We start from the raw sequence: 57,671 nt of genomic DNA on the forward strand, positions 1-57,671 counted from the left end.
CGAAAACGTTCAAACAGCACGCTTGGCTACATGTCACCCTTGCGTTTCGAACAGCTTTATTACGAAAAAATAGCATAATGGGCGTGTCTACTCTATTGACAGAAGAGCAGGGAAGCCGTTATGCCACACCCTATCGCTTCAAATAGGAGGAATAGGGGCGATTAGCGGCTTCTGTGTCCGCCAGCACGGCCAAAAACCATTTTTGCAGAGAATAACGGCTGCTGTGTCCGCCAAAGTCTCTATATATCCAAATACATAACCATAATTGCCTATACCTCGCACTTTTTGATGAATGGAAGCTGAATGAAGCTAGCCCACAAGCCCAGCCTTCAAGAAAATGTCTCAGGAGATTGATTCGAATGATGCCTATAGATAAACAGAACGAGCGAAAAAAAAATGCCGCACTCCAGCAGCTACCCGAGCAGCCGATTTCGCAGTGGCGAAAATGGCTGCTGCAATGCTTGGAGCCGCTGGCCGCACAAACGAGAAACAGCGACTATGCTGGCCGCGCAGCTGAGCTTATTAAGCAATCGCGGCCCGCTTTTTCCCCTGCGATGAAATGCCTGTTCGAGCTGCACAGCTTCCTGTTTATTATGGAGCAGCTGCATACGGGCACGTTCGTCGGCTACCACACGCGAGTCGCGATGGAGGATGTGCAGGGCAGCATCAACAAGCTGTTCGAACTGTCGCCGGATCTCGCTGATGCCGAGCCAGCGTTTTGGGACCGCCTGGCGGAAACGCTGGCGGATTTGCGTGGAAGACTGCTCGCGGAGGAGCGGTATGCGGATTATTTTTCACCTGTGTATTATGCGCTTTGGAGAAAATGGCTCTATCCCCGCCTGCCCGGCAGCCCGCTGCTTGCGGAGGAGCTTGAACACCTTGAGGCGCTAAAGCCCCAGCAGAAAATCGCCCAGACGCGCTATCAATGGATGTTCGCCAAATGCTGGCTGAGCTTTCTGCTAGGGCGCGACGAGGAGGCGCAAGCGCTGCTGACCGCGCTGGGCCGCAAATCCAAGCTGCGCATTCATGATTATTATGCCTTGCTGGATGAGCTGGAGCAGCGCAAGGAGTGGAATCGGCTGCTCTACTGGCTGAAGCAAACCGCGAGCCTGCTGGCGGATCATCATGGCGTGCATTTGAACGCTTTTTTCGCCTATTGGGATGCGGTGCTGGCGGAAATGCCTCAGGAGGAGGAAGCGATGTGGGAGCAATTGCTGCTCCTGCTGCCCGCCTCGCGCTCCATCTATGCAGACAAGCTTCATCATTATGAAAAATGGCAGGAGTGGATCGATTACCAGCTAAGCGAAGGCATCGACCCCCTGTATTATCGCGTCGCCATGTTCGCTCCGATCGAGAAGCACGCGCCTGAGCTGCTGCTTCCCTTCTATCACCAAGCCGCCGAGCGTTATGTGCTGCTGAAAAACAGGGACGGCTACAAATCGGCAGTCAAGCTGCTGAAACGATTAGCGAAGCTGTATAAAAAACGCAAGGACGAGGCGGGCTGGGAAACGTTCATCACCGCCTTCGCTGGGCGCTACAGCCGCTTGCGGGCTTTGCAGGAAGAGCTGCGAAAGGGGAAATTGCTGTCATGAGCACCGAGCTGACGAAGAGCCCATCATGGACGACGATAACGGTACATTTGGCTTTAACCGATTTTGGCGATGCGCTGCTGTATGCGGTGGATGACCGCCAGGATCTGCTTTCCGGCGTTCGCCTCAAGCAAAGCCTATTCGCTTGGCATGCGGCCACCACCTATGGGACCGAGCTTGAAATCCGGCAAATGGAGCAGGTGGAGCTGGTTGTGCTTCCCGCGGAGCATGTGCTCCCCTTCTTTGCCGAGCAGCGCCTGCTGGCGCATATTCATTGGGAATGGGACGAGCAGTCGGCTGCGCTCATCCGGCTTGCGCCTTTGCTGCACGAGCACACGGAGGCCAAGCGCTACTTGCCGAGCCACTCCGCATGGCGAGCCGGACAGCTGCAATGGGTGTGGGACAGCTCCGCTTCGGCGGAGCTGGCAAGCGAGCTTGCGCTTGCTGAGGAGAAAGTGAAGGACGGCCGCTTGTCGAATGGCTTTCTCGGCATGCTGGAAGCCGCCTTCTCGGCGGCGGTGTTCCAGCGCTATTACAACAGTGAAGCAGCATCCGCCGATTTGCGCGCGGAATATCCGCTGCTGTTCATGAAGGAGAAGGCGATCTTCGCTGGCCTTGATGCGTCCGGCTGGCTGATGGCCGTCGGCTGGAAGGCAGACCATGCGCCGTTCCGCCCTATGCTGCAGCTGCTTGAGCCGGGCGAGGAAACCGATGAGGCGTGGCAGCTGCGGCTCGTGCTGCAGGACAAGCTGGACCCATCGGTGCTGCGGCCTGTGAGGCTGTCGCAGCATGGCGATGTCGCCGGCGAAGTTCCGGCGGCTTGGGTTCATGCTGTGCGCGAGCGATCCTCCGGATGGCTGGATCATCTGCGCGCCAGTCTGCCTGACGAGCATTTGGCAGGCGAGAAATACGATGTGCTGAGAGTGCCGCTCAGCAGCGACTCCGTCTGGCGCTTCCTGACGGTGGGCAGCAACCGCCTGCTCGAAGCAGGCTGGCAGGTGCTGCTCCCCGCCTGGTGGGAAAGCGCCCGCCGCAAAAAGCCTAAACTGCGCGCCAAGGTCAAGGAAGAGGAAAATCCGGCGAAAGGCCGCTCCTTCTTCGGGCTGGACGCCATTATTGAATTCGATTGGCGCGTTTCCGTCGGCGATCTTACGCTCACGGAGGCGGAGTTTTCGGAGCTGCTCGCTCGTCAGGAGCGGCTGCTGCAATTCCGCGGGCAGTGGGTGACGCTCGATCCCGGCCTGCTGGAGCAAATCAGCAAGATGATGAAGGGCATGAACAGCGCCCAAGGACTCTCCTTTCAGGATGTGCTTCAGCTCCATCTGCTTTCGCGGAAAGACTACTTCGCCCGCAAGGATGAAGCAGCAGAAGACTCGGCGGATGAAGCTGAGGATGAAAATGAGCAGCTGCGGCTGGAAGTCGAGCTGAACAGCTATATGCAGGAGATGATGGACCAGCTCGTGCAGCAAAAAGAGGCGCCAGCGCTTCCCGTTCCTGCGGGCTTGCAGGCGACGCTGCGCGCTTATCAGCAGGAAGGCTACTCCTGGCTGGCTTTTATGCGCCAGCTGGGGCTTGGCGCTTGTCTTGCCGACGACATGGGCCTCGGCAAGACGGTGCAGCTCATCGCCTACCTGATGCAGATGAAGGAGACGGGCGGCACGGGCCGCGCCGCCGCTCTCATCATTTGCCCGACCTCGGTGCTCGGCAACTGGCAGAAGGAAATTAGCCGCTTCGCGCCATCACTGAACGTCATGCTGCATTACAGCAGCAAGCGGCTGACGGGCGACGCTTTCTACGAAGCCGCCAGCAAAGCGGATGTTATTCTCACTTCTTTCGCGACCTCCATGCTCGATCAGGAGCTGCTGCAAGGGCGCACATGGGAAGCGATTTGCCTCGACGAGGCGCAAAATATTAAAAATGCGCAAACGAAGCAGGCCGCTGCCATCCGCAGCTTGCCCGCCAAGCATCGCATTGCGCTGACCGGAACGCCGATTGAAAACCGGCTGAGCGAGCTGTGGTCGATCTATGATTTTATGAATCCCGGCTTTCTTGGCAGTGCGCAGGGCTTTCAGAAGCGCTTCGCAACGCCAATTGAGCAGGAGCAGGACCCGGAGCGCGTTATCGATTTGCAGCGGCTGGTCAAGCCGTTCATGCTGCGCCGCAAAAAGAAAGACCCGGCGATTCAGCTCGACCTGCCGGATAAGAACGAGATGAAAACGTACGTTCATCTCACCGCCGAGCAAGGTGCGCTTTATACGCAAACCGTCAATGAGCTGATGGCTAAGGTGCAGCGGGTGGAGGGCAACAAGCGCCGCGGCGCGATTTTGTCCGTGCTGACGCAGCTCAAGCAAATTTGCAACCATCCGGCTCTGCTGGAGGATGGGATGCCGCTTGAGGTGATGGAAGCGGAAATTGCCAGCGGCACGACCGGCGCTGAGGCCGCAATGGAGTCGCTGATTAGCCGATCGTCCAAGCTGGAGCGGCTGATGGCGATGGTGAAGGAGCTGCGAGCCGAAGGCGAGCGCTGCCTTATTTTCACGCAATATATCGGTATGGGTCAGCTGCTGCAGGGCGTACTGGAGCGGGAGCTTCAGGAGCGTGTGCTTTATTTGAACGGCAGCACGACGAAGCTCACTCGCGACCGGATGATTGAACGGTTCCAATCGAATACGCTCCCGGCGTCCGAGCAGCCAAACGTCTTTATTTTGTCGATTAAAGCAGGCGGCGTCGGCCTGAATTTGACCGCAGCCAATCATGTATTCCATTTCGACCGCTGGTGGAATCCCGCCGTGGAAAATCAGGCGACCGACCGCGCCTACCGCATGGGGCAAACCCGCGACGTGCAGGTGCACAAGTTCATTGCGCTCGGCACGCTGGAGGAACGGATCGACGAAATGCTGGAATCCAAGCAGAAGCTGAGCGAAAATGTCATTTCCAGCAGCTCCGAGACGTGGATTACCGAGCTCGATAACGCGGCGCTCCAGCAGCTCGTCACGCTGAAGCAGGACTGGGCTGGCGAAGCTTAGGCGGCTTCACGCCCGCCAGCGCCATACGGACGGTGGATGGGAGGCGCCGCCTCACTCGCACAAGACAGCAGAATGATGATCTCCTTCCTTATGCTAATGACCCTCCCAGCCTAATCACGACCGCACGCATGATTTGCCAAGATGCTGGATGGACCGTTTTTATGCTAAACTGGTTGTACCTAAAACAATTTAGCCGGAATGACGGAAAGGCGGGAATATGATGGAGTATGCGTTTGTAATTGAACCGCAAAATTACCAGCTCTTTGAAAATGATGAGGAACAAGTGGAAAAATGCCAGGAGTGGGGCTTGCTTTCAGGGAAAGCCAGCAAAACAAAAACCTTTTATTATAAAGGCCACGGCCTGAATATCGTTTGCAGCATCGTCGGTTTCGTCGATAAAATGACCGCCGTCATACAGCTCGGCAATGATCAGCTGCACTGCATCCATCCTTCGTACCTGAAGGAAATGCAAGCGGCAAGCTATGGCGCGAAGCAGGCGGCCGGCGTCGAGGCTGACGAGACTGGCGAGGAAGCTGCAATTAATGAAACAGAGGCAGTTGAAGCGCAAGCTGTAGAAAACGGCACTGACGTTAACAGCGATTTCGCAGCCGTGGGCGAGAGCGATGCGGGTTCGGCCAAGACGGTCGAGGAAATGCTTGCGGAAGCAGGCTTTGCTTTCGACTCGGTCGAAAGTGCAGCAGCGATTCCAGAAGCAGTAGAGGAAGCGGCGGACAAGGCGGAGCAAGCGGAAGAAAAACCGAAAAGCAAAGCCAAAAAAGAAAAAGCGCCGAAGCTGGAGCTGCCGGAGGACAAGGTTAAAATGACCGCGACCGTTAAGGAGTTTACGACGGTGCCGAACCATTTTTCCGATAATGATGATGAGGTTGTCATTTATGAGGCCGTGTCCATCACTGAACAAGGAACGCTCGTGGGCGAAGCCTGGTCCAGCCACAGCGCCACGCTCAAAAAACAGGAGCTGGAAGTAGGCGATGTTATCACCTTCGAGGCTAAAATTGTAGCCAAAAAGCTGACCAAGCATCCCGTTCCTTATAAAATCAACAACCCCGCGAAAATTAAAAAAGAAGAGGCTTGAATATAAGGGCAGCATCAGCACAGCCTACTTAAATACGCGGACGCAAAAAAGAGCTCCTTTGAGAGCTCTTTTTCCCTTTTTACCTATAAAATGATCGTTATGCTTTAATTTCACGGCCTTCTGAATCTTTAAATGCGCCGCAAATGATCATAATTAAGTCGATTAGTGTCCAGATACCAAAGCAACCCAATGTAATCAGCATCAAAATGCCTGTTCCCACTTTTCCCGCATAAAAACGATGAATGCCGAAAGATCCTAAAAAGAAACATAACAATATTGCTGCTACAAAAGATTTATCACTCTTTACCACTTGTAAATCCCTCCATTATATATTCTACTCTTCCATTATCGGCATATGGCCAGAAATTCTTTACATATAACATGAAAATGTTAATAAAATATTTGGTATTTCTTTAACTATATAACCCTCTTAACCTCTCATTTGCATTTCCCCTGATTATTTTGCTATTATTATAGAACGAACGTTCAGTATAATTAATAGAAAGGGGCAGCGCCTCATGAACAAGAAACAGCTGCAAAGCGAGCAAACGAAGAAGAAAGTCGCAAGTGCCGCGCGGGCGCTTTTCGCCCAGAAGGGCTATAAAGGGACTTCGATTGAAGACATTGTAGAGGCGACCGAAAGCAGTAAGGGCAATATTTATTACCATTTTAAAAGCAAGGAAGGCTTGTTTCTCTATCTTTTAGAGGAATGGGATTTGGAATGGGAGCAAAAATGGAATGAGCAGCAGGCGCTCTATGAGACGTCCACCGAAAAGCTGTACGCCATTGTCGAGCAAAGTGTAATGGATGATTTCAGCCATCCGCTTACGAAAGCGGCCGATGAATTTTTCAACCATGAGGAGAAAACCACTGAGGTTGAGAAACGGATGACGGTCATGATTGACCGGCATTTGGAATTCAACAAGCGCCTCATTCAGGAAGGCATTGACCGTGGCGAATTAGAGCCGATGCAGGTTGAGCATTTGGCGATTATATTGGAAAGCTTGTTTTTCGGCTTGAATCAATTGTCCAGACGCTCCTATGCGATGGATGAGGTTTTGACCATTTACAGAACCGCTATAAAGGTTGTTCTTTATGGCATCGCAACCTCTAAGCAGCACCAAACCTAATCATTAAAACAACCTAGATCAGGGTGAAAGGATTTTAACCATGTCATTATTACTACGGAACAGAGGAGCTATACTCCTTCTGATGGGCAATATTTTGCTCGTATTTACAGGCATTGGGCTCGTCATTCCCGTTATGCCTGCCTATATGCGAGAGCTGGATTTGAACGGAAGCATACTTGGCTTCATGGTAGCGGCCTTTTCCTTGGCCCAATTATTATTTTCCCCGCTTGCAGGCAGGCTCTCCGATTCTTTCGGCCGAAAAAAAATGATCGTCGCAGGCGTTACGCTGTTCGCGCTCTCAGAATGGATGTTTGGCGCGGTCAGCGAGCCGTGGCTGCTGTTTGTTTCACGCATACTTGGCGGAGTCGGGGCCGCGTTCAGCATGCCTTCGATTATGGCTTACGTCGCTGACGTTACTAGCAACGAAGAACGCGCCAAAGGCATGGGCTATATCAATGCCGCGATTACGACCGGATTTATTATTGGTCCCGGCATCGGAGGTTATTTAGCCGAATTTGGCGTTCGCGTCCCTTTTTATGTAGCGGGCATCGCCGGCGGGGTGGCCGCCATCGTTACGCTGCTTGTTTTGCCAGAATCCAAGGCGAAGGCCGCTCCAACGGCTGCCGCTTTAGCCCCCTCTAAGGCTAAGGCCTCAGCCTCGGCTTCGGCTGGCGAACCCAGCTTTATGTCCCAGCTGCTGACGTCTTATAAGCAGCCGTATTTTTTCAGCTTAATCATCGTGCTTGTCGCCTCGTTCGGACTTGCGAATTATGAGACGGTATTCGGCTTGTACGTTGACCATCGCTTCGGCTTTACAGCAACCGACATCGCTTTTATTATTACGTTCGGCTCGATCGCGGGCGCGGTTGTGCAGGTCACGATTTTCGGCTGGATTTTGAATCGGTTTGGCGAGCAGAACGTCATTACGTGGTCGTTGTTTATTGCGGGCCTATTCGTTCTGCTGATGTTATTGACCAACAACTACTGGATGGTGTTCGTGGTCACTTTCTTTCTGTTCCTGTCGGTCGATATTTTGCGCCCAGCCATCGGCACCCAAATTTCCAAAATGGCAAATGACCAGCAAGGCTACCTCGCTGGCTTGAACTCCGCTTTTACGAGTCTCGGAAACATTCTTGGCCCGATCACTGCGGGCGTGCTGTTTGATATGAATATCAACTTCCCGTATGCCTCCGCTGGCATCGTGCTCCTGCTGTGCTTCCTTCTGTCCATGCGGGCTGGGAAAAAGAAAGCTGTCCCCGCTCGCGGTTAGAGCCGCGCATCGTTTGCAGGCGGGAGCGATTCTGTTTAGCATCGCCTGTCATCAAAGCAAAGCAAGCTGCCGCATGCTGTGAAGCACGGCGCTTGCTATCTCGCATTCTATGGGTGAGTTTTGGCTTAATCGCCAAAGCCCACCCTTTTTTTATTAAGAGATGCGCTTTGACCAATCCCATTCTCTTACAGCTTGCCCTGCTGCTCCTCCAGCAGCTCTCGCGTTCGGCGCGGCGATTGGCCGATGACCTTTTTGAACATTTTGGAGAAAAGAAAGGGATCGGTGTAGCCCACCGAGCGGGAAATATCGCTCACCGACAGCTGCTTGCTGCTCAGCAGCTCCACTGCCCGATTCATTCGAAATTGCAGCAAAAACGCTTGCAGCGACAGGTCAAACTGCTGCTTGAACAAGCTGGACAAATAGGTACGATCCAAGCCAACAGCGTGAGCGATTTGCTCAACCGTTGTTTTCTGGCTGTAGTTATTTTCGATATAGGTAATCGCCTCATTGATATAGGTTTCCTTGGAGTTCGCACGGAGCGGCTGCGTATCCACTAATGCAGGGTCTGCACATTCCATTAACTCTCCAATTAGCCGGTACAAAATGCTCTGGTACAAAATGTCCCGACAGCCCGTTTCATGGGCATTCACAAGCTCCTGATGGCTAGTGTCAAACCAATTGGCACAATCACTATCCTCTCTATTGCTCTCTTCTCTGCTCTCACAGCTCTCACTCTCGCTCTGGCTCCGGCTATGGCCTTCCCCTGTCCTCTTGGCGCGAAATATCGGCTGCGATACACTGAGCCCCGCCCGCCGCATAAATGCCCTGGCGTGAAGCCCATCAAAGCCCACCCACGAATACACCCAAGGGTCAGCCTCATTCGCTGTATAATGGACAATCGCGCCTGGCGTTATGAGAAAGCCCTGACCTTGTGACAGCTGATACGTCTCTCCTCCGGTACTAAATTCACCTGAGCCGCTGATCACATAATGAATAATATACAAGTCGCGCAGGCCCGGGCCCCAGCTATGTCTAGGCTCACATTCTTCCTTGCCGAAAAAACGCAAAAACAGCTCCATCTGCCGCTGCGGCGTCTCCCGATTATGTCTGACTTCGGTCAGAGGCATTCTCTACATCCCCCCTCATTATGACAGGTAATAGTATAATATGATGAATAAAATCATGCAATGTAAAGGCATTATGACAGGTTTAGCAGGAATTAATCCATGTTCCTGCTTCCGCTTCGGGGCTATAGTTAAGGAGTCAAAGCTATTCATAAACGGAGGCGAATTCATTGGCGAAAATAACGTTCCTTGGTGCGGGCAGTACTGTTTTTGTGAAAAATGTATTGGGTGATGTCATGCTTACAGAAGCACTGCAAGGCTTCGAGCTAGCTTTGTTTGATATTGATGGCGGCCGGCTGCGTGAATCCGAGCAGCTGCTGCTGAACATGAAGGAGTCGCTCGGAAGCAGCTGCGTCATTAAAGCGTATACCGATCGCAAGGAGGCGCTTCGCGGCGCTAAATATGTCGTCAATGCGATTCAGGTCGGCGGTTACGATCCTTGCACGATAACCGATTTCGAAATTCCAAAAAAATACGGCTTGCGCCAGACGATTGCCGATACGGTTGGCATCGGCGGCATTTTCCGCAACCTGCGGACGATTCCGGTCGTGCTTGATTTTGCAGCAGATATTCAGGAGGTTTGTCCAGACGCCCTGTTCCTCAACTACACCAATCCAATGGCGGTATTGACGAATGTGCTCATTTCACAAGGCGGCTTGCAGGCTGTAGGACTCTGTCACAGCGTACAAATATGTGTACCGCATCTATTCGAGCATCTGGGCATCGATACGGCAGGTGTCAAAACGAAGATTGCCGGCATTAACCATATGGCGTGGCTGCTTGAAGCAACGAAGGACGGCGTCGATTTGTACCCGGAAATTAAACGGCGCGCGGCGGAAAAACAAGCGGAGCAGCACCACGATATGGTACGCTACGAGCTCATGCTGAAATTCGGCTATTATGTAACGGAATCTTCCGAGCATAATGCTGAATACCACCCGTATTTTATTAAACGGAACTATCCGGAGCTGATTGAACGCTTCAATATTCCGCTGGATGAGTATCCGCGCCGCTGTATTGAGCAAATTAAGGGCTGGGAGGAAAGACGGGATTCGATGCTTGGCAATAAGAAGATTGAGCATACGCGCAGCCGCGAATATGCTTCTCATATTATGGAAGCCATCGAAACGAATAATCCTTATAAAATCGGCGGCAATGTGATGAACACTGGCCTTATTACGAACCTGCCGAAGGAAGCCTGCGTCGAGGTGCCTTGCTTGGTTGACCGTTCCGGCGTGACGCCAACCTATGTTGGCGACCTGCCGCCGCAGCTGGCCGCGTTAAACCGCACGAATATTAATACACAGCTGCTCACGATTGAAGCCGCCAAAACATTGAAGCGCGAGCATATTTATCACGCCGCTCTGCTGGACCCGCATACGTCGGCGGAATTGTCGATGGACGACATTGTCTCGCTTTGCGATGAGCTGATTGAAGCGCATGGCAGCTGGCTTCCGTCGTATCGTTAAGAAAAGAGTAAGGTATACAGCAAAAAAGGGTTAGTCCAACTGCATGCAGCAGCCGGACCAGCCCTTTTTCATTTATATATAGGCTTACGCTTTGTTGGAAGAACCGAACTCGCGAATTTTGCCCATAACGGTTTGTTTGATCGCTTCACGGCCTGGAGCCAAAAATTTACGTGGATCGAATACTTCGGAATCCGAAGTCAGGATTTCACGAGCAACTTTAGTGAACGCGATTTGGTTTTCAGTGTTAACGTTGATTTTAGCTGTTCCAAGGGAAATGGATTTTTTGATTTGCTCAGTAGGGATACCAGTACCACCGTGCAATACCAATGGCAGCTTGATTGTTTGGCAAATTTCTTCCATTTCTTTGAAGCCCAGGTTTGGTTCGCCTTTGTAAGGACCGTGAACGGAACCAAGTGCTGGAGCTAGGCAATCGATACCTGTAAGCTCAACGAGTTGTTTACACTCTTGTGGATCAGCGTAGATAACGCCATCAGCAATAACGTCATCCTCTTGTCCGCCAACTGTTCCCAGTTCTGCTTCAACAGAAATGCCGCGCTCGTGAGCATATTCAACAACTTGCTTCGTTGTTTTTACGTTTTCTTCAAATGGGGAATGGGAAGCATCGATCATAACGGAAGTGAAGCCTGCATCGATTGCTTCTTTACATTTTTCGAAGCTGGAACCGTGGTCCAAGTGAATCGCAACTGGAACCGTGATTTTCATTTCTTCGATTAGGGATTTAACGATTGCAGTAACAACCTTGAAACCGCCCATGTAACGTGCTGCGCCTTCAGAAACGCCCAAAATAACTGGGGATTTTTCTTCTTGAGCTGCGCCCAAAATTGCTTGCGTCCACTCCAGGTTGTTGATGTTGAATTGACCAACCGCGTAACCTTCTTTTAAACCTTTGTTCAACATGTCTTTCATCGAAACCAATGCCATGATAAATCCTCCTTCAGTGTAGTTGCAATTTAATGAATAGAACTTTCAATCATGCCCATTGATCTACAGCTTAAAACAACGCTTATAAACGACAGATCTATAAGCATGAACGGAATAATTTTATCCTTGTTCACATTCCTCATCTAATACTATATGTTATCACAAATTATATTATAAAACTACCTGCCCTGCGAGTGAATACTTTTCACACAATTGATAAGAATTTATAAATGAATTATTCCGGTTCAACAGATACACCATTTCTTTTGGTCAGGGAAAACAACGGGCTTAGCCGTTTCTCCGCCCATTCGGCAAGGAATAAAATCAGCATCAAGCCGAGCAGAGCCGCGCATATGGAAATCGGAATGAGCCAAAGATGCGTCGAGTGGGAAAAGAACGGTATGAGTGACACCGCCACAATAGGCGGAGCATTCCATTTAAATTTGGTAATCATCCAGATTGTGATCAACACATTCACGAATAAGGAAATCGCGCTTGGATAGATGAAGAAAAGCAGCGTACCGATGATTGATGAAATAAACGCACCTAATGTAATTTTGCTGATCTCCGTATAACGGAATGACCGGGAAACGAACAGGAAGCTGAAAGCCCCCAAAGTAGGGAAAAATAAAGTATCGAGAAACGTAAAATGCAAGGAAAGCCAATAAATAAGCATGACGTAGGCGCCGATTGCGATCATTTTTAAATTCATTTTAAACCAATAAACCTCCAGTCAAAATTGCCAGCGGATTAGCTGAGTGTTCTGCATGGAATACTGGCAGTATTGTAGTGCCTGCTTCATTCTATAAAGTATCTCAAGAGGTGTCAATGCTGTGAACCGTCTGCCAAACGACAAAAGAGCACCTTTACGGTACTCTTCTCGTCTAACTGATTTTTTGTTTCTGAATCCGCCTAATCCGCTCGGGTCGATGCATGTATTTGCACCCAGACCGGGCGTCCAGCTATGCCGCTCTTAGGCTTCTCTTCCGAACACCTCAAACTGCGTTAAAGCCGGGAAAGGTGAAGGATCGGATGATTTTTTCAATTCGCTTAGCGTTACATGGTCAATCGCTCTGGATTCCAGCAGAATCGTTTGCGGTTTATGGGTTTTGATCAGGCTGGCCTGATGCGAGCTGCCATCCGAAAACGTCAGCGTCACATTTTCCCAATAATTATCATGTGGAAAATCGGCTCGCAGCGTTAAGACGACCTTGTCTACGACTACGGTGCGTCCGAAATCAATTGATATAGCCGCATCCGCTCTCTGGTTAATTCCCCATGATTCATAAGGCCATTCGCCATGCGAGTCATTCGCGGCATTCCCATTAATGGCGTTCCGTGCCGCAAATACGGCCTCTCCCCGCGTCTCGACATTAGCGGTAGCATGAGGGAAACAAGTGTCGTTGGCATGCTGGTCATATTCATTTTTCGCTACATTTTTGTAAGCGCCTATTTCCTCGTCGGTTGCCAGGCGAGCAGTCAGCACATGGATGTCGCCCGTAAACGATTTAGGTGAGTAAGATACTCTTTTTTCATCAAAAGGAATGATGTAGCGGTACTCCTCGCCCTTCAAATAAATGAAGGCCGGATTGATCGAATCCTCCAGCTGAATGACCAGATGCACATTGGCCCTCGAGCTTTTGAGAACGATTACATTTCCAGGCTCGTAAGCCTGCTTGTACACCAAATAAACCTGTTCGCTATCCGTACGGGTCTCAAGCACCGCTCCTTCGGCATTTTGAATTTCTAGGGATAAATTAATCATCGCTTGTTCTCCATTCTTTATAATAGTTCAGGAAATGATTACTTGTATGAAAAAGAGCAGGGGCGCTTCATACTTACTGTCCCTGCTCTCCATCCTCTTCTACAATCCCAGCCTCTGCCCCTTCTCCAGCCGCTGAATTTGCACCTCGCCGGTATCCGCCAGCTCTCTGAACTGCTGGTTCGTTTGGCGCATTTTAGGCAGCGCCTCCTGCTTGTAGGTGCTGATCGAGTCCATCGCCGAAAGCACATCGGCGAAAGCCGTCTTTAGCGTATCGACGGAAATGTTCGCTTCCATCGATTGCTTTTGGATCGCAGCGCCTTGGTTTTTCAGCATTTTGGAGGTGCCGCTTATCAGGCTGTCGGTCGTCTGATTCAGCAGCTCGATTTTTTGCAGGACGATTCGTTGGTTGTAGAGCGCGCTGGCTACGGTAACGGAGATTTTTAGCGCCGAAACGGTGACGTTTCTCGCCCGATCTACCCCGCGGATCAGCTCCTTGTTGTTGCGCATGACAACCTCAATCGCCATAATGCCCTGCTGGTTCACGACGAGCATCTGCTGCAAATCCATGACGCGCTGGCGAAGCGGGAACAGTACCTCCTCGGTTATGAAACGGATTTTATCCTCCGACTCCTGACGTGACTTGGCTGCTGCAATCTGCGCTTCAATGCCTTCATCCATCAGCATGCCAAGCTGGATTTCCTTCTGCAGCTTCTTCGTCAGCTCGCGAAGCGCGTGCTGTTCCAGTTCCAGCGTAGTGTTGTCATTTTTAAGTATCGTACTGCCTTTGTCCAGCGATAAAATGATGCCCGAAATGACCGTATCCGCCTTCTGGTATTTCGCAAAATAACGCCGCAGCGGATTAAAAAACATGCCGAGCACGCCGCTTTTGGCAAAATCGACGACGCTCGGGTCCAAATCCTTGAGCTGGATGTGCAGCTCCGTCAAACCTTTCGCCACTTGGCCGCCTTCATCGCCCGTTTGAGACAAATGGCCAACCGCCACCTGCAGCAGCGAATTTTTCTCCGAGGAAGACCTCATCGACTGAATGCCAAACTGGTCAATCGATTGCAAAATCGCCTTCCGTTTTTCGAGTGAATCCAAATCCAGCTCCAAAATCGTCGACACATTGCTCGTCGCCAGCTCCCGCAGCTGGGTGACTTCCTCAGGCTCAGGCTTTACCTGCTCTTCAATGACCGATTTCAGCTTCTCCTCACTGACCACTTCCATCGTAAATGACATGGCTACCCCTCCTCTTCAACATAAAACGGTACTGTAAAATTACATTTGAACGTTCAGCAGATTTCCAATTTTATAGACGACATCGTCGGTGTCGGCGTTAATGCTTGCCGCCTCGTTAATGCTCGAAATGCTTTGCAGCGCCTTAATATTCGCGTTGTAACCAATGGTGTAAATCGGAATTTTGTACGTTTCGATAAGCCCTTTAATATCCTTCAGCGAATGCCCTTCATTCGTCTCCCCATCGCTTAGCACAAAAATGAGCGGCTTCACATCCGGGTTCGCAGCAAGCTCATCTTGCAGCATTTTCATGGCAACGACGATGCCGTCGAAGGTCGCCGTTCCTCCGCTCGCCTGCAAGCTATTGATTGCGCCAACAAACATCGATTGATGGTTGGTGTCGTATTTTCCGATTGGCAGGTTGATTGCCACGTCACTGGAATACGAAACGAACCCGATGCTGTTGTTTCTGCCCAAAAATTTCTGCCCCTTAAGCAGCGATTCCTTCAAGCGATTAAGCGGCTCGCCGCCCATGCTGCCCGAAATATCGGCTACAAAAACAGCGGCAATCGGCTTGCTTCCATCCTTCTTTTCCTTCCAAAGCTTCTGCGCGGAAGCCAGCGTTTTGCCGTTCACAGCTTCCATCTCGGACTTGTAGTCATTCAGGCCATTAAAGCCTTTTTCCTCAGCAGCCTTCTGGTATTTATCCTGCGTAACAAAATCGGCGAACTTCTGGATAATGTCCTGCTTATCCTTCGGCAGCTTGCCGAGCGCATACAGCGGGCTGTCATGTCTGACGCCGAAAGGCGTAAACACGTAACCGCTCTGGAAATCCGCCGCATTCACATAGGTTTGATATTCCAGTACAAAAGCATCTAGCATCCCCGTCTTAGCAGCCTCACGCATTTGCAGTGTAGTCGAGGCAAGGAATGGAACATTGGCCTGGAACTTCTCAAAGCCTTGCACCGCCTTCTCGCCCAGCAGCTCTTGGCTGTCAAACGTCGCGAGGGACGTCACTAAAAAGTTGAGGCCCGTTGAGCTGGCAAAAGGGTCGGTATAGCCCATCGCCACCTGATTGCTTGCAATGGCATCGGTCAGCGTCTTCACATTAAGCGAGCCATATTCGGCAATCAATTCATCATATTTCGCTTGAGTGGATACGATTCCCGCTACATTGCCTACGAGCCGTTTAGACACGAGCTTCGTTTGAACGCCACTCGCTGCGACCATCTCGCCCCACAGCTCGTTGGACGGGGTGAACGCATCCGGCACATATTTGCCTGAACGGATATAATCCGTTGCAGTGCCAGAAGCAATATTGCGGATTTTGACCGAAGCCGTTTTCCCATTCACTTTAATCTTCGCTTGATTAAAAGCGGTGGCGACATCGTTCAGCCAGCCATCCATTTCCGTACCTGATTTCTCGGTGGAGGAAAAAATTTCGACGAATTGGTCTGTCGTATTTTCAACCGATACGGGGAACTTCGAAATATCCGGCAAGGAGTCGCCGACATCGGCAGGATCAAGGTCGATCTGTCCTTTGACCGGCTCCGCAGTCGTAACTGAAATGCCTTGATAAAGCTTATTCAGCTGCTTGCTGGCATCTTCCGACGAAATCTGCGTATCCGTCTTGCCTATGTTCGAGGTCAAGCTAATCCCAAAGTAAACGAGAGCAAAAACAACAATCGCAATAAGTGCCAAAACTACAAAAGCTTTTCCTTTACTCGCCATCTGCGTCACCTTCTCATTGTTGATATAATTTGGTTTGCTTTATTAATACATCGATCTCCTTCATGCAGGGCATTTCCTCGACCGTCCGATAATCTGTGCTCCCCAGCAGTGAAATTTCGAGAGCCAAGCGGTCCAGCTTCAGCAAAATCTCTTCATTCGCTCCCAGATAACCGGACACGTAGTCCAGGTATTGCTGGTAAAGCTCTATTTTTTCCTGCATCAGCTTATTCGAGAACTTCCCCGTGCTCCGCTGCCGTTCCAAGGAGGCAAACTCAGCAGCATCGAACACGCCGAGCTTATTCAGCATCCCTTTAATATTCAAGTAAAAAAGCTTCTCGACCTCAACGATGACGGAGTCGAATTTCTTGTAGCTGATTTCCGTCTGCTCAAATCTTTGACCAAGAATATCGGACAAGATCGCTCTCTTCTTCGCTATCCGTTCCAGTTGGTCGAGGGCCACGGCGATGTCCTTGTGCAGCACTTTGACATTTTTGTAATAGGAAAGCGCCGCCATGAAATCCTCACGTGTTGCAATCGAACGGAGCTGCGGCACCGAAGCCGGCTTGAGCAGCAGCGTATAGCTTCCGTAAGTCAGAACCAGAAAGCTGCTGAACAATAAGGTTACGCCTGAAGCGGTTGCAAGAACACTTTCACCCCCTATAACCACCCCGACAAGCCCCGGTGACAAAATAACGATATTTAGGGCTACAACTCCGCCAATGAGTCCGAGCAGCTTCAAAAATTTCGAATTATTCCCCATAAATAATTCCTCCACGAATGCGGTAACTTGTCTCCATTTGTAAAAAAACAGCAGCATCATTCGTCTGCCTATTTAATTTTAACAGAGAATAACCGAACAAGCTCCTAAATGTTGCTAATCTTGCTTTAGATTCTATTTATACTCTAAGTACTTCCACGTTATTTGTCCGGTTCCATTTTATTTTTGAGTATGTCTTGAAACACGTCACTGTGCTTGAGGCGAAAAAAGAGAATTTGCTTTTCGTTCCGTTAAAGGTTATTGTAGATATACAGAGTCTTTAAAGTCTACGAAATGAAAACCATATTATAATTAAGGAAGGAATGACGAGATATGAGCAATGACTTGTTTAATGCAGCTGTGTGGGAGAAAGCTTGGACGGAGGACCCGAACGCGACGGGCAATAAAATGAAGAAGGCCGGCATTGGCCGTACATCCTTTGACCATAAAGCAAAGATCTTTAATGCAGAGGTATTCAGTGCAGAAGGAAGACATAGAAGCGAGCGAATTATTCGCTGGATAGAAGGGCAAGGTGTGGACTTCCAAGGGCTGTCCGTACTCGATATCGGAGCTGCCTCGGGCGGTTTTACGGTGCCCTTCGTTGACCGAGGAGCACGCGTGACAGCTGTGGAGCCTAATGTTCCGTTAAGCGAGCTGTTCAGGGAGAATACAGCAAGGTTTGATCAGGGGCAAGTAGAGCTAGTACATGATGTGTTTGAAGAGCTGGATATTGACGCAAGGGGCTGGAACAACGCCTATGATCTCGTATTTGTGTCCATGTGCCCAGTCATTGTCGATTGGGAAAGCGTGGAACGGGTGCTCAGTACCGCTCGCAAATATTGCTACATTAGTGTAGGTGCAGGGCCTAGAGAGCATAGCCTGCTCCAAGCCATTCTTCCTTTGCTGACGGGCCGCGAGGTTCATCCGGAAAGCTCGGATATGGCCTACTTGACCCACCTGCTCTATTTGAAGGGTTATTCGTTTGAATCCATTATTACGAAAGAAACCAAAACGACCGAGTCCACTTATGAAGAGGCCATAGAGGAAGTCATGCAAGCGCTGAAAACCCATAATCTGAATCCTGATGAGTCTGCCCGCCAAATCGTTACTGAATATGTACATCGTACTTATCCGGACGGCAAAGTGGTCATTCATCAGAGCGGACGTTATGGCAAGGTGCTGATCCGGCTGCAGGAGCTGAATATGTATACACGACCGGAGATCGTTAGAGCGTAGGTCAGCTTTGGTCAGCGTGTATCAACGTAGGTCGAGGTCATACCTTTCATTATATAACTTTCATTATTTTGCGTTATCAGATAATTCAATGACCAGAGAATCGTACAAAAGGAGCAACGCTTTGGATGGACGAATGCCGAGCTCTTTTTTGATCAATCTCACATAGTCGGTGTATTGGGCTGTAAGCCCCTTCTTGTTTCCGTCCTGCGCATGCTTGCGGAGCAGCAAGCTCAGGACGGATTCATCAAGGGGATTTTGTGCATAAAGCTTTAGCAGCAGCTTCGATGCTGCGGCCGTATTGGAGAGAACGAAGAGTGTCTCCACTACATTTTTGACGAACGAGGTGTAAAGCTCTGCCAGCCGCTCTGTCTCGTGTATAGCCCAGACGTAGGCTTTGCTGCCGAACAGCTCCCCCGTGTAGAGCCTTTCCACGTTCAGCGCGTCCTCCACAGTAGCGGCGTCAACCTGCTTAAACTTTACCGCATGACGCTCGAACTCTTCAAAATCAATTATGGCATCTGCTAGTTCCAGTGCGTAGCCGTCGTTTTCCGAGCGAATAGCATCCCGAAGCGCTAACGGCTCTAATGATTTGCGGAGCTGATAAACCGTCGTATTCAAATACTTTTCAGCATTTACACTCGTCATCCCGGCAAAAATATCTGCAACGAGCCTGGCACGCGAAATTCGCTGACCACGGTTCAGCAGCAGGTAGGCAAACAGCTCGGCGCTTTTGCTGGAAATCCATTTTACGCGTCCCCGTTCATTTCGCACGGAAAAGTCGCCTAAAGCTGTAATGCTGACACGGTTCACGTTCTGAATTTGGGCGCTTGCTGTAAGGGAATCCCCTACCATCCTTCTGCTTTCAAGCGCGCGATGAATCGTCCGCTCCAGCCGCTCCTGCGTGACGGGCTTCACCAAATAATCAAGCACTGACAGCTCAAATGCCTCAACCGCATAGTCTTTATGCGAGGTGACGAACACAATTTGTGTTTTGCTGCCCGCCTTGTCCAGCTTGGAAGCAAACGCAAGCCCGCTGTCGCCCGGCACGGATATGTCAACGAACGCCAGCTCGACATCGGTATTTTCAGCGAGAAAATCGCCCGCGGCATGCATATTCACGAATGCCCCGACAACCTGCAGCTCCGCATATTTCGCCAGCATTTTCCGCATAATTAAATGCATGACAGGCTCATCGTCAATTAAGATGACTTTCATAAACGTTCACCACCGTTTCCTCGCTGTCGCTTCCAGCCCCGCTGCTAACGGCCCCTCGCAATGTAAACTGGAAAGTCGTTCCTTGCCCGGGCGAGCTTTCGAACCGGAGCATGCCGCCATGCATGCGGAGAAACTCCCGGGTCAATACGAGACCAAATCTCATTTCGCTGCCGTCCTCTCCACTTGTAAAGCCAGGCTCCTTGAAGAAGAGCTCATCATGCCGCAGCAGCCGCGCCGTCTCCTCATCCATTCCGCTCCCATTGTCGCTAACGGATACCGTTACTACATCATGTTCAATAGAAGCGCTGACCTCGATCTTCCCGTCGATATCCGTATATTTAATCGCATTGGACAGCAAATTCCGAAAAATCAGATCCAGCATTTCCTTATCGGCATTCACCGTCAGCCTCTCATCGACAAGCTCGGAAATTTGAATGTGTTTCATCGCCGCTCTGGACCCTGCCAGCGATAAAGCTTGGCGCACAACCTGCTGCAGGTTCCAGGCCAGCGGCCGGAACGCAACCTCGCCATTTTGACTGCGATACCAGTCCAGCAAATTGTCGACGAGATGGAAGGTGCCGCGTACCTGCCGTCTAATCTCTTGAAAAACCTCGGCGCTGGCAATATCGGTATCCGTAGGCTCCTCGCCCAGCAGCTCGGTCAAGCTGACGAGAAGGGCAATGGGGTCGCGAATATCGTGAGCCATGACCGTAAACAGCTTATCTTTAAAGTCGTTCAGTTGGGACAGCTGCTGCGATTTTTCTCGCAGACGCTCCTCATTCTCCTTCAGCTCTGTAATATCGCTGAACATTAGCATTTTGCCAATCGGGGTCGTCCCCGTGTCGTAAATATAAGTTAAGCTGCAAATGTAATACATCTGCCGTTCGCCAAGCAACAGCTGGAGAGGAAAGCGCTCATCCTGAAAAACCGCTGCCGATATTCGCTGAAGCAGTTCAGGACTGGTCGCTAGTATGTCCATGCTAAGGGCGGGAAAGCTTTTAGTTTGCATCAGCTCAGGAAATACCTCTTCAGCCGCGCGATTGTGGTTCACGATCTGATTGTCATAATCCAGCAGCACGACGCCGTCGCGAACGGTATCAAACATTTTGGCATAAGCAAGCGGTGTTAAACGAAGCAATCCGAACCTAAAAATCCCCCAAGCATAGATGACGCCGGATACAGCGAACCCCAGCGGTGTAAAATCAATGATCGTATTAAACATATAGCCAATATTAAACAGCATCGGCGCGGCCGCTCCGAGAATTAGGAGGACAATCTGCTTCCGCACAATGGGCAACGCTCGTATATACATCGGAATAAACAGCAAAATGCCCAGCAGCAAAATCGTATAATTATAAACGCCATGCACCGTATACCACGGGCCTTTTAATGTATTGTACAACGGAACGGTATCGTTCGGATTCGGAAAATAGCCCGCGTACACAAGATGATGCCATTCATTAGTAAGATGAAGAAGAAATGTGGCCGACGGAATGAGAAAAAGCAGCAGCGCAAGCCACTTTCGGTAAGGGGCTGCAAGTCCGGTAAATTGGATCACCATGAGCAGCCAAAAAGCAGAGACGAAGGGAATACCTAAATATTCGAACTGAAGCGACAGCTTTATGCCATCCAAGGTAACGCTCAAAATTTCGAAGGCATAGCCGAGCGCATAGCAGGATGCTGCTGCCATCATATAAACCATCGTCCTAGCCACCTGCAAATGGCGTTTGCGATAGGATAGGAACAACACAAACAGCATCAGCGCCGTCGCAAAGCATAGCAATACTGACATCCACAACCTCGTATCCACGACGGCACCTACCTTTCATTCGCTGTTTCGAACTTCTCGTCTATCATTCGACAAAATGGCTGAAAATCCTTGTAAAGCCCCGACCATGATTGGTCGGGGCTTTACAAGGCAGGTATTTATTGAAAATAGAGAATCATATGTACATTTTTATTTTATTGATTGTTTGCACTTGACATGTGAAGCTAGAGATACTCATAAATCAAGATATATATTTCAGTAACTAAGTTCGAAATTCATTTTTAACATCTCTAGAATTTCATCAGCTGATCCAGCATATGCTCTCATTTTCAACATTTTTTCAAAATTAATATCATCAATAATTAAAATTAAAATCCCTGCCTCCTCATAGGCCCTTCGTTGAGCTTCAATAAGCTTCAAACTTGGCTTATTTCTTATGAATAATAGTCCAAATCTACCAACAGTTGGTCTAGAAAGATATAGCCTCAATTGATTCAACTCTTCGCGACCCACAACAGTTTTATAGTTTTTAAATTCGCATATTATATGCTTAGAGTTAAACTCCGTACGAATTAAATGCCAGAAACCCATGATTTGATTATTAGGAATAACCGCATCTCTTCTTATGTCACCAGACTCATTTCGAACTTGTGTTAAAACATTTTTAAATGGAGGAATAAATAAAAAATTTAGAGCATCTAGACACAATTCTTCATATATCCTTGAATCATTCTTCCCTCTCTTACAACTACTCAATCGCTTCAATAAATCTCGATACTTTTCTACTCTTTCTTCGATTTCCCCATACTCAGGTAGTATCTTATTCAAAAATTCATTTACATGATCATTAAATGTAATAAGACTTTCTTTATCCCACAAATCTTTAGTTTTTCTCACAGAGAATAAAACATCCAAATTATCAATTAGATCGGGGTAGTACTTCATTATTAGTGATTTATATTCATTATCAAGTATCTCTATATAATATATTATACTTTCAATTCCATGATTATATTCTGATAAAAGTAAATCCTTTCTCTCTTCAGGAACATCATTACTATTTCCGAATAAAAATGACTTGGAAACCATATCTGAAAAATGCGAAACCATAAATGTAGACTGAACGAACTCATACATTTTAGAATAAACTGACGAGGTTCCATATCTTTTAATAATACTTTTCATCACTGGATTGTTAGAATAGCAGCACTCAATCTGTGATGATAAGAATAAATCAAAGTTAATAGCTTTAGCAAACTCTTTAATATCGATAGAGATACCTATAGATAACAAAATAACTTCTATTCCTTCTTTTGCTTGAAGACCTTGATCAAGGTCTTGAGTAGGATCCTCAGCATAGTATGCCATTATACCTCTAGAAATATATAGAGGTGTGTAAAAACCTAATAAACGACATTTATTTAATACTTCATCATTCAACAGAGACTTGTCACTCCTACTAGTACATTTTGGCGATTATATCATACGAATCCATCTTACTCCACATCTTGAATCTTACCTACATTACTAGAACCTGTAGGGAAAACTGTACCGCATCAAATGATAATTGGCGTTAAAAGGATTTGAACATACCCACTAATTTTTCATCAGTTAATAAATTAGAATGAATTACACATCACATATGTAACCTACATTAAATTTATTAAATTATTTAATAACATTTTTAAATATATAAAACCCGAACTCATGAGTTCGGGTTTTATAAGTGTCATAGAAGCGCACTAATAAAATGCAATTCACTATATACCACAACTTATCTAAGCGTTTATTAATCACAATCACTTAAAACTTAATAAATCCATTTTCATTTCTATTCTACACCTGTTTAAACTCAATCCACTCTATCTGCAAGCCCGGCTTGATGAATTCCAGCTTCAGCTCATAGAAGCCGGCTTCGAGCTCGACTTTCACAAGCTTCTGTTTGATCCATTTGCCTTCGGTTCCATTCGTTTGAATGGTCGTCATCAGTTGATCGTTCAGCGTTACATTACAAGCACTTTGAGCCAGCTCCGTCTCTGGGGACATAATGCTGACAATGATCCGGTATTGCCCAGCTTGATCCACCTGCATAAAGGTCGATTCGGCCGCGGAAGGCTTCACCTGTGCATTTTGGGAAAGTGCTTGCACTTGCTCTGGGGAAGCTGCTGCTGCAAGCGAAGCATTTGCCTTGAACGCTTCAACCGTCTCTACGATTTCGTGTTTTCTCGAAAATACTGGCGCGTTCATGATGAACGTGCAAATATTTATGGCAGAGCGCTGCAATTCGCCGCGGGTCAACGTGCCATTTTCAAGCGATTCGATCGTATTGTCATCCCAGCCATTGATTTCTGCACCGTAGTTCGGCACCACCATATACAGATCGTTCTGCGCACGAACCATCCAATTCGTTAATTTGCGATCCGCTGGGCCGCCACTCACGACATCGTTCATGATCGCCCACCAATCCGTCATCACGATGCCTGTAAAGCCCCACTCGCCGCGAAGAAGCGTCGTATTCAGGTCATAGTTGGAAGCGGCCCAATGTCCGTTAATCGGATTGTAGGAGGTCATAATCGAATTCGCGCCGCCTTGCTTCACGGCGATTTCAAAGCCTTTCAAATAAATCTCCCGAAGAGCGCGTTCAGAGACGACCGCATCTACCTTGCTGCGATGCTTTTCCTGATTGTTGCAGGCAAAATGCTTCAGCGTCGCGTTAGAGCCTCCCTTCATAATTCCTTTCGTACATGCTGCCGCAAACATCCCGGAAATCAATGGATCCTCCGAAAAATATTCAAAGTTCCGTCCATTAAGCGGACTGCGGCGAATATTTAGACCCGGCCCGAGCAGCGTATCAATGTTGTTTCTTAATAGCTCCTGGCCTTCCATCACATACAGCTCTTCGACCAGCTCCGTATTCCACGTTGCCGCGAGCAAGGTGCCGATTGCGACCTGAGTCGCCTTCTGACCGCTATCCATCCGAATGCCAGACGGGCCGTCTGCTGTACAAGCAACAGGAATGCCATAGTTGAACAGCTGGTCGCTGACTCCGCCGAAAGCCGAAGCCGTTCCCGATGTAACGAGCGGGCTGCTCATGCCCTCGCCCCTGACGATTGCCGCCAAATCCTGATCGCTAAGCTGCGCGATGAACGTTTCCATGCCGACTTTACCCTCAAAAACATCTCTTAGCGTATGTCCCTGATTGCCCGTCTGCGCTAGCGTTGCAGGAAGATTGGTCTCAATCCGTTCCGCCATAGAAATCTTCCGCTGCGGCACCTCTACGGAGCTAAGCTCATAAGATCCGTCTTGCTTGCGAGCGCCCGGCTTCATTCTCGTAAAGCTTTCCGTCGGCGCCATCGCTTCTTGCAGCTGATCTACAACTTGAAGAGCCTCCACGACGTAGCCGTTTTGACCCTCGACAGCTACTTCTGCCACCTTTTTCACACTCGTTCCTACATAAAAACGGTAAGTGCCCGCTTCCAGCACATAAGCGGAAGGATTTCCCGTCACACCAGCGTCATCATAGGAAGCCATAGCAGCAACAGGGAAGCTCACCGTAAGGCGCTGCGATTCGCCCGGCTGAAGCGATTTAGTTTTCCCGAATGTGACCAGCGCTTTAGCAGGTTGGCCCAGCTTGCCTTGCGGTGCTTCGTAGTAAACCTGCACCACTTCTTTGCCCGCGTAGGCAGTTCCCGTATTCGTTACGTTGACGTCGATTTCAACGTATTTTTCTCCTACTTTGGTTGTCAGCTTGGCATCCTCCGACTTGATGTCGAATGAAGTATACGAGATACCATAGCCAAACTCAAACTGAACCTTATCCGGACAAAACGTCTCAAAATAACGATATCCCACATAGATATCTTCCTCATAAACGTTTTTAAATTCATTGCCGTAATTGCGAGTCGATGGATAATCATTGATGGAATAAGCGATTGTATCCGTCAATTTGCCGCTTGGCGTTACATCACCAGCCAGAACATCGGCGATCGCATTGCCGCCTTCCATGCCGCCCTGCCAGGAGTAGATGACACCTGCAATAGGATGCACGTAGCTTTCCTCGTTCAGCCAGCTCATATCTATAATGTTCGATACATTGAGCACTACAACGGTTTGTTCAAAATAAGCCGTCACCTGCTTCAGCATCGCTTTCTCATCCACCGTTAATTGGTAGCTTCCTGCTTCATCGGCATTGTCTTGGTCTTCCCCTGCGGTACGCCCGATGACCACGATTGCCTTGTTCGACTTCCTTCTTGCTTCCGACACCAGTTCATCCGTTAAAGGCATTTCCTTCTGATGCCATGGCTCAGCTGCCCAGCCGCCACCGCCGTTGTCGAATGGATTTTCCTCAATCCATTTCTCATAAACAGCGGCTAGCGCTTCATTGACAGCAGCATTCTTCTTGCCGCGAAGCCCACCTAGCAGATTTGTTGTATAAGTAACATGAACACTGCCGCCCGAACCGGTACCGCTGCGATAATAGTTAACCTGGGTTCTGCCAAAAACAGCAACGTTGTCGCCATCCTTAAACGGAAGCACCTGTCCTTCATTTTTCAATAATACGGCGCCCTCTGCGGCTACCGTTCGGCTAAACTCTGCAAAACCTTCTAATGGAACTCCAATACTTTGTGTACTCAATTGATTTCCTCCTGTTTCTCTCAACCTCTATATCCACCCTCTTACTATACAAGCATCCCTTCTATAAAAGCAAAACCTCTTATTTATGAAAACAATCCTTCACACGCAAAAAAATCCCGCTATCATCTAGCAGGATTCATTCACTAAGCAATTATCTCTTTCCTCTCCCTCCCCTACCTGTATTTGCGAATAAAATCAACCGCTTTACGAATATCAAGCTCCGGCTGCGTGCCTACCTCGCGCTCAATCGTCAAATAACCGGTATACCCAATGTCCTGCAGCGCCTGAAAATAGCGATTAAAATCGACTCCGCCCTCTCCAAGCGGAACTTCGCGGAAAAACAAGCCAGAGGAAACCATCTCTGCGATTTTCTCATGATCCATAGGCGCATACCCGACCGCTCCGTAAACGTCTCTCGGATCAACCTCCTTAAGGCGAACGCCATCCTTCACATGGGTATGGACAATATAATCCTTTAATAGATGAACGCCTTGCACCGGATCATCGCCCGTCACCATGACCATATTTGCCGGGTCAAAATTAACCGATACGCCGTTCGTCGACAAGGTGTCGAGAAACGCTTTTAAGTCGGCCGCCGTTTCAGGGCCGATTTCAATGGCGAAGTAGGCTCCGACGCTTTTGGCATATTGGCCTAGCTCCTCGCATGCGGTATGCATCGTATGAAAAGCAGCGGAGGACGAATCGTGCGGCGCGATGCCAATATGCGTCGTTACAATCGTCGTGCCGAGGTCCAGCGCCAAATCGACGATACGCTTCGATTTTTCCACTTTCCAGCGATTATCCTCCTTGACCCCGAAGCCATGACCGCCTAAATCGCCGACCAGTGCAGAAATTTCCAAGCCGAGCGATTCTATGTAGCTTCTTAACTCCTTGCGTGCCGCAGGCGACAAATTTTCCGGGTCCATTTCCCCCTTAACCGCATAAATCTGTACGCCTTCCGCGCCGACCTCCTTGGCTTTCACCAATCCCTCTCGCACGCCCAGCCCGAAGCTGTCTACGATTACGCCTATTTTATTCGTTAATTTCATCGATTAATTTTCCTCCTGTTTCGGTTCCAAAATCCCCTTTGCCATCGCCTTGTAAACAAGCTGTGAGAACAGGCTGTTCGACCATGCGAACCATGGACGGGTAAATTGGTGGGGATCGTCGGCATGAAAGCCCTCATGCATAAAGCCCGTATCAGCATCCGTCGCTTCCAGCACTTTAATGATAGCAAGCATTTCCTCATCGCTCGCGGCCGTCAGCCCCTGCATCGATAAAGCCATAGGCCATATGTATCCCGGCGGCGTATGGGGGCTTCCAATTCCTTTAGCAGCTGTTCCTTCATAATAATAAGGATTTTCTCGGCTCAGGATGAAGCGCCTTGTGTTTTGGTAAATAGGATCATGAACATCGGTGTAGCCAATGTACGGAATGGAGAGCAAGCTTGGCGTACCCGCATCATCCAATAGGCAGTAATTGCCGAAGCCATCCGTTTCATAAGCGTAGATTCTGCCATACACCGGGTGATTGTACATCCCATAAAGCTGTATGCCATGACGGATCTCTTCCTCCAAAATCGCCATTTCCCGCACAAACGCTTCGTCGCGGAATACCCATCTCGCCATTTCCTGCATTTGAGCGAGCGAGACAGCGGCGAACATATTCGCCGGAATATTGTAATGCAGCTCGCAAGCGTCGTCGCTTGGACGAAAGCCTGACCACACCATGCCCGTATAATTGACAGGCATTCCGAGCCCATCATTGCGCAGCGTGTCTATGGCCGGGCAGTTGGAGCGTTTGAACCGGTATGCCGATTGCTCGGCATGGCGCTGCTCTGTTTTCCATACGTTCACAATAGAACGCAGCGCTTGCTTGAACTGCTCGTCGAAAATATCAGTGAGCCCTGTTTCCTTCCAATACCTATAGGAGAGGCGTATCGAAAAGCATAGCGAATCCAGCTCGAATTTCCGCTCCCATACCCAAGGGGACATTTCCGTATCGTCATTCGCGTCCCAATGCCAATGATTTGCCGTTTCATTAAAAGCATTGGCGTATGGATCAATCGCAATATACGTCATATGACGCTTAATCAGTCCCGAAATGAGCCGCTGCAATCCCGCATCCTCTTTGGCAAAAGGCACGTAATGAATGAACTGCTCCACTGAATCCCGCAGCCACATCGCCGGAATATCGCCCGTAATGACGAAGGTCGTACCGTCGTCCATCAACTTCGTAGTCGTTTCCAGCGTATTGGGGAAACAATTGCGAAATTGCTGCTGGAGCTTCGGGCGATGGGCCAGCTTGACCTCCGCTTCCTCCAGCACCTTCATTATGGCTTCTGGCAGCACCAATTGCGGCAGCTTTACCTTCGGCAGCTTAAATCGTTCCATAACCTACAGCTCCCCTCCGCCTACTCCTGATCCTGTTCCCGTTCCAATGAAATGAGCTTCACCGTTTTTATTTCAAAAGGCTTGAAGGCCAGCTCGAATGCCCCTCGCTCACATGGCAGCTGCTCCATTTTATCCTCAAGCAAATTCACGATAGACGCCCTCACTTTCTCCTCCGGCCACTGGATACGCACCGTCTCTCTACCGCCTGATGATTCATAAAACCGCAGCACGGTTCCAGTCCCGTCCTCGGAAGCTTTAATCGTGTCCAAAATAACATGCTCGCTTTCAAAACCCAGCCATGCATGCCGTGCAGGAAATGCGGGAAGCGCTGGAACCGCAGGGAGTGCAGGAAGCCCTCCTCTGTTCGGCTGCCCTGCTGCCGTCATGACCGGATGATTTAATTCCATTGCTCGGCGAGCTACGTGAGCGCCCCGCCAATCCGCTTGATGAGGCAAAACAGAATAAGTGAACTCGTGCTCGCCTTGGTCCGCATGTTCATCTGGCCATTTCGGCGCGCGCAGCAGCGATAAGCGAATCGTCTGGCCCTTAATGTCGTACCCATATTTGCAGTCGTTCAGCACACTCAAGCCGCCGTTGCCCTCGGAAATATCGGCCCAGCGATGTCCGCACACTTCAAATTGCGCCTGCTCCCAGCTCGTATTGTTATGCGTTGGCCGCTCCAATGCACCGAATGGAATTTCATACGTCGCTTTCGCAGCAACAAGGTCAACCGGGAACGCTACCTTGAGCAATTTATGGCTCTCTGTCCAATTCACCTTCGTCTGAAAATCAACGCGGCGCTGATGGCGATACAATATCATATCCTGGCTAATTTCCGAATCATTCAGCTTCCAGTGGAAGCGAAGCACATCCTTGGTGCCCCCTCGCTGCACAACTTCTTTCGAGATCAGCTGCACAGTGCCGGCACGCTGCGCTTCAAAGCGCGGATCGATATCCCATGCATCCCAATAGGTCGGTTTATCATGAAAAAATTGCAGCTCATTCGCTTTATCACCCGGCTTCAGCCACTCCCGCTGCACAGACTTGTCATACCAACGGGTGATTTCTCCTGCATCATTAAATGCTAGCGTGTAAAAATCCGTCTCCCAAACGGCAGGAAAGGCCTCATCTGCTTGCGTATCCTTAGCATCATCTGCATGCGCTGACGCACGCAGCCATAGCGTTGTATAACCGAAGGCCGGGATAGACGGAACGTACACGGATACCGTCTGGACATCCCCACTCCGCTTGACATCGCAAGCCAGAAGCTCCCCGTTCACATCAACAACAGACAAGCCACTCATTTCAGCGCTGCATGTCAAGCTGACTACTTCTCCGCGTTCCCAGCCCAGGCTGTTGAACACGATGTAGGGCAGCCCCTCACCATCTGGAGCTATGCTGCCAGCAATGGCTTCAAGCGAGCGGTTGAGCTCAGCCGTTCCGATCTCCATCACCTTCCCATACTCCTCTGTAGACGTCACATAGGCTTCAGGAATAGATGTTCCCGGGATAATATCATGGAATTGATTGAGCAAAATGAGCTTCCAGCCTTCATCGAGTGCCTCCGTCACTGTGCTAGATAGCCCAGCGAACTGCGCCCACAGCTCCGCTTCACGGTACAGCACCTCCGCCTTGCGGTTGCTTCGCTTATTTCTTGCATGCGTCGTGTAAGTACCGCGATGCAGCTCCAAATACAAATCGCCATGCCATTTGGGCAGCGATTGCCCGCTTTTTCCGATTCCCTCGAAAAAGGCTCCGGCCGTGCTGAACCTGCTGACAGGCTGCCCAACCATAAAAGAAGACCGCTCGGCAAACTCGACCATTTCGTTCGTTACGCCGCCGCCACCGTCCCCATGCCCGTAAAGCAGCATTTGCTGCGGATGCAAATGCTTCTGTTTGTAAGACTTCCAATGTTCATCGACATCCTTGGGACGGGTATGCTCATTTACCCCATGGTTCAAATAGGCAATGACAGAGGTGCCGTCGATGCCTACCCAATCAAACAAGTCATAAGGGAAAGCGTTCGTGTCATTCCAATTGAGCTTTGTGGTCATAAAATACGGGATATCCGCCAGCTTCAGCATTTGCGGCAGCGACGCGCAGTAGCCAAACGTATCAGGAAGCCATTCGATGTTGGAGCGTTTGCCGAACTCTTCCTTATAGAAGCTTTGACCGTACAAAATTTGCCGCACCAGCGACTCGCCGCTCGGAATGTTCAAATCCGGCTCGACCCACATGCCGCCGACCAGCTCCCAGCGCCCTTCGGCGATCCGCGCCTTAATCCGCTCATACAATTCGGGATAATGCTCCTTCACAAAGGCATACAGCTGCGGCTGGCTCTGCGAATAGATGAACTCGGGGTATTCATCCATCAGCGTACATACCGTCGAAAACGTGCGGCTGGACTTGCGAACCGTTTCGCGGACAGGCCACAGCCACGCAATGTCGATATGCGACTGGCCGACCAAATGCATAAAGCCGCTGCGGCCGCCTTCCAAATCTTCTTCCTGCACCTTCTGGGCAAGCAACTGCTCCAGCCCGTTCACCCACTCAGCCTCATCCCAGCGCTGCGGCTCGGCATACATCCGATCCATGATGCGATGTATCGCACCCACAAGACGATTTCGCTTCATATCGCTCTCCGGCAGCGCGTTCAACGACTCCGATAACACCGTTACGCTGTACATCAAGCTTTGCAGCGGTTGATTCACTCGGACGAGCGCCGAGCGGATGCCAGCGATTGGCGGCTGAATGACCGCCTGGCGATTCAGCGGATCATGCGGCTCAGGAATCGGATCGTACAATTCGATTTCCAGCAGCGGCGCACTCCCTACTCGGCCCACCGGAAGCGGCACATACCAGTGATTCCGGTCGAGCCCATGATAAGGAGCCCCGTTCACCTTCAGCAGCCCCTCCCCGCCCGCTTCGAAAATGAGACCAACCGCGTCTTGATGCCAAGCCTGCGGTATATCTGCTTTTTTCGTTAAAAAATAAGTCGTGCCATGTGTACTGTAAAGAGGATTCACATGTTGCACACCGACATTTTGCTCATCCAGCACGTATTCGCCGGGCCGGATATATTTCGCTTTTTGCATATGCCACTGCGGAAGCTCCACCTTATCCAGCCACTGCCGCTCGGCCATATCCTGAATGAACCGCTGAATTCGAATCATGGCTGTTCCCCCTCGCGCTTAACATGCAAGCTGCATGCCAGCCAATCCTTCGAGCTGCTGCCGACCATTAAGCGGAATTCGCCCGGTTCCACAACCGGCTCCAGCTGGGCGTTAATCAATGCAAGATGCTCTTGATTTACAGGGAAAGTGACCAGCTTCGCCTCCCCCGGCTGCAAATGGATTTTGCGGAAGCCCTTGAGCGAGGTTTCGGCACGGGTCACCGATGCGGATACGTCGGTTACATACATTTGCACAACCTCATCTCCAGCCACACCGCCAATGTTCGTCACTTCGATTTGCACCTCGGCTTCTCCGCCCGGGGTTATCACTTCCGGCACAACCCGTATGTTATCGTAGCCAAATTGCGTATAGCTGAGCCCAAACCCGAATGGATATTGCGGTTCCAGATCCGTCTCCAAATAACGTTTGCCGCGCGTTCTCTTGGAATGATAATAAACCGGCAGCTGACCGACATGCTTCGGAATGGAAACGGTAAGGCGCCCGGAAGGATTGACGTCGCCGAATAAAATGTCCGCAATCGCATTGCCGCCCTCCTGTCCCGGATACCACGCCTCCAAAATCGCATGAGCATGCTCTTCTATCCAAGGTTCGGCAATCGGCCTTCCGTTGATGTAGACGATGATAACCGGCTTGCCGAGCTTATAAATTTCCTGCACCAGTTCAAGCTGCACCCCCATGAGACTAAGCGTCGAACGGTCGATGCCTTCACCGCACTCCATGTCGTTCCATGCGTTATCCGTAACGACGGACGCACCTGTACGCAAATCAATGGTGCCTTCCCCGAAATCCCGGGCGCTGGAGCCGCCGATAACCATAACGATGGCATCCGCTTGCTCGGCGCAGGCGAGGGCATGGCCGAAGCCGTCTTTAGCGTCGCCCTTAATTCGGCAGCCAGGCGCATACAGCACCTGATCATCCGCATCCGCGCCGAGCTTGCGGCGGATACCCTCAAGCACGGTGACGATTTGTCCCTTAGGCTGCGGCGAGGTGTAATCACCGAGCTGATTGTAGACGTGGTTCGCATTCGGACCGATAACGGCTATTTTGGCGCCTGCTTTGCTGAGCGGAAGCGTGGCCTGTTCATTTTTGAGCAAAATAATGCCCTCCGCAGCTACTCTTCTCGCCAGCTCCACATGCTCCTCGCACCCAATAACCTGCTGGGCAAAATCAGGATCAACATATGGCCGTTCGAATAAGCCAAGTCTGAATTTCATGTCGAGCACCCGTCCTGCCGCTGTATTCAGCTCATCCTCGGTCATCAGCCCCTGCGCAAGCGCGCCCGCTAAATGCTTGCCATACATATAGCCGGACATCTCCATATCGACGCCTGCTTTCAGGCTTTGCGCCACTGCCTGCTCCCCGTTCTCCGCCGTATTGTGGCCGCTGACCAGCATTTGAATCGCGCCAAAATCGGTAATGACAAAACCATCAAACCCCCATTCCTCGCGCAGCAGGTCGTTCAGCAGATAGGAATTTGAGGTGCAGGGCACACCGTCAATTTCGTTGTACGCCGTCATGACGGAGCAGGCACCCGCTTCGACTGCCTTTTTGAACGGCAGCAAATCGATTTCATGAAGCTCACGCAGCCCCATATGGACGGGAGCTGCATTGCGTCCGCCCTCGGAGCTGCCATAAGCGGCAAAATGCTTAAGCGTCGCCACAATCGTTTTGTCCGTATCCAGCCGTTCCCCTTGCAGCCCCTTAATCGCCTCGACCGCCAGCTCGCCGATTAAATAGGGATCTTCCGCGAAACATTCCTCCGTCCGCCCCCACCGCGGGTCGCGCACGACATCAAGGACAGGCGAATACGTCGCAGCGCCCCCCTGGCTTCGAGTCTCTGCCGCAATCGCCTCGCACATTTCCCGGTACAAATCCTTGTTCCAGGTGCTTCCGACCGTAAGCGGAACGGGAAATACCGTTGCCCCAATTGCCATATGACCATGAGAGCACTCCTCCCCGAACAAAATCGGAATGCCAAGGCGGGAGTTTTCAATCACGTATCGCTGGATTTCATTAGTCGCTACCGCGCCTTGCCTTGGTGTAAGTCCCGTCTCCAGCGTCACCTCTGTCCAAGGATCGGCGCGAAGAACGCCGTATAAAGAACCTACTCCGCCCCGCGCAACCTCTTCCTTGAACTGCTCCGTCACCTGCACGGTGCCGTCCGCTTCCTTGAGGTAGGTTTTCCATCCCATAGGCTGGATAAGCTGGCCGATTTTCTCCTCTGTCGTCATACGTTCAAGCAAATCCTGAACCCGTTCCCGAATCGGAAGCGAAGCGTCTTTATAGTCCATGTGCATAATCTCCTTCTGGGTTGATTTAGCGTTTGAAAGCTCTGATGCTCACTTGCTCGGGGCGATACACCGACAATAGCTGTCCTTCATGGTCAGCGGCAAACATGACCGTCCGTTCCTGTTCCAAAACAAACGCATATTGAGTGCCCGTCAACGGGTCCCGTATCTCCAGTTCCATATCACTGCTATATTCGGATACAAAAATATAAAGATTGCCTTCATCAAATTGCAGCTTCCGGCCATAAACGCCCGGAGCGTCGCCGCCGCTTAGCCATTCCAGCTCCATCTCGGCGCCAGAAGCACGCAGCGCCTCTTCATACAGCGCTTGCAGCGGCTCCCATCTGTCATTCAGCTCCAGCGGCAGCGGACACCAGATGAAGCTGCCTGCACCGAGCGCCATGCTGACCAGACTTAGGCCGGCATTGATGGCATTCCTGGTATTGCTGGCGCTGTTTGCACTGCTGGAATTGCTAGAATTGCTGCTACTGCTGCCAAACTGCGAAATCGGCCGATCGATAGCCAGCTGCCCGATTTTGCGTCCGCCGAACGATACGCTGTGCCGCTTGCCGCCTAGCAGCAGCGCCTCTTCACGACGCACATTGCCGGGCACCGTCTCGCCAATCTCAGCCCGAAGCCGCTCATTGGCAGCGCCCCAATAAGCGTCCAAGCGGAGCGGCCCCGTCCATAGCACGGTGCTGCCTTTCCTCGCCAGACTAACGAGCTGCTCAAACGCTTCGTCGCTAAAGTTATGGGCGCTCGGCACGATAATGAGCTTAGCTGGCTGGCGCGCAAGCTCCTCCAGCTGGTATTCGCCCACGCCTCGAGGATGTATGTTCATGCCAAAGGTGAGCACCCTTACCGCTTGCGAGGTAGCCTCGAAAGCCAGCTTTCGGCTCGAAAAATCATTAGAATACGGGTATACGACCGCAACGTCCTCCAATACCCGCCCCTCAAACAGTCCGCCAATGCCCTGCATAAAGCGGCCAAAATCGTACGTCACATCCGTTTCAGGTTTCTGGGTGCCATCGGCCCGAAGGGCCCCGATATTCGATTCATTCGCATTGTTCATAAAGGGATTAATATTCCATATCCATTGCACCGCTCCGGCGCCTCCAGTTGAGAAGGCGTAGGCATATTTTCGCTCCAAAATGCGATGCAGCTCTTCCTCCGAGCGTTTCGCCATGCCATCCGGGCGCTGAATATGCATAATGCCGGTTTCTTGGGTCAAGTTTGGCTTATCCAGCGTTTTGGTGAAAATTCCGTCCCACACCAGTTGATCCATCAGCCACCAGCTATGTACCGTCGTATAATCGACTACGGAACCGTAGAAAAAGGGAGAAGGACGCTGCCCGCCCAGCGCCTCATCCTGCCCAACCGTCACAAGCTGGTGCGGATTGGAGCTGCGAATGGTGGAGGCCAGCTCCAGCGCCCAGCGATTGTGCATGTCCATAGTGAACAGCGAATAGTCCAGCCATGGCCCCCATTTTTTCGGCAAAAGCACACTGTCAAAATGGATATCGCCCGGGTCCGGCGGCATCGCCGCCTCAAAGGATGGCAGCTCTCTGGGAGTCATATTCCATCGTTCCTGAAGCCGGACAAGGTCGCCGCCGTGGCGCTCCTCCAGCCACTCGGAAAACGCTGCCCGCTCATAGCGGTCTGCAAGCGATCTAGGCCCCTCGAACACACGAGCCGGATCGAATAACGAAGGCTCATTGATCAGATCCCAATGGACGTGCGTCGTGGCTTGATGGCGGGAGACGATGGAAGCGATGAACCGTTTTTGAGCCTCGACAGCCCTCGGGTCCAAATACGGATTAACTCCTTCCCACGCCTCGGGCGCAAACGAGAAGAAGGTAAAGGTGACCTCCAGCTCATTCCGCTTTGCCGTAAGCAGGAAAGCGTCGATAGCCCTCAGCACATCCTCGACGACATGCCCATCGGCGAACATCATATTCCGGTAGCCCGTCCAAATGCCGGTCCGTATCAGATTGACTCCAGCCCTTCGCATCTCTGCCATATCCCGCTCCCAGCGGCTCACATTCGGCAAATGGAGAAACTTGCGCGACACGTCGGAAGCCATATACGTCATGCCGACGATAGGCACAGGGCGTCCGCCGCGGTAGAAATAGTCTCTTCCGCAGGCAAGCAGCTCCCCGCTGTTCAGCAATTCCCTGTCCATTCCCCAATAAGCCTGCTTCATCAGCCGGACTTCGCCTGCATCTGAGCGGACTTCACAGGTGATCGAGTGAAGGCCCGCCACTGCTGGTACTGGCACAGAAATGCGGAGCAGCTGCAAATCCCGGCGCTGCGGCCCCGTCTCCGCTTGCAGCGCACTTTCCCAGACCGAGGTCTGTCCTTCACGCTCTACCTTCAGCTTGAACGTCCAGTTTTGCTCCATTAAGCAGGTACGGGACAACGACTGCAATTGAAGCGTCAAAATAGGCTGTTCACCCGGCTCATAAGCGGCGTAATTGAGCTTCAGCCACAATTCTGTGACGCCTCGTCCAACATATTCAGCGAGCTCCTTAAGCAGCTCAGCACCCGCAATGCCCGTAGTGTCCGCAGTGTCCGCAGTGTCCGCTGTGTCAGCAGCACCCGCACCGTCCCAAAATGACTGCCCCAGTGTCTGATTAATCAATATCCAGCGGCCTCCTGCAAAACTCCCCTTCATGTTTTCCAGCAGAACGACCGGAGCAGCCCTTTCGCGCCCATCATGATCCACGCCAACAAGCAGCGGGTAAATAAAAGCATCCATTGGGCCACCCGAGCCCATCTCGGCGGGAATATCGCTTGATTTTGTCGCATGCAGCGTCAGTCCCCACGTCGGTTCAATGCCAAAAAGCGCTTCGCGCCCCAGAAGCAGCGGGAATTCGGCCGATGCGGCTGCCCGCACTACTTTCTGAACGGATGCTGGCAGTGTGTCATGGATATTCATGAGCTGATGATACGCGGTTTGCTCCCGCTCCACTCTCCAGCCGGCCCCAACTTTCACAACTGGCCTGCGAAAAGGGGCACCGCCTGCATGAAGCAAGCCGCCTCCTCGGTCCAGATGGGCTTTCACGCCGCTCCATGCGGATTTTGGAAAATACGGGCCGTGCAAATGAATAAGCGTTTCCCATTTCTCCTCTGCCAAACGATCGGATAGCGTATGTGCATCGGCGACTTCAGCCCATACGGAAAGCTTCTTCCTTACTTCCTGCGAGGGACGCACGCCCTCGTAAGGAAATGCTTCATCGTAAAACACTAAAATTTTCATGGGCCCTCCAAATGAATATTGTTATTTTTGTTAGGTTATTATATAATAACGTTATGATAAAGCCAGTCTATAACTTTTGCCAACAAACGTCAACGCTGTTATTTAGCGTGATTTTAGCATGACGTTTGTTAGTCCTATCACCTAAGGAGAACAACATGCCACGTAAAGTATCGATCCAAATGATCGCCGACCAGCTCGGCCTATCCAAATATGCAGTATCCCGCGCGCTCAGCGGGAAATCTGGTGTCAGCCAGGCCACACGCGAGCGGGTTTTAGAGTTTGCCAAGACGCTGGGCTACGGGCTTCCTTCCCAGAAGTCGCCTTCCCCCGCTCCCGACGCTGCCTCTTCCTTTGTCCTAATCTGCATGAATCCTTCCAACCGAGTCGATCCTTTTTATTGGCAGCGAGTGCTCGAAGGAATCATTTCCGGCTGCAGCGAGCGAGGGTGGCCTCATGTCATCGTCTCCCAGCCGGTCTCGTTCCCGGCCGTATCCGATTTATCGCCGCAGGAAATTATCGCGCCGCACTTGGACTGGAACAGCTGCCTTGGGCTCATCGTCATGGGCGCATATCCTTATGCGGCCCTTCAGCTTATGGCTCGTACAGGCAAGCCATTGGTGCTGCTCGACCATAATGAGCCTTTGCTTGATGTGGATTCGGTCAATCATGCGAATATAGAAGCGGGAATTCTTATTGCCCATCATCTGCTGGTCGCTCAGAAATGCAGAAGTCTTATTTTTCTCGGTGATGATGGCCGTTCTGCCAGCTTTGCCGAAAGACGAATCGGCGTAAGGACCGCAATGGAGCGCTACGGCGGCCCGGATACGAAGCTGCAGGAGTGGGAGCTGGCCTATGAAGAGAAGGAATGGCTCGCTGCTGCCGCAGAACGGTTTGCCCAGCTGGCACCGGAGCAGCGCCCAGATGCCTGGATTTGCGCTAATGACGACATTGCCATGCAATGGATGCAGCAGCTGCAGAGGATGGGAGTAGCGATTCCCGAGGAGACGCGCGTGTCGGGTATCGACAATGTAGAGGCAGCGGCCCATACGTCACCTCGACTCACTACCGTGAACCTCAGCAAGGAGGCGCTCGGCAGCCGCGCGATCGAAGCGCTATCGCGCCGCCTTGAACGTCCAGGAACACCGATGGAGCGGCTGCATCTCAGCGCCACCTTAATTCCGCGAGACTCCGCTTAAGCAGTGTATTTCCGTATAAGCTTGAACAGCGGCTTTCCCCCTATAAAAGACAAACGGCGATCGTTTTTTTGCGTATTCACAATGAACGATCGCCGTTTATTTTTGCGTGGGCTGCCCGCGCCGCTCCCTGCTATCTGTTCATATCGCCTTGCGGTAATCGCTTGGCGCTACGCCTACTACATTTTTGAACGCCCGATTAAAGGAGTTGTAGTTGGTATAGCCCACTTCCTCGCTAATTTCCTGAATCGCCCTGTCCGTCTCCAGCATAAGCTGCTTCGCCCGCTCTATACGGTGGCTGATGAGCAAATCGACGAACTTCTCGCCAACTTCATCCTTGAACAGCTTGCTTAAATATTTCGGGTTAATATCAAACAGATCGCTTAAATAATTCAGCGAAAGCTCGGGGTTATTATAGTTTTCCTCCACGTATTTGCGGATTTCTAAAATATGCGTCCGATGCTTCTTGCTGCAGCGCATCGCCTGCATCTGCTCCGCCAGCTCCCGAAACGTCTCCCAGCAGAGCAGCCGCAGATCATCTAGCACTTCCCATTCCTCCAGCCCGCGAAGAAGACGGTCGAACGAAGCCGACCACAGGTCTTGGTATTCACGAGGCAGCTCAGCGAATTCCCGATTATAATGCTGGAACAGCAGCTGCACCGTGTTCATCATTTCCTGACGGGACAATACGGAGGCGCTGATTTGATCAAACAAACGTTCAAAATGCTTTTCCCACGTTTCATCGGACAGCCGCATCGCTTGCACGAACAGAGAAATTGTCTTAAGAAACTCATATACATCATTTTTGGAATCCGGCACTTCCCCGCGCAAGATCACCCGGTTCATGCCCAACACCGCTTTATAGCCCAGAGCATGGGACGCATCCTTAAGCGATGCTCTCAAGCCTCGCAGATCACTCGCAACTCCTCCCGTTCCAATCGTAACGGTGAAGTTCAAATACTGCCCAACCTTCTCCAAATAGCCGGACAGCACCTTGCGCTCAATCTGTTCAGACAACGCCGTTTCGGAAAGCCAAAGAATCGCATGCAGCCGGCGCTCTGAAATCCATTCCGCCCATACGTCTGCCCCTTCCTGCTGGGCACTTTCTTGCAGCACAGTGGAAAGGACGAACTTGAGCAGCGTCTGATCATGCTGATGATAATCAGCGGCAAATTGCGGATAACGGTCAATTTCCACAACCATGACCATCCATCTGCTATCCAGCTCCGGGAGCTTAAACTTCGCCATTTCAGCCTGCAGCTCGCTGCCCGTGAAACGGCGCGTTCCTTCAAGCAGCTCCTGAAAAAAATATTTCTTTTGCAAAATCAGATTTTCTTCGTATTTTTCTTGATATTGCTTCGTTTGATCGATCATCCTCTCAAGCGTGTTTTGAATAAACCGGAACTCATTTTCTTTCGCAGAGCTCGTTCCCGGTTGTTTTTGCGAGGCGACCGTCTGAATCAGCGTCACGATTTGCTGGATAGGCTTGTAGTTTCTCCGAGTGACGTAAATAACCCAAATGACGCCGATTAGAACAACTGCGATCGCGAAAGCAAACCATATATTATAAAATTGCAGCGCAAATTTAACGACTTTCCCGTTATTAATACCCGTCTCTACCTTCCAGCCGCTGTAGCTGGACGTAAAGGTTGAGAAAACCTCACCAGAGGCAGGCTTAGCGCCCGCGCCTTGAGGCGTCTGCTCATCCCACAAATTCCCGCCAGAGCTGCTGATCACATTGACGAAGGTGTATTCGGGATCATACATTTGCATAATCGACTTCCGCAGCGTTTGCAAATCCACATTGACGACCACAAGGCCAGTTCCGCCCTCCATGCCGCGAACAAGCGTTACGACCTGCTGCGCCGATTGCGAAGGAAGAGCTTTGAAATTTCTGAAATCCACCCATTTTCGCGTCGGGTTGCTGCGGCTTTCTTCTATAAAAGAGGCATCTGGAAACTCCTCAATCGGTACCGCCTTCCCGTTGCTGAATACGATATCGTCCTTGTACCGAACCAAATAAATGGAATCGATCAATGGGAAATTGATTTTCAGCTCATCAATAACGTCAAGAACCTGAATGCCAGCGTACACATCATTGCTGCCAGCAGCCGTATAATAATTTTTCAAATCCGGATTCGTCAAAATTTCCCGCAGCACTTTAAAGTCAATCGAGCGCAGCGAATTGTCCAAATACTGCATCACTTGGGACGCCAGAAATTCATTGGCCTTTAAAGCCTCTTTGCGATTTTGCTCATTGAACAGTTGAAAGAAAATAATAAACAATATCGTCGTCACAATAAAAAAGACTGGCAAATAGGACAGCAGCAAACGTCTAAACCAATTGTTGTTCATCTCCGAGGTCCCCCCTCACTTTTTATACACGTGACAACAACCTTCAAAATATTCATTTATTATATAGGATGAAGCGGGACCGTCATAGGAGAAGACCGCTCCGAGTCATGTCTGACAACAAGGAGCAGCCCCCGAGAATAAACGTTTATGCTGTTTTATTTTTTCTCAATCGCACGCTGGTAGATCGCCAAATAATTGCTCAGGCCCAGTCCATCGAAGCCTTTGACATAGCTGTCCCAATCCTTCTCAATGCTCTTGTTGCCCAGGATAAATTGCGCCATATTCGTCTGTACATAATCTTTAACTGCGGTTGTCAGCTGAGCAGCAGCTTCCGTATCCTCTGGACGAATAAAGACGTTCGATGGATACACTTCCTTCGGCGCATAAGGCGCATACACATTCGTCGCCTGTGCCAGACGAGTGCCGTAGCCTTCGGACACTAGAGGGTCCTGTCCTTCTACGAACAAGTTGCGGAACGTATTGGACAAATCATGTGCGCCAATTTGCGACCAGCTTTCGTTAACGACGACGTTCGGATCGCGCTCAGGCAGGTTGTAGTAGCTGTACTTGGCAGGCTCGCCATTAATATTTTTCTCATCGGCACCTGCCATTTGCCAGCCCTTGCCCTCCGTCGGGCCGTATTCCGCATAAAGCGCGCCTTCTTCGCTGAACATGTAATCGATAATTTCAATCGCGGCAATTTGCTGCGCTTCCGAAGCTTTATTCGTAATCGCAAACTCGAATTCGCCTACGCTTTGCGTAGCGCCTGTCGTTTGTACACCATCCGGCCCTTTGAGCGGAGGCACGATATCCCAGTGCTGATGGCGCGTAATCGTCTTATCATACGTATTGACCAGGTAGCTTACGAGCGCAGTCGTAATGGAACCAACCACTTCGTCACCTTCCCTGTTGCCGAGCTGTCCTACCGCTTGATCATTCTGCGTAAAAGCAGCCGGGTCGATCAAGCCTTCCGAATACAGCTTGTGCATATATTCCAGACCCTTCTTCCAGCCCTCTTGGTTAGCGGCAAAATCAACCTTGCCATCATTGACGATTAAATATTTATCGTTGTCGTTATAAATGAAGCTATTCATCAAATAAGCGTCAATATTCCCGTTCCATACATATTTGTTCGGAGCACCTGTAAGCGGAATTTCATCGGCTTTGCCATTGCCGTTAGGGTCTTTTTCTTTAAAAGCTTTAAGAACGGTGTACAGCTCATCGGTCGTTGTCGGCATTTCTAGCCCAACCTTGTCGAGCCAATCGGTATTGATCCAATATTTTTGCGCATACGTACAGTGATAGCATTCATTAAAAATAGGCAGGGCATAAATTTTACCATCCGGAGCGGTAATCGCCTCTTTGAAATACGGTTTTTCTTCCATTATCTTCGTCAGATTCGGAGCATGCTTCGCAATTAAATCGTTCAGCCCAAGGAAAATCCCTTGACTACCGTATGTTTGAAGGTCTGAGGTTGTAAACTTGCCGTGTAGGAATACTTCGGGATAATCGCCGCTCGCCAGCAGCAGCTGCCTGCGGTCCTGAAGCGCGTCAGTTGGAGCGAGATCCCATTTCAGCTTAACGTCAAACTTGTTTTCAATGAATTTCGTGAATTCATTATCTTCCATAGGCGCTTTGCCTTGTGGAGCAAAAAAAGTCATCGTTACAGGCCCTGTGCTCTCTCCGCTGCCACCGCTGCTCTGTGTATTATTACTGGATGCGGAGCTGCAAGCCGACAGTACGGCTACCGTAGTAAAAACAAGCAACAACATCGAAATCCAAGATTTTTTCAAACCAGACTCCTCCTTTTAATGAACGCCATTTAAATGTTTGTGACTGCACTATTTTGTGACTGCCCTATATTGAACCCTGTCCCGGAAGCCCGCCAGACCTTCGCCCCCTTCCACAAAAGCTTCCGGATGGTAGTTATGGCAAATGCCCTACCCTTTCAAGGAACCAACCATAACCCCTTTGACGAAATGGCGTTGCACGAATGGATACATAATCAAAATCGGGATGCTCGCTACAACGATTAAGGCGTATTTGAGCACCTGCTCGAACCCTTGATCGCGGAGCTGCTGGCTCGTATTGGCAAGCATCGCCGGGTCGGCCGCATTTAGAATGAGCAAATTGCGCAGCACATATTGCAGCGGGAACAAGTTTTCAGAGCGCAAATAAATGAGTGCATCAAAGTAAGCATTCCAATGGCCTACCGCATACATGAGCGTCATAACCGCCAAAATCGGCTTCGACAAGGGCAGCACAACGCTGACCAAATAACGAATGTCCTTGCAGCCATCGACCTCAGCGGCCTCCCGCAATTCATCCGGAATCGACGATTGGAAAAAGGTTCTGGCGACGATGACTTGAAATACCGCCAGCGCCCCCGGCAGCCACATCGCCCAGCGGGTATCGAGCAGGTGAAGATCCTTCATCAGCAAGTACGTCGGAATCAGGCCGCCATCGAAAAACATCGTAATCATCATGAAAATAATGATGGCGCCGCGGCCATAGAATGTCCGGCGGGATAACGGATACGCCAGCATCACCGTCAGGATGACATTGATCGCCGTTCCGACTACCGTGTAGATGATCGTATTATAAAAACCCATCATCAGCTGCGTGCTTTTAAAAATCGACACATACGCCTTAATGTTGAAATCGACTGGCAGCAGCCATATTTGCCCGGCTGTAACCGCCCGGGAGGAGCTGAAGGAGGAACTGACGATATAGAGCAGCGGGTATGCGACGACGATCAGCACCAGCACGAGAAATAAATAATTGATGCCCATAAACACGCGGTCGCCGAGTGGGTCTTTAATTCGATTCCGATTAAACATAGATGGCCTCCTCCTCCTTTACCATAAGCTGTTCTTACTGACTTTTCGGGAAACCGCATTGACCAAAATAAGCAAAATCAGGTTGATGATTGAATTAAATAATCCGACCGCCGAGGAGAAGCTGAAATTCGCTCCAATCAACCCGACCTTGTACACATAGGTGGATATGACTTCCGAAGCGCTCGTATTGAGCGGATTTTGCATCAAATAAATTTTCTCAAAGCCAACGCCCATAATGCTGCCGAGATTCAAAATCAGCAGGATGACGGTGACGGGGATGAGGCTCGGAATGTCGATATGCCATATTTTTTTGAGCCGGGAAGCCCCATCCATTCGGGCCGCTTCATAGAGCGAGGGGTCAACCCCAGCAAGCGCAGCAATATATATAATCGAAGAATAGCCCATCCCCTGCCATACACCCGACCATACATAAATCGATTTGAAATATTCCGGTATGCCCATAAAGTTGGTCATGGTCATGCCAAGGAAGGTAAACAGCCGGTCTACGACCCCGACATGCGGCGAAAGCATCAAAATAATAATCGATACCATAACGACCGTTGAGATAAAATGCGGGGCGTAGGTGACCATCTGCACCGTCTTTTTGAAATAGCCCGTTCGCAGCTCATTGAGCGCCAAAGCCAGCAGGATCGGAATCGGAAAACCCGCAATCAGCGTATAGAGGCTGATACCAATCGTATTTTTGAGCAGCAGCCAAAAGTTTGGAGAGTTGAAGAAGATTTCAAAATGTTTAAAACCTACCCAGGGGCTTCCCCAAATGCCCTGAACAACGCTATAGTTTTTGAAGGCAATTTGCACGCCAGCCATCGGCATGTACTTGAAGATCAATAAATACAGTACCGGAGGAAGCACCAATAAATACAGCTGCCAATGCCTTTTGAGACTTTTTAGGAAGGGGTGCTCTATTTTGCGCCCGCTCTGGCTCATGCTTTTTTGGGGCTTCGTTCGCGCTGGTATCGTTCCCGAGTTCTGACTCATCTGCATCATTCCCTCTATATTTTAATGTAATAATACCTGACGCAAAATTCATTATACAGCTTGTTTTTTTGATCAGACTTCGTTATTGCGTTATTTGTGTAAACTATTCTATCAGGTAGCGCTTTCTTGCATTGATCGTACCTTGAGTTGGACCAATTGCGCAATTTGCATTTTTCTCACACCTCTCCATATTCCAGAAACCCTTGTCAAATCAGGGAAAAACGGTGCTTTCCTCTCTTTTTTCGCCAATGGATAGCGGAGGTGCCAGGCAGAGGGGAGGAGGACGCCACACAAAAAAAATCCCGAGGGGCACGGATTCTCCCCCCGGGATTTCGAATGATGCTTATTACGATGTTAACAATCGGAACGTTTGTGTGATGGGTGCCTGCTCTGTAATGGACGCTTGCGGCAGCTTTACAGCCACTCCGGCTTCCGTTCGGGTAAACGCAATAACTTCTTGATCATCCGCTCCAACAAGCTCAATTCGTTCCACATGGCCTGAGTATGGAATGACGAGCTGCTGATCGACCGCCTCATTTTCATTTGCGTATAGGCGGAAGGCATACGTTACATTATCCTTGCAAGTAAATGCCCAATCTCCTGTAAAATAAGGACCGCAAATCCGCGTTCCGTAGATGCCCTCGCCATGTACATTCAGCCAAGCGCCAAGCTCCTTGATGCTCTTAACCGCACCTGCTGGCAGGCGGCCATCCGGCTGCGGCCCTACGTTCAGCGCCAAATTCCCACCCTTGGCGACAACCTCCAGCAGAATATGGGCAAGCTGCCTAGCCGTCTTATATTTATCATCGAAGGCATACGCAAAGGAGTTGCCAATCGTGATGCAGCTTTCCCATGGAATATTCATCGGCGACTCTGGAATCGTCTGCTCCGGCGTTACAATGTTCTCATAGGGCCCGCCAACCGTACGATCGGCAGCTAGAAGCCATGGCTGCGTCTTACGCGCCCGCTCCACAACCTCGCCCAGACGGATATCCTGCCCCTTCCGGCCTTCCCGCACCCAGCCTGCATCGAGCCAGAGACATTCAATTCGGCCGTATTTCGTCAGCAGCTCCATAATCTGCTCATGCGTAAACTCTACGAACTTCTCCCACAGCCATGGATACTGCTCTGGATCATAGGAAGGCCCGCGCCACATATGATGTCCGCGCTCCATGCCCGGCGCCCAATAATAAGGCGTATGCCAGTCCGCTTTGGAAAAATAAGCCGAGATGCCCAGCCCTCTCGCCCGGAAAGCATCAAACAGCGTACGGCAAATGTCCGCATATTTATGCTTATGAAACGGCGTATCCGCTCCCGTAATGCGATAATCCGTCGTATGCGTATCCCACATGCAGAAGCCGTCATGATGCTTCGTCGTAAACAAAAAATATTTAAAGCCGTTGTCGGCGGCCAAATCCGCCCATACCTCGGGCTGAAAGCGAATCGGATTGAATGTTTTATTCAGATCAAAGTATTCGCGCTTGAAGTGCTCCATGTCGTCGGTCCAATCCACATCATGGCGGGACCAATCTCCGTCGTCATCGCTCAGCGCCCAGGATTCCACCAGCCCCAGCTGTGAATAAGGACCCCAATGCATCATTAGGCCAAGCTTCTGGTCCTTGAACCATTCCAATCGCTCATTCAGCAGCGGCTCCTCGGGCCTCACCCACTCGTCCTCTTTGCTGAAATGGTGGACGCCAGCTTCAACGACGTCCGTTTCCTGCTCGTGCTCTTGTTCCAGTTCCTGTTTCAGTTCCTGATCCAGCAAAATATCCTTTGGTTCGCTCCCACTCATCGCCATCGCTCCTAAAATTGAATTTCGCGTCCTTGACGAGCCGACTCGTAGATCGCACAAAGAATCTTCATCACTTCAACGCCGTCTTCTACCGGGCTCAGCGTCTCCTTGCGTCCTAATGTGCTGTCGATAAAATGGTTGATTTCATTGCTGAAGGAGCCCATGAAATCAAAGGATTTGAAATCCACCTGCGGCGTCATATTCAGGATCGTATCGAATTTTTCACCGATCATTGAAATTTCCGGTTCAAGCTCCGCGCCGCCCTTGTCTCCGTAAAGCTTGACGGAGATTTCGTCCTGCTTGGCATGCAGCGTGAAGCTGACGTCTACCAGCAAGCTCGCGCCATTTTCAAACCGAATCATCGCATTGGCCATATCCTCTACCGTATTATCCTTCGCATCGTAGTCAGCGGCTTTATAGAACGACAGATGGCGGATGTTAGAACGGTTTCCTAAGCGATTGGAGAGGTTGGCCGATACCGACTTGACCTTGGGCTTGCCCATTAAATACCAGCAAATATCAATAATATGCACACCCAGATCAATGACTGGGCCGCCACCGGAGCGCTCGATATCCGAGAACCAGCCGCCAGGGTTGCCAAGTCGTCTTAAACAGGAGGCTTTCGCATAATAGATTTCGCCGAGCTCGCCCTCTTCAATGAATTTTTTCAAAATTTGGGCATTGTCGCTATAACGCCTTACAAACCCTACCTGCAGGAGCTTGCCACTACGATGCACCGCCTTCTCCACTTTGAGCGCTTCCTCGACGGTTTGGCAGAGCGGCTTTTCGCACAATACGTTTTTGCCCGCATCCAGGGCGGCAATGCTAATTTCGGCATGGGAATTATTCCATGTACAAATGCTGATCGAGTGGATTTCAGGCAGCGCCAGCAGCTCTTTATAATCAGTGAACACTTTAGTCGCGTTATATTTTTTCGCCATTTCCTGCGCCCGGCCTTCGTTCAAGTCGCAGATGGCGTAGATTTCAACTTCTGGATTGCTGGCATACGCCTGCAAATGGCAATCGGATATAGAGCCCGCGCCGATGACGGCAACTTTTAATTTGGACATTTTCTTCCCTCCATGATCTGCTTATTAGCCTATTCATTTGCTTATGAGTTAGATGGTTACGCTTCTTGCCAGAAGCGGCGTACGTTGTCCATGGCTATTTTGGAAGCGGTTCTGCAATCCTCCATGCCTTCAAATTCAACGGAAATATACCCGTCATAGCCGGACTGCTTCAGCACGCGGAATACTTCGAACATATCGATATCTCCATGCCCCACAATCGCCCCCCGCAAATAATTGCCATGCGCGGTCTGAAACCAGCCTGCTCCCGGATTGCGGTAGGAGGGTCTAAGGTAAAAATCCTTGGCATGGACCATGGAGGCATAAGGAATGTTATTTTTCACAGCGCTGACAGCATCTTCGTCCACACAGAGGAAATTGCCGATGTCCAGTGTTGTTTTGAAATTATCCCGCGCTGTTTCATGCAGCAAACGCCGAATTCGCTCGCTGGATTGCACATAATAGCCGTGATTTTCCACACTCGTTGTAATACCGAAGCCTGCTGCATAATCAGCAATGGTGCGGCATGCCTCTACTAGAAGGGGCAGATCCGCTTCAAACTGGGCTACGCTTCCCTCATGTGCGGGACGGAAAGCGACGTCATGGCGCATTTTGGTGACGCCTAGCGCCCTCGCTACATCAACATGCTGCTTGACAGCTTGAATTTCGCTCTCTAGTGCTTCGGGGCCGTCATGCGCAACAAAATTGGCTCCGATAGCATAGTTGGAAATATCGATGCCCACTTCCTTGGCCGTCTGTACAATTTGCTCAACCAGCTCCGGATTGTCGATCAGGCTGTATCCAATAGGAACGATTTCTACATGTTCCCCGCCTTGCTCGGCGATAAAGCGAATCGCATCCGGTACGGTCATTTCTTTTTTGTCCAAAGCTTGCTGAAGACTGTATGTGCTGAGTCCTACCTTCATCTCTTCCCTCATCCTCTCCCGCATGTTTGTATCCTCACACCAACGTATACCCTTTTCCCGGTTATTACACAATTCGCAATAATCGTCTACTATTCTATTTTCCAGTCTAGCCGCCCAAATCCGGGGTATCTACAAACGTTACGCTCCGATTGGCCGTTCCATGCAGCTCGAATAGGACAATGACATTTTCACCCTGGCGTAAAAGCGGTGCTGGCACATACAGCGTTTGCTGCGGCCCTTTGTCCCAATATCTTCCCAGATTGAACCCGTTTACGAAGGCAACGCCCTTCGTCCAGCCTTCCAGCCGCAGGAATGTATCCTGCACATCGTCTACCTGAAGAGTCCCACGGTAAAAAGCAGGAGACGTCTGCGCAGCGGCAGTGCTGTTACTGGTATTAGTGCTGGTACTAGCGTTGTCACTAGAGCTGAAATTAGTGCTAGCGAAGGCATCGGTGATCTCAGCCGCAAATTGCAAAGGCGATAAATCATCAAGCGGCAGACAATGGATCGTCCAGTCATATAAAAATTGAAAGCCAAAGCGGACGCCCTCCGTAATGCCCTTCGGGTCTCTGAGATACGGGCCATAATTGATCCGCCCCATATTTTCAACGAGAATCGCAATTTCGGCCCCTTCTGCTGGCACCTCGAACGACACCGTCTGCTCCTGATTGCCGCGTTCCAGCACACCTTCCAGCTTTCCATCTAAAAATACTAGCGCACGATCGCGTACCTCCTGCACGACAAGCTCCTGTTTCTCCCGCGGCCCCGATATCGTTGTCTGGTATAAAATGAAGCCATAATCCTGACCCAGCTTCTCCATCGGTTCAGGATTCGTTCGGCGAATCGGCGCAGACAGCCGGTCTAACTGCGAGAACAATGCTGCCTGCTCCATCATTTCCACCTGACCGTATGCCCTTCTGCCAATAGGCTCTGGCAGCCTGAGCTCCCCAAGATTCATATAGCGGTCGATGACAGCTCGCACCGCATAAAATTTATCTGTCAGATCACCCGATTCGCTTAAGAGCGAGTTATAATCATAGCTCGTAATCGTCGGCTCATATTGATCCTTCTGCTGGCAGTTCGCGCCATTATAGAAACCGAAGTTCGTTCCGCCATGGAACATGTAGAAGTTGACCGAAGCCTTCTCCTCCAGCATTTCCTCGAATACGCTCGCCACATCGCCTGCATCTCTAGTATGGTGCTGCTCTCCCCAATGATCGAACCAGCCAATCCAATATTCCATGCACATGACAGGCTGGTCTGCCTGATATTCACGCAACTTCAAAAAGGCCCCCTTCACGCCGGAGCCAAAATTCACAGTAGAAAGCTGTCCCGCCACCGATCCGCCTTGCAGCAAAGAGTCAGTAGGCCCATCAGAGGTGAACAGCAATACATTCATCCCGCGACGAACCATAGCTTGACGCAAATATTCCAAATAGCTGGCGTCGTTGCCATAGCTTCCGTATTCATTTTCAATTTGCAGCGCAATAATTGGCCCGCCGTTTGTACATAGGAGCGGCTGTAATTTGGGCAGCAGCACATCGTAATAAGCGTCCACCCGCTCCAGAAATTTCTCGTTATAGCAGCGAAGCTTAACCTCGTCATCCGCCAGCAGCCATGCAGGCAATCCGCCAAACTCCCATTCCGCGCAAATGAAGGGGCTTGCTCGCACAATTACGAGCAAACCCATCTCCCCTGCTGTCTGAATAAAGCGCTCCAAATCCGCCATGCCATCAAAACGGAACTGTCCTGGCTTGGGCTCATGAAAATTCCACGGCACATAGGTTTCTACGGTATTGAAGCCGCAAGCTTTCAGCTTTTGCAGCCGGTCGGTCCAATATTCGGGGACGATTCTAAAATAATGCAGAGCTCCTGATAAAAGCTGTATCGGTTTTTCATCATAAAAAAACTGAGATTGCCTGCATTCAAAAATCGCCATTAAACAGCCTCCCCTTGATTGCTCAAATGAACACCCAGCCCAGACAAAGTAGGACACCATCTCGATTGTTGCACGGTGAGACGAATTTTCCTCGCGGTTACCGGCTCGAAGCAGCAAATGCGCTTATAGCCAACAATCGTTCCTTCATATAAAAGCTTCCAGTCTTCATCCTCTAGGTATTCCACCTGAAAACGCTCAATTCGTTGGCCCGCCTTAATATGCTCCTTGAGCACAATTCGGTCAAAACGCTGCTCTTTCTGCAAATCCAGCTCGATCCAAGCTTGCTCCGTCCCTTCGCGAGGACACCAGAACGCATCCACATCATCGTTCAACAGCTGCGATGCCGCGTGATTGTCGTCCTTCGTTTCCGATGCTTGTATTTCCACCTGCTCTTGTGCTGCCAAATTATGCGCAAAGGTGCTGCGCAAAGCGTCGCCGAGCTGCTGTAAGCGCTCTATATCATGCTCATGAACAAGACCGCGCTTATCCGGTGGAAGATTCAGCAGGAAGGTCGCATTGCCGCCAACCGAGCCATTATAAATGCCCAGAAGCTCTTCCAGCGATTTCACCTGATCATCCTCAGCTTCATGGTAAAACCAGCCGGGTCGAATCGATGTATTCACTTCCGCTGGGTACCAGATTAATTCGTCGTACTGCTTGACGATCTCTCTGCTGCCTAGATCACTTTCCTGCGAATTGATTCGGGTTGCAAACTCGCGATCATCCGCTTGCTGCGATTGCTCTTGAATTTTTTCATTATCCTGCAAATGGGCCGGGACGACGCTCCATTCTGAAGCCCTTGTATGCCCTGCTTCATTGCCGCACCAGCGCACATCGGGGCCGCAGACAGAAATAACAGCATTGGGCTGCAGCTCGCGAATGACCGCATAGTAGCCGTCCCAATCATACACCTGCCTTTTGCCATTAGGCCCTTCCCCGCATGCACCGTCAAACCACACGCAAAAAATATCTCCATAATTCGTCAACAGCTCTCTGAGCTGATTTTTGAAAAATTCATTATAACGCTCCGAATCTCCATAGGAGGCTTCATGCCGGTCCCATGGCGACAAATAGACACCGAACTGGATTCCGCCCTTTCGGCATGCCTCGGCTACTTCCCGCACCAAATCGCCGGAACCCTTTTTCCAAGGGCTTGCCGCTACCGTATGATCCGTATACTTGCTAGGCCATAGGCAGAAACCATCGTGATGCTTGCAGGTTAAAATTAACCCCCGCATCCCAGCGGATTTGCAAGCCTCTACCCATTGATCAGCATTAAGCTCCGTCGGGTCAAAAATCGCCGGGTCCTCATTGCCGAGGCCCCATTCCTGATCCGTAAAGGTGTTTACCGTAAAATGAATAAACGCATAAAACTCCAGTGACTGCCATTTAAGCTGACGTTCTGACGGCGACACGCTTGCCGCCGATTCTACCCACTGCGCTTGGTTCATTGGGACCGCCTACCTTTCTCGACTCGATTCAGTTGAAATACCGCTTTATTGGTGCCTACTAGAAGGCCGCTGTCGTTTTTAAGCTCCCGCGACGCAAGCTGGTACATTAAGTCAATTGTAACGCGATTGCTATAATTTATCTGCTCCAAAATGGAAGCAATAATGAGCGCCCATTCCTCCTCAGAGCCGTCCAGCACCTTCAAAGCGAACGCCACTCTTTCCTTGCGAAGCGCGAACCCATAGATGCCTTTGGCACCGCCCTTCGCCACGATATTGCTATCCTTTAACAGATTGGAGCATATGAACCAAGGGGCCGAAACCATATTATGATTTTCGTTCATCAGCCTTCCTACTTGCCCAGCTGCCTCTCGCGTTCGCTGATCTTCCAGCAAATCCGGGCAAGCAAGCTTTAGGAACATGGCCGCTATTTGCCGCAGGGGCAGCGCAAACACCGGAAAGCCGCAGCCATCCGTGCCCAGCTGGATTTCTTCCACTTTCGCCCCTGAGAATTCAGCGATTGTCTGTAAAATCTCTCTCTGCGCTGGGTGCTCCGGGTCCGCATATCCCTCTAGTGGATATCCCTTTGCTTGGCATAACGCGAGCACGCCTAAATGCTTGCCTGAGCAATTGTGATACAGACGACGCGGCGGCTGACTATGAAGTAGGAGCGCATCGCGGGCCTGCATGCTTAAAGGGTACGTTTCGGAGCAAATCAGACAACGTTCCTCTATACCTATTTTGGAAAGCATCGCTTCCAGCACTTCTACCTGGTAAGGCTCAGCGCGGTGTGAGGCTGTCATCAGTGTTTTTTCTGGGTCCGTCAAACTGTAAGTATCAGGAACGCCATGTATAAAGGCCGGAATTGCCTGAAAAGGCTTGGCCGCAGAGCGCATATAGGACACCCATTCCGGGTCGCCCACACGATAAATGACCTTACCCTGATCATCGATTCCGCAAATGTGACCGTGATGAATATTTTCAAGCGTGCCGCCTCTATATTCCTCTACCAAATGCGGTGCCATAATCTGCATAACCGGATCACCTCTTGTTCTATGATTAGGGAATTAAAAGTTGTGAAGCTCTTTCGCTGCGTTTACAAGGTGCTGCTTTGCTTTTGCTACTAAATTCGAATCAACAGGTGAGTGAAAGCTGCCATCGCGGCGCACTCCTGAACCAAAATGCAATTCCGTAACGCCTGTATGCAGGACGAAAGAATGGATTTTATCTAAGATCAACCCTGCTCCGGCCATTACTGCAACGTTGCGTTCCCCACCTCGTTTGGATAGTTCCTTTAATTCGTTCATTGCCTCTAAGGCAGTGCTCTTGCCACCCGATGTGAGTACCCGTTCAATCTGGGAAAAAGCGCTTATGGCGTCTAACGTTTGGGTCAGGCTAGCACTCTCATCAATCGCCCGGTGAAAAGTAACGCCTAATTCTTGAGCTTCAGCCAAGCACTCCTGCAGCAGCGCTAGATCCGCTTCGCCCTTAGCTGTCAAAGCACCTATAACGATGCCGGATGCTCCTAGATCGCGAGCTATATGAATATCTCTTTTCATTGCCTTCCTGTCGTCCTCGTTGTAGCAGAACGATCGGCTATGCGGCCGAATCATAACGTACACTGGAATCGAAACACTGGAAACTACTTGCTCGATAATACCGAAGCTAGGCGTGAGCCCGCCTTCCGACATAGCGCAAACCAGCTCGATGCGATCCGCACCACCCGCTTCTGCCGCTCTCGCGTCTGCCTCATTCACTGCAATTACTTCTAATAAAGGCTGCCTACTTGTCATAAAAACACCGCCTTTCTTTTTCACACCGGTCACTCACTCCAGTCACCTTGGTCAAGATCTATCCAAAGCCAGCTTCCAAAAAGCAATTCGATCCCTATCCACGTATAGGTTAAATTAGTGATAGCTGTTGAACGCAAAATACTTGTTATTTTTGTTATGTAAAATATAATAATCGTTATGTACCATCAGTCTAATAGGTTACGCTGTAAACGTCAATTAGAAGTCATTAATTGTTTGAGGACCCCGGTTTAAATTTGCGGGAGGCCCTACCCGCTCATTCCCCTTTTATATGAATGTGCAACTACAAATAGTGCGCACCCAAAAGGATGCGCACTGCATTTTTCATGTTGAATTAGGCTCAAAATCTAGAACTAGGGAAACAGCCTTCAAGAACAATCTTTATTTACTTTATTAAATTGGCAATCTCCTGCTCCGTTAAACCCGTAGCTTTGGATATCGTTGCAATGTCCAGATTCAGGCGCAACATATTTTCTGCCACTTCCCTAATGCCCGTCTTCATACCCTCTTGTAGGCCTGCCTCCTTACCCGCCTTCATACCTTCCTTCATACCTTCCTCCATGCCTGCCTTCATGCCCGCCTGCATCGCGCTTTCCATCATGGATGCTTCATCATGCAAATACTTCTGTCTGGCCTCGTATAATCGTCTGGCTTCTGAATCCTGGCTCAAATATTGCAGCGTATCCATCGCCTTCTCCAAGCTCGGCTCATTCATTTTCAGCACCTCCCATTGTGATGTATGGGCCCCTTTCAAAAACAGCAGCCAATTAATCAACCCGCCCTCTGATGGAACGATTCGCTCACTCAGCTTAGGCAGTTCTAAGAAATGAACCTCAATATCGTCAATTAAGGCTATTCCTGTCTTATCTTCACGCAGATGAAACACATTATGGTATTGATCGTTCTTCAGGAACGAATAGTTTAAAATGTTGATCGTCACGCATTTCTTAAGCTCCGGATATTTATCGCCCTCACTGAGTTGACTCGCATACCGTTTGCTCCAATAAAACAGGGTTCGTTTCTCTATGTCGTACTTATTGAAAAGCTGCATCTCGATATCAATTAGTTTGCCTTCCGAGGTCTTGGCATAAACATCAAAAATGGACTGTTTATCGAGTGGATCGTCTTTATCCGTATACGGATTCATAAGAATAATTTCAGTCAGCGGAGTTTCTCCAGCTTCAATAAATATACTGTTCAGAAAAGCTAACAACACATCTTTATTGTTTTCACTTCCAAATATCCGTTTGAATACAAAATCCACACGCGGGTCCAACAAATCCATCGGCATCAGCTCCATTCGTTATTATTATATCATTTTTCCGTTTATTTGAACCTTGCAAAAAGGTGTAGAACAGCTCTTACACGCTGCCTCATCAAGTATGGCAGTTCCAAGTAGGCTGCGCACCTCTTGCCGCTACAATTGTTTGTTTGGCCTCAACCATCAAGCCCAAATATGGAATAAAACTTATTTGTTTAACAGTATAGTACTAGCATCATCGATATCGTACAGCTTGCCCTTATTACTATTCACAAGCTGAATAATTTGCTTATAGGCTGATCCGCTTTTTGGAGCTATTGCATCTAGGACAACCTTATTCGTTTTCAGCTCGGCAATTACCTGCTTAAGAGTGAAGCTGGATTTTGCTGACGTGGTGCCTTTATCGTGAACAGAGGCATCCGTTATAAAGATGATCCTTTTGGCATTCGTTCTGCCCGATAGCTTGTTCATTGCCATATAAATAGCATCGAGTCCCGACTCAGGCTCGTCCCCTCCTCCGGCAGCTTTTAATTGATCTAAATTAGTCTTTAACTCGTTTTTATTGTTGGTAAAAGAATAAAATTCTAGATTTTTGTTTTGATCAACATAATTAATATCCCGATAAGCAACAATTGCAAAATTGGAGCCGGCTGGAACAGAATCCACAAAACTTTTAACCGTTTCTTTTATATAATCGATGACCCCTCCCATACTGCCTGTAACGTCTATGACAAAAACAATATCCGTAGGAGCGGTAATGCCTTTCGATATTTTTGTTAAAATAGGCGAAGAACTAGTCGCTTCAGATTCCGCCTCCTTCTCACTTTCTACAGTTGTAGAGATAATCGGCTCACTCTGAAATACAACAACTGAATTAGCTGCCACGTTCCACTCTACCAATCCCCCTAGTGCCTCGCTAACGAATCGAACAGGAACCATTGTGGTTCCATTGATTAGTTGCGGTGCTGCGCTCAAAGTTATAGCCACACCGTTCACATAGGCAATGTTGGAGCCAATCGTTAATACGATGGTTTTTCCTTCTTTCGTTGCCGTAACGGTTTGAGTGGTGCTGTCCCATTCCACTTTTGCCCCCAGCGATTCAAAAATGGACCTGAACGGAACGAGTACATTCCCATTTGTATTCACTGGAGCTTGTGCATAAGCTTGCATATATCCTGAAATAAACACTTTAATATGTTTAGCTTCATTGTTAATCGGAACGAATATAGGTAGAGAAGCTGCCAATCCACCTGATTGATTAATGGTTTTCAAATAAACATAATATCCGCCTGAAGGCAGTCCAATCTTCCTCAGTGAATAGGTTGAAGTACTGCCGGCTTTAACTCTGATTCGCTTAACGACCTCACCACTTGCATTTTTGACCATTAAATAGGAAGTGTAGGCTGGTTGTTTAGCCTGAATGGTTATTTTAACCGTAAGCGTATAATTTTTGTTCAGCGTAATAGAGCCAGGGTAGCTTTCGCCCCCAAGCAGTTGAAATTCTGGTTCAGCCTCTGTACCTGTAGATCCAGTACCACCCGAGACAGGACTCTCCCCTGTTTCTCCAGATGGAGGATTCACCGTCGTTCCTCCAGAAGCAGGCTGCTCTGTTGTCCCGCCAGATATCGGCTCCTCTATTGTCCCACCAGAGGATGATTGGGTACCCGCGATTGAAGTTTCAGGGAAATAAAAGTATATTTCCTCATCAGCTCTAGGTGCCTGGCGTTTTGCTAATATGGTAATGGTATAATTCTCATGGTTAAAAGTGAACTCCGAGTTGGGAACCTTGTTTCCGTCTATTTTGAGAACGACTTTTTTACTCGAATTTATAATATATTTTGTAGTTAGTTTAAAAACCCTTGTTGAATCATCCCCATAGGAGAGAGCAATTCCTATATAAGACCCTCCCGAAATCCCTTCTTTCCATTCATAGGTCGGAATGATTGCGTATTTTATTGAAAGCTCTGATCCCGGATAAGGTGCTTTATTAAGGGTAATGGTGTAGCTCTCATAATCAACCGTATATTCCTCAGGTTCAATTTCTCTGGCATTGATAAACAGACGCAGCTTGGTATTACTGGCCGTAATTTTATTGGGAGTCTCGAATTTAAATACGCGGTTTTGTCCGTCTCCATCTTCCAGGATATTAACGAGGTAATCGTTTTGCCGATACTCAAACGGGGTATAGGCACTCGCCGTCCCTGTCCAAGACTCTAGTCCTCCGGTAAACATAATAAAAACCATAAACAACAAAACCATTTTTTTAAAATTCATACTCTCTCACTCCGTTTTCGTAAGACATGATGGGTTCATAATCTGCAGCTTATTCCTTTAAGTGGAAATGGTAGCCGATACTCACTTTACCATATAAAACAGAGTGTTTATAGTAAAATATCCCTGATTTGTAGTAGTGACATTTATATTATCTGAATAGTCTATTGTTAGACTAAAAAGTAGAATACGTATCATATTATTTAATATAGCTGGAATATATGAATGAGATTATTAGTGTCTATGCACTGTTGATTATAGAAGAGGATTAATTATGACACAAGGTTGAGATATGCGAGAGTTGTATCTCTTTCATTTTTAAATACAATTTGAGCATAAAGGACACACAAATAGTTATTCTATGTTAGCTCTGTTTTATATAAAAAGACTTACAAACTGAATCCCCCACCGAAATCAAATAATATTCTCCCTAAGTAAATCGAAATCCAAAAAATAGAGAAATATATCTAATTATGAATCAATAAACACCAAAAAAGTATAATGATTCTATACAAGGTTTATTGTGTTAAAAATTGATTCAGAAATTATACAGCTTTCATTATTAGCATATTATCCCCTTCTTAGAAAGTATGCTATATTAATTGTATGTAATTCTGATGGAGGTTCAACATGAGAAAACCTATTG

At 49.6% G+C, this 57,671-nt stretch carries 40 protein-coding genes (1 of these 40 running past the window's edge); 9 read left to right on the plus strand and 31 right to left on the minus strand.

What is annotated here, in order from left to right:
• The first annotated feature begins 359 nt into the window (after positions 1 to 359).
• The 3 genes from AC50X8_RS27815 (at position 360) to AC50X8_RS27825 (ending at position 5,708) form a co-directional block, all read left to right on the plus strand.
• Positions 360 to 1,592: a hypothetical protein gene (locus AC50X8_RS27815; RefSeq protein ID WP_056032266.1), complete on the plus strand. Its 1,233-nt coding sequence runs from the start codon at positions 360 to 362 to the stop codon at positions 1,590 to 1,592.
• Positions 1,589 to 4,615, plus strand: a complete 3,027-nt coding sequence (locus AC50X8_RS27820; RefSeq protein WP_494882808.1) for a DEAD/DEAH box helicase — start codon at positions 1,589 to 1,591, stop codon at positions 4,613 to 4,615. Before AC50X8_RS27815 ends, AC50X8_RS27820 begins: the two co-directional genes overlap by 4 nt.
• Before the next feature lie 220 nt (positions 4,616 to 4,835).
• Entirely contained in the window at positions 4,836 to 5,708 is an 873-nt protein-coding gene (locus tag AC50X8_RS27825; protein ID WP_494882810.1) for a hypothetical protein, read from the plus strand.
• A gap of 97 nt (positions 5,709 to 5,805) precedes the next feature.
• On the opposite strand, the gene AC50X8_RS27830 is transcribed toward AC50X8_RS27825, so the two are convergent.
• Complete coding sequence (locus AC50X8_RS27830; protein WP_056032274.1) at positions 5,806 to 6,018, minus strand: TM2 domain-containing protein; 213 nt, start codon at positions 6,016 to 6,018, stop codon at positions 5,806 to 5,808.
• Positions 6,019 to 6,226: 208 nt separating this feature from the next.
• On the opposite strand from AC50X8_RS27830, the gene AC50X8_RS27835 reads away from it, so the two are divergent.
• Positions 6,227 to 6,838, plus strand: coding sequence for a TetR/AcrR family transcriptional regulator (locus tag AC50X8_RS27835; protein WP_056032277.1), 612 nt, complete (start codon positions 6,227 to 6,229; stop codon positions 6,836 to 6,838).
• 40 nt (positions 6,839 to 6,878) lie between these two features.
• On the plus strand, positions 6,879 to 8,108 hold the full coding sequence (locus AC50X8_RS27840; RefSeq protein WP_056032280.1) for an MFS transporter: 1,230 nt from the start codon (positions 6,879 to 6,881) through the stop codon (positions 8,106 to 8,108).
• A 185-nt stretch (positions 8,109 to 8,293) separates the two neighbouring features.
• Here AC50X8_RS27840 and AC50X8_RS27845 read toward each other — a convergent pair whose 3' ends face one another.
• Positions 8,294 to 9,235, minus strand: a complete 942-nt coding sequence (locus tag AC50X8_RS27845; protein ID WP_494882812.1) for an AraC family ligand binding domain-containing protein — start codon at positions 9,233 to 9,235, stop codon at positions 8,294 to 8,296.
• A 167-nt stretch (positions 9,236 to 9,402) separates the two neighbouring features.
• Here AC50X8_RS27845 and AC50X8_RS27850 point away from each other — a divergent pair, with 167 nt between their 5' ends.
• The gene (locus AC50X8_RS27850; RefSeq protein ID WP_494882814.1) at positions 9,403 to 10,701 is read left to right on the plus strand and encodes an alpha-glucosidase/alpha-galactosidase; all 1,299 of its coding nucleotides are present in this window, start codon (positions 9,403 to 9,405) and stop codon (positions 10,699 to 10,701) included.
• 84 nt (positions 10,702 to 10,785) lie between these two features.
• On the opposite strand, the gene AC50X8_RS27855 is transcribed toward AC50X8_RS27850, so the two are convergent.
• The 6 genes from AC50X8_RS27855 to AC50X8_RS27880 form a co-directional block, all read right to left on the minus strand.
• Positions 10,786 to 11,643: a class II fructose-bisphosphate aldolase gene (locus tag AC50X8_RS27855; RefSeq protein ID WP_056032285.1), complete on the minus strand. Its 858-nt coding sequence runs from the start codon at positions 11,641 to 11,643 to the stop codon at positions 10,786 to 10,788.
• A 235-nt stretch (positions 11,644 to 11,878) separates the two neighbouring features.
• Complete coding sequence (locus tag AC50X8_RS27860; protein WP_494882816.1) at positions 11,879 to 12,355, minus strand: hypothetical protein; 477 nt, start codon at positions 12,353 to 12,355, stop codon at positions 11,879 to 11,881.
• Between the two features lie 261 nt (positions 12,356 to 12,616).
• On the minus strand, positions 12,617 to 13,408 hold the full coding sequence (locus AC50X8_RS27865) for a carbohydrate-binding protein (protein WP_494882818.1): 792 nt from the start codon (positions 13,406 to 13,408) through the stop codon (positions 12,617 to 12,619).
• A gap of 99 nt (positions 13,409 to 13,507) precedes the next feature.
• Positions 13,508 to 14,647, minus strand: coding sequence for a toxic anion resistance protein (locus AC50X8_RS27870; protein ID WP_494882820.1), 1,140 nt, complete (start codon positions 14,645 to 14,647; stop codon positions 13,508 to 13,510).
• A 39-nt stretch (positions 14,648 to 14,686) separates the two neighbouring features.
• Positions 14,687 to 16,375, minus strand: a complete 1,689-nt coding sequence (locus AC50X8_RS27875) for a vWA domain-containing protein (protein ID WP_056032294.1) — start codon at positions 16,373 to 16,375, stop codon at positions 14,687 to 14,689.
• A gap of 13 nt (positions 16,376 to 16,388) precedes the next feature.
• A complete protein-coding gene (locus AC50X8_RS27880; protein ID WP_494882822.1) occupies positions 16,389 to 17,135 on the minus strand; it encodes a hypothetical protein in 747 nt (248 codons plus the stop codon).
• 330 nt (positions 17,136 to 17,465) lie between these two features.
• On the opposite strand from AC50X8_RS27880, the gene AC50X8_RS27885 reads away from it, so the two are divergent.
• On the plus strand, positions 17,466 to 18,368 hold the full coding sequence (locus tag AC50X8_RS27885; protein ID WP_494882824.1) for a class I SAM-dependent methyltransferase: 903 nt from the start codon (positions 17,466 to 17,468) through the stop codon (positions 18,366 to 18,368).
• 63 nt (positions 18,369 to 18,431) lie between these two features.
• Here AC50X8_RS27885 and AC50X8_RS27890 read toward each other — a convergent pair whose 3' ends face one another.
• From AC50X8_RS27890 to AC50X8_RS27930, 9 genes are all read right to left on the minus strand, one after another.
• A complete protein-coding gene (locus tag AC50X8_RS27890) occupies positions 18,432 to 19,583 on the minus strand; it encodes a response regulator (protein WP_494882826.1) in 1,152 nt (383 codons plus the stop codon).
• Entirely contained in the window at positions 19,564 to 21,375 is a 1,812-nt protein-coding gene (locus AC50X8_RS27895) for a sensor histidine kinase (RefSeq protein WP_494882828.1), read from the minus strand. The genes AC50X8_RS27890 and AC50X8_RS27895 overlap by 20 nt, the downstream gene beginning before the upstream one ends.
• 231 nt (positions 21,376 to 21,606) lie before the next feature.
• Complete coding sequence (locus AC50X8_RS27900) at positions 21,607 to 22,791, minus strand: hypothetical protein (RefSeq protein WP_494863621.1); 1,185 nt, start codon at positions 22,789 to 22,791, stop codon at positions 21,607 to 21,609.
• A gap of 396 nt (positions 22,792 to 23,187) precedes the next feature.
• Entirely contained in the window at positions 23,188 to 25,986 is a 2,799-nt protein-coding gene (locus AC50X8_RS27905) for a glycoside hydrolase family 3 C-terminal domain-containing protein (RefSeq protein ID WP_494882830.1), read from the minus strand.
• A 173-nt stretch (positions 25,987 to 26,159) separates the two neighbouring features.
• A complete protein-coding gene (locus tag AC50X8_RS27910; protein WP_494882832.1) occupies positions 26,160 to 27,035 on the minus strand; it encodes a sugar phosphate isomerase/epimerase family protein in 876 nt (291 codons plus the stop codon).
• 3 nt (positions 27,036 to 27,038) lie between these two features.
• The gene (locus AC50X8_RS27915) at positions 27,039 to 28,379 is read right to left on the minus strand and encodes a glycoside hydrolase family 125 protein (RefSeq protein WP_494863616.1); all 1,341 of its coding nucleotides are present in this window, start codon (positions 28,377 to 28,379) and stop codon (positions 27,039 to 27,041) included.
• Positions 28,380 to 28,399: 20 nt separating this feature from the next.
• Positions 28,400 to 31,552: an alpha-mannosidase gene (locus AC50X8_RS27920; protein WP_494882834.1), complete on the minus strand. Its 3,153-nt coding sequence runs from the start codon at positions 31,550 to 31,552 to the stop codon at positions 28,400 to 28,402.
• Positions 31,549 to 33,864 carry a glycoside hydrolase family 3 N-terminal domain-containing protein gene (locus AC50X8_RS27925; protein WP_494882836.1) on the minus strand — a complete coding sequence of 772 codons (2,316 nt, stop codon included), beginning with the start codon at positions 33,862 to 33,864 and terminating at the stop codon, positions 31,549 to 31,551. The genes AC50X8_RS27920 and AC50X8_RS27925 overlap by 4 nt, the downstream gene beginning before the upstream one ends.
• Positions 33,865 to 33,889: 25 nt before the next feature.
• On the minus strand, positions 33,890 to 37,120 hold the full coding sequence (locus tag AC50X8_RS27930) for a glycoside hydrolase 5 family protein (protein ID WP_494882838.1): 3,231 nt from the start codon (positions 37,118 to 37,120) through the stop codon (positions 33,890 to 33,892).
• A gap of 155 nt (positions 37,121 to 37,275) precedes the next feature.
• On the opposite strand from AC50X8_RS27930, the gene AC50X8_RS27935 reads away from it, so the two are divergent.
• Positions 37,276 to 38,316: a LacI family DNA-binding transcriptional regulator gene (locus tag AC50X8_RS27935; protein ID WP_056032389.1), complete on the plus strand. Its 1,041-nt coding sequence runs from the start codon at positions 37,276 to 37,278 to the stop codon at positions 38,314 to 38,316.
• 138 nt (positions 38,317 to 38,454) lie between these two features.
• On the opposite strand, the gene AC50X8_RS27940 is transcribed toward AC50X8_RS27935, so the two are convergent.
• From AC50X8_RS27940 to AC50X8_RS28005, 14 genes are all read right to left on the minus strand, one after another.
• Positions 38,455 to 40,668, minus strand: a complete 2,214-nt coding sequence (locus tag AC50X8_RS27940) for a helix-turn-helix domain-containing protein (RefSeq protein WP_494882840.1) — start codon at positions 40,666 to 40,668, stop codon at positions 38,455 to 38,457.
• A 155-nt stretch (positions 40,669 to 40,823) separates the two neighbouring features.
• A complete protein-coding gene (locus tag AC50X8_RS27945; RefSeq protein ID WP_081418680.1) occupies positions 40,824 to 42,461 on the minus strand; it encodes a type 2 periplasmic-binding domain-containing protein in 1,638 nt (545 codons plus the stop codon).
• A gap of 147 nt (positions 42,462 to 42,608) precedes the next feature.
• Positions 42,609 to 43,508 (minus strand): carbohydrate ABC transporter permease, encoded by a 900-nt coding sequence (locus AC50X8_RS27950; RefSeq protein ID WP_056032396.1) that lies wholly within the window; start codon positions 43,506 to 43,508, stop codon positions 42,609 to 42,611.
• Between the two features lie 18 nt (positions 43,509 to 43,526).
• Positions 43,527 to 44,381, minus strand: coding sequence for an ABC transporter permease (locus AC50X8_RS27955; protein WP_494882902.1), 855 nt, complete (start codon positions 44,379 to 44,381; stop codon positions 43,527 to 43,529).
• On the minus strand, positions 44,302 to 44,559 hold the full coding sequence (locus AC50X8_RS27960) for a hypothetical protein (RefSeq protein ID WP_494882906.1): 258 nt from the start codon (positions 44,557 to 44,559) through the stop codon (positions 44,302 to 44,304). Before AC50X8_RS27960 ends, AC50X8_RS27955 begins: the two co-directional genes overlap by 80 nt.
• Before the next feature lie 294 nt (positions 44,560 to 44,853).
• Positions 44,854 to 46,302 (minus strand): alpha-L-fucosidase, encoded by a 1,449-nt coding sequence (locus AC50X8_RS27965; RefSeq protein WP_494882842.1) that lies wholly within the window; start codon positions 46,300 to 46,302, stop codon positions 44,854 to 44,856.
• Between the two features lie 11 nt (positions 46,303 to 46,313).
• A complete protein-coding gene (locus tag AC50X8_RS27970) occupies positions 46,314 to 47,372 on the minus strand; it encodes a Gfo/Idh/MocA family protein (protein ID WP_056032402.1) in 1,059 nt (352 codons plus the stop codon).
• A 56-nt stretch (positions 47,373 to 47,428) separates the two neighbouring features.
• Positions 47,429 to 48,295, minus strand: coding sequence for a sugar phosphate isomerase/epimerase family protein (locus AC50X8_RS27975; protein ID WP_056032405.1), 867 nt, complete (start codon positions 48,293 to 48,295; stop codon positions 47,429 to 47,431).
• A gap of 106 nt (positions 48,296 to 48,401) precedes the next feature.
• Complete coding sequence (locus AC50X8_RS27980) at positions 48,402 to 50,234, minus strand: glycoside hydrolase family 35 protein (protein ID WP_494882850.1); 1,833 nt, start codon at positions 50,232 to 50,234, stop codon at positions 48,402 to 48,404.
• Complete coding sequence (locus AC50X8_RS27985) at positions 50,234 to 51,685, minus strand: alpha-L-fucosidase (RefSeq protein ID WP_494882852.1); 1,452 nt, start codon at positions 51,683 to 51,685, stop codon at positions 50,234 to 50,236. The genes AC50X8_RS27980 and AC50X8_RS27985 overlap by 1 nt, the downstream gene beginning before the upstream one ends.
• Entirely contained in the window at positions 51,682 to 52,716 is a 1,035-nt protein-coding gene (locus AC50X8_RS27990) for an asparaginase (protein WP_494882857.1), read from the minus strand. The genes AC50X8_RS27985 and AC50X8_RS27990 overlap by 4 nt, the downstream gene beginning before the upstream one ends.
• 33 nt (positions 52,717 to 52,749) lie before the next feature.
• Positions 52,750 to 53,475 carry a copper homeostasis protein CutC gene (locus tag AC50X8_RS27995; protein ID WP_494882862.1) on the minus strand — a complete coding sequence of 242 codons (726 nt, stop codon included), beginning with the start codon at positions 53,473 to 53,475 and terminating at the stop codon, positions 52,750 to 52,752.
• A 403-nt stretch (positions 53,476 to 53,878) separates the two neighbouring features.
• Positions 53,879 to 54,778: an Rpn family recombination-promoting nuclease/putative transposase gene (locus tag AC50X8_RS28000; protein WP_494882865.1), complete on the minus strand. Its 900-nt coding sequence runs from the start codon at positions 54,776 to 54,778 to the stop codon at positions 53,879 to 53,881.
• Positions 54,779 to 54,961: 183 nt separating this feature from the next.
• Complete coding sequence (locus tag AC50X8_RS28005) at positions 54,962 to 57,028, minus strand: stalk domain-containing protein (protein ID WP_494882868.1); 2,067 nt, start codon at positions 57,026 to 57,028, stop codon at positions 54,962 to 54,964.
• A gap of 627 nt (positions 57,029 to 57,655) precedes the next feature.
• Here AC50X8_RS28005 and AC50X8_RS28010 point away from each other — a divergent pair.
• On the plus strand, positions 57,656 to 57,671 hold the beginning of the coding sequence (locus tag AC50X8_RS28010) for a DNA cytosine methyltransferase (RefSeq protein WP_494863585.1). The gene runs 1,085 nt beyond the window's last position; only the first 16 of its 1,101 coding nucleotides appear in the window; it begins with the start codon at positions 57,656 to 57,658; its stop codon lies off the right edge, out of view.

The organism is Paenibacillus sp. JT22N15, assembly GCF_059383755.1.

Bases quoted from the DNA above. Each gene is read 5' to 3' on its own strand.
- AC50X8_RS27815 (WP_056032266.1), top strand. From the start codon at position 360: ATGATGCCTATAGATAAACAGAACGAGCGAAAAAAAAATGCCGCACTC.
- AC50X8_RS27820 (WP_494882808.1), top strand. From the start codon at position 1,589: ATGAGCACCGAGCTGACGAAGAGCCCATCATGGACGACGATAACGGTA.
- AC50X8_RS27825 (WP_494882810.1), top strand. From the start codon at position 4,836: ATGGAGTATGCGTTTGTAATTGAACCGCAAAATTACCAGCTCTTTGAA.
- AC50X8_RS27835 (WP_056032277.1), top strand. From the start codon at position 6,227: ATGAACAAGAAACAGCTGCAAAGCGAGCAAACGAAGAAGAAAGTCGCA.
- AC50X8_RS27840 (WP_056032280.1), top strand. From the start codon at position 6,879: ATGTCATTATTACTACGGAACAGAGGAGCTATACTCCTTCTGATGGGC.
- AC50X8_RS27845 (WP_494882812.1), bottom strand. From the start codon at position 9,235: ATGCCTCTGACCGAAGTCAGACATAATCGGGAGACGCCGCAGCGGCAG.
- AC50X8_RS27855 (WP_056032285.1), bottom strand. From the start codon at position 11,643: ATGGCATTGGTTTCGATGAAAGACATGTTGAACAAAGGTTTAAAAGAA.
- AC50X8_RS27860 (WP_494882816.1), bottom strand. From the start codon at position 12,355: ATGAATTTAAAAATGATCGCAATCGGCGCCTACGTCATGCTTATTTAT.
- AC50X8_RS27865 (WP_494882818.1), bottom strand. From the start codon at position 13,408: ATGATTAATTTATCCCTAGAAATTCAAAATGCCGAAGGAGCGGTGCTT.
- AC50X8_RS27870 (WP_494882820.1), bottom strand. From the start codon at position 14,647: ATGTCATTTACGATGGAAGTGGTCAGTGAGGAGAAGCTGAAATCGGTC.
- AC50X8_RS27875 (WP_056032294.1), bottom strand. From the start codon at position 16,375: ATGGCGAGTAAAGGAAAAGCTTTTGTAGTTTTGGCACTTATTGCGATT.
- AC50X8_RS27880 (WP_494882822.1), bottom strand. From the start codon at position 17,135: ATGGGGAATAATTCGAAATTTTTGAAGCTGCTCGGACTCATTGGCGGA.
- AC50X8_RS27885 (WP_494882824.1), top strand. From the start codon at position 17,466: ATGAGCAATGACTTGTTTAATGCAGCTGTGTGGGAGAAAGCTTGGACG.
- AC50X8_RS27890 (WP_494882826.1), bottom strand. From the start codon at position 19,583: ATGAAAGTCATCTTAATTGACGATGAGCCTGTCATGCATTTAATTATG.
- AC50X8_RS27895 (WP_494882828.1), bottom strand. From the start codon at position 21,375: ATGTCAGTATTGCTATGCTTTGCGACGGCGCTGATGCTGTTTGTGTTG.
- AC50X8_RS27910 (WP_494882832.1), bottom strand. From the start codon at position 27,035: ATGAAATTAACGAATAAAATAGGCGTAATCGTAGACAGCTTCGGGCTG.
- AC50X8_RS27915 (WP_494863616.1), bottom strand. From the start codon at position 28,379: ATGGAACGATTTAAGCTGCCGAAGGTAAAGCTGCCGCAATTGGTGCTG.
- AC50X8_RS27920 (WP_494882834.1), bottom strand. From the start codon at position 31,552: ATGATTCGAATTCAGCGGTTCATTCAGGATATGGCCGAGCGGCAGTGG.
- AC50X8_RS27925 (WP_494882836.1), bottom strand. From the start codon at position 33,864: ATGGACTATAAAGACGCTTCGCTTCCGATTCGGGAACGGGTTCAGGAT.
- AC50X8_RS27930 (WP_494882838.1), bottom strand. From the start codon at position 37,120: ATGAAAATTTTAGTGTTTTACGATGAAGCATTTCCTTACGAGGGCGTG.
- AC50X8_RS27935 (WP_056032389.1), top strand. From the start codon at position 37,276: ATGCCACGTAAAGTATCGATCCAAATGATCGCCGACCAGCTCGGCCTA.
- AC50X8_RS27940 (WP_494882840.1), bottom strand. From the start codon at position 40,668: ATGAACAACAATTGGTTTAGACGTTTGCTGCTGTCCTATTTGCCAGTC.
- AC50X8_RS27950 (WP_056032396.1), bottom strand. From the start codon at position 43,508: ATGTTTAATCGGAATCGAATTAAAGACCCACTCGGCGACCGCGTGTTT.
- AC50X8_RS27960 (WP_494882906.1), bottom strand. From the start codon at position 44,559: ATGAATTTTGCGTCAGGTATTATTACATTAAAATATAGAGGGAATGAT.
- AC50X8_RS27965 (WP_494882842.1), bottom strand. From the start codon at position 46,302: ATGAGTGGGAGCGAACCAAAGGATATTTTGCTGGATCAGGAACTGAAA.
- AC50X8_RS27970 (WP_056032402.1), bottom strand. From the start codon at position 47,372: ATGTCCAAATTAAAAGTTGCCGTCATCGGCGCGGGCTCTATATCCGAT.
- AC50X8_RS27975 (WP_056032405.1), bottom strand. From the start codon at position 48,295: ATGAAGGTAGGACTCAGCACATACAGTCTTCAGCAAGCTTTGGACAAA.
- AC50X8_RS27980 (WP_494882850.1), bottom strand. From the start codon at position 50,234: ATGGCGATTTTTGAATGCAGGCAATCTCAGTTTTTTTATGATGAAAAA.
- AC50X8_RS27985 (WP_494882852.1), bottom strand. From the start codon at position 51,685: ATGAACCAAGCGCAGTGGGTAGAATCGGCGGCAAGCGTGTCGCCGTCA.
- AC50X8_RS27990 (WP_494882857.1), bottom strand. From the start codon at position 52,716: ATGCAGATTATGGCACCGCATTTGGTAGAGGAATATAGAGGCGGCACG.
- AC50X8_RS27995 (WP_494882862.1), bottom strand. From the start codon at position 53,475: ATGACAAGTAGGCAGCCTTTATTAGAAGTAATTGCAGTGAATGAGGCA.
- AC50X8_RS28000 (WP_494882865.1), bottom strand. From the start codon at position 54,778: ATGGATTTGTTGGACCCGCGTGTGGATTTTGTATTCAAACGGATATTT.
- AC50X8_RS28005 (WP_494882868.1), bottom strand. From the start codon at position 57,028: ATGAATTTTAAAAAAATGGTTTTGTTGTTTATGGTTTTTATTATGTTT.